Annotated in this window: 38 protein-coding genes (1 of these 38 only partly in view); 24 read left to right on the top strand and 14 right to left on the bottom strand. The window is 63.5% G+C overall.

Annotation, left to right across the window (positions count from 1 at the left end; all coding sequences use genetic code 11):
* The 4 genes from EN862_RS17060 to EN862_RS17075 form a co-directional block, all read right to left on the bottom strand.
* Positions 1 to 612: the beginning of a phosphatase PAP2/dual specificity phosphatase family protein gene (locus EN862_RS17060; RefSeq protein ID WP_127865428.1), read on the bottom strand. It extends 726 nt beyond the left edge of the window; only the first 612 of its 1338 coding nucleotides appear in the window; the start codon lies at positions 610 to 612; its stop codon lies beyond the left edge, outside the window.
* A 13-nt stretch (positions 613 to 625) separates the two neighbouring features.
* A complete protein-coding gene (locus tag EN862_RS17065; RefSeq protein WP_245519612.1) occupies positions 626 to 2431 on the bottom strand; it encodes a bifunctional alpha/beta hydrolase/class I SAM-dependent methyltransferase in 1806 nt (601 codons plus the stop codon).
* A gap of 38 nt (positions 2432 to 2469) precedes the next feature.
* Positions 2470 to 3078 (bottom strand): CDP-alcohol phosphatidyltransferase family protein, encoded by a 609-nt coding sequence (locus tag EN862_RS17070; protein ID WP_127865430.1) that lies wholly within the window; start codon positions 3076 to 3078, stop codon positions 2470 to 2472.
* A gap of 163 nt (positions 3079 to 3241) precedes the next feature.
* Positions 3242 to 4126, bottom strand: coding sequence for a family 43 glycosylhydrolase (locus EN862_RS17075; RefSeq protein WP_127865431.1), 885 nt, complete (start codon positions 4124 to 4126; stop codon positions 3242 to 3244).
* Positions 4127 to 4392: 266 nt separating this feature from the next.
* On the opposite strand from EN862_RS17075, the gene EN862_RS17080 reads away from it, so the two are divergent.
* The 4 genes from EN862_RS17080 (at position 4393) to EN862_RS17095 (ending at position 9084) form a co-directional block, all read left to right on the top strand.
* Positions 4393 to 5502, top strand: a complete 1110-nt coding sequence (locus tag EN862_RS17080) for a glycosyltransferase family 4 protein (protein ID WP_127865432.1) — start codon at positions 4393 to 4395, stop codon at positions 5500 to 5502.
* Positions 5503 to 5582: 80 nt separating this feature from the next.
* A complete protein-coding gene (locus tag EN862_RS17085; protein ID WP_127865433.1) occupies positions 5583 to 6062 on the top strand; it encodes a MarR family transcriptional regulator in 480 nt (159 codons plus the stop codon).
* Positions 6059 to 7258 carry an HlyD family secretion protein gene (locus EN862_RS17090; RefSeq protein WP_127865434.1) on the top strand — a complete coding sequence of 400 codons (1200 nt, stop codon included), beginning with the start codon at positions 6059 to 6061 and terminating at the stop codon, positions 7256 to 7258. The genes EN862_RS17085 and EN862_RS17090 overlap by 4 nt, the downstream gene beginning before the upstream one ends.
* A 293-nt stretch (positions 7259 to 7551) precedes the next feature.
* Positions 7552 to 9084, top strand: coding sequence for a DHA2 family efflux MFS transporter permease subunit (locus tag EN862_RS17095; RefSeq protein ID WP_127865435.1), 1533 nt, complete (start codon positions 7552 to 7554; stop codon positions 9082 to 9084).
* 52 nt (positions 9085 to 9136) lie between these two features.
* Here the strand turns inward: EN862_RS17095 and EN862_RS36575 are convergent, their stop codons facing one another.
* Both EN862_RS36575 and EN862_RS17105 read right to left on the bottom strand, forming a co-directional pair.
* Complete coding sequence (locus EN862_RS36575) at positions 9137 to 9565, bottom strand: hypothetical protein (RefSeq protein WP_127877138.1); 429 nt, start codon at positions 9563 to 9565, stop codon at positions 9137 to 9139.
* Positions 9566 to 9707: 142 nt separating this feature from the next.
* A complete protein-coding gene (locus EN862_RS17105) occupies positions 9708 to 10214 on the bottom strand; it encodes a CAP domain-containing protein (RefSeq protein WP_127865437.1) in 507 nt (168 codons plus the stop codon).
* 168 nt (positions 10215 to 10382) lie between these two features.
* Here EN862_RS17105 and EN862_RS17110 point away from each other — a divergent pair, with 168 nt between their 5' ends.
* A complete protein-coding gene (locus EN862_RS17110) occupies positions 10383 to 11207 on the top strand; it encodes a DUF2189 domain-containing protein (protein WP_127865438.1) in 825 nt (274 codons plus the stop codon).
* A 53-nt stretch (positions 11208 to 11260) separates the two neighbouring features.
* On the opposite strand, the gene EN862_RS17115 is transcribed toward EN862_RS17110, so the two are convergent.
* Entirely contained in the window at positions 11261 to 11893 is a 633-nt protein-coding gene (locus tag EN862_RS17115; protein ID WP_127865439.1) for a LysE family translocator, read from the bottom strand.
* On the opposite strand from EN862_RS17115, the gene EN862_RS17120 reads away from it, so the two are divergent.
* Positions 11873 to 12853, top strand: a complete 981-nt coding sequence (locus EN862_RS17120) for an SDR family oxidoreductase (RefSeq protein WP_245519613.1) — start codon at positions 11873 to 11875, stop codon at positions 12851 to 12853. The two genes, EN862_RS17115 and EN862_RS17120, sit on opposite strands and share 21 nt — an antisense overlap.
* 56 nt (positions 12854 to 12909) lie before the next feature.
* On the opposite strand, the gene EN862_RS17125 is transcribed toward EN862_RS17120, so the two are convergent.
* Together EN862_RS17125 and EN862_RS17130 are read right to left on the bottom strand one after the other, a co-directional pair.
* Positions 12910 to 14883 carry a pilus assembly protein gene (locus EN862_RS17125; RefSeq protein ID WP_127865440.1) on the bottom strand — a complete coding sequence of 658 codons (1974 nt, stop codon included), beginning with the start codon at positions 14881 to 14883 and terminating at the stop codon, positions 12910 to 12912.
* A 24-nt stretch (positions 14884 to 14907) separates the two neighbouring features.
* A complete protein-coding gene (locus tag EN862_RS17130) occupies positions 14908 to 16878 on the bottom strand; it encodes a TadE/TadG family type IV pilus assembly protein (RefSeq protein WP_127865441.1) in 1971 nt (656 codons plus the stop codon).
* Positions 16879 to 17160: 282 nt separating this feature from the next.
* Here EN862_RS17130 and EN862_RS17135 point away from each other — a divergent pair, with 282 nt between their 5' ends.
* From EN862_RS17135 to EN862_RS17145, 3 genes are all read left to right on the top strand, one after another.
* Complete coding sequence (locus EN862_RS17135; RefSeq protein ID WP_127865442.1) at positions 17161 to 18009, top strand: TIGR01459 family HAD-type hydrolase; 849 nt, start codon at positions 17161 to 17163, stop codon at positions 18007 to 18009.
* Positions 18010 to 18041: 32 nt separating this feature from the next.
* Entirely contained in the window at positions 18042 to 19025 is a 984-nt protein-coding gene (locus EN862_RS17140; protein ID WP_127865443.1) for a bifunctional riboflavin kinase/FAD synthetase, read from the top strand.
* Positions 19026 to 19117: 92 nt separating this feature from the next.
* A complete protein-coding gene (locus EN862_RS17145; RefSeq protein WP_127865444.1) occupies positions 19118 to 19819 on the top strand; it encodes a hypothetical protein in 702 nt (233 codons plus the stop codon).
* A gap of 79 nt (positions 19820 to 19898) precedes the next feature.
* Here EN862_RS17145 and EN862_RS17150 read toward each other — a convergent pair whose 3' ends face one another.
* The 4 genes from EN862_RS17150 to EN862_RS17165 form a co-directional block, all read right to left on the bottom strand.
* The gene (locus EN862_RS17150; RefSeq protein ID WP_126083168.1) at positions 19899 to 20453 is read right to left on the bottom strand and encodes an HdeD family acid-resistance protein; all 555 of its coding nucleotides are present in this window, start codon (positions 20451 to 20453) and stop codon (positions 19899 to 19901) included.
* 239 nt (positions 20454 to 20692) lie between these two features.
* Positions 20693 to 22129: a glycosyltransferase family 1 protein gene (locus tag EN862_RS17155; protein ID WP_127865445.1), complete on the bottom strand. Its 1437-nt coding sequence runs from the start codon at positions 22127 to 22129 to the stop codon at positions 20693 to 20695.
* A 13-nt stretch (positions 22130 to 22142) separates the two neighbouring features.
* A complete protein-coding gene (locus EN862_RS17160) occupies positions 22143 to 23108 on the bottom strand; it encodes a glycosyltransferase (RefSeq protein WP_193771568.1) in 966 nt (321 codons plus the stop codon).
* Positions 23109 to 23235: 127 nt separating this feature from the next.
* The gene (locus tag EN862_RS17165; RefSeq protein WP_210235667.1) at positions 23236 to 23955 is read right to left on the bottom strand and encodes a hypothetical protein; all 720 of its coding nucleotides are present in this window, start codon (positions 23953 to 23955) and stop codon (positions 23236 to 23238) included.
* Between EN862_RS17165 and EN862_RS36580 the strand changes: the two genes are divergently transcribed.
* The 7 genes from EN862_RS36580 to EN862_RS17195 all read left to right on the top strand — a co-directional run bounded on the left by EN862_RS36580 (position 23923) and on the right by EN862_RS17195 (position 32450).
* Positions 23923 to 24318 carry a hypothetical protein gene (locus EN862_RS36580; protein WP_210235668.1) on the top strand — a complete coding sequence of 132 codons (396 nt, stop codon included), beginning with the start codon at positions 23923 to 23925 and terminating at the stop codon, positions 24316 to 24318. The genes EN862_RS17165 and EN862_RS36580 overlap by 33 nt on opposite strands.
* A complete protein-coding gene (locus EN862_RS17170) occupies positions 24315 to 25508 on the top strand; it encodes a glycosyltransferase family 4 protein (RefSeq protein WP_127865447.1) in 1194 nt (397 codons plus the stop codon). Before EN862_RS36580 ends, EN862_RS17170 begins: the two co-directional genes overlap by 4 nt.
* A 157-nt stretch (positions 25509 to 25665) precedes the next feature.
* Positions 25666 to 27210, top strand: coding sequence for an acid phosphatase (locus EN862_RS17175; protein WP_127865448.1), 1545 nt, complete (start codon positions 25666 to 25668; stop codon positions 27208 to 27210).
* A 23-nt stretch (positions 27211 to 27233) separates the two neighbouring features.
* On the top strand, positions 27234 to 27446 hold the full coding sequence (locus EN862_RS17180; protein ID WP_127865449.1) for a hypothetical protein: 213 nt from the start codon (positions 27234 to 27236) through the stop codon (positions 27444 to 27446).
* A 131-nt stretch (positions 27447 to 27577) separates the two neighbouring features.
* Entirely contained in the window at positions 27578 to 28372 is a 795-nt protein-coding gene (locus EN862_RS17185; protein ID WP_127865450.1) for a MipA/OmpV family protein, read from the top strand.
* A 249-nt stretch (positions 28373 to 28621) separates the two neighbouring features.
* Entirely contained in the window at positions 28622 to 31585 is a 2964-nt protein-coding gene (gene ileS / locus EN862_RS17190; RefSeq protein WP_127865451.1) for an isoleucine--tRNA ligase, read from the top strand.
* A gap of 190 nt (positions 31586 to 31775) precedes the next feature.
* Complete coding sequence (locus EN862_RS17195) at positions 31776 to 32450, top strand: hypothetical protein (RefSeq protein ID WP_127865452.1); 675 nt, start codon at positions 31776 to 31778, stop codon at positions 32448 to 32450.
* 43 nt (positions 32451 to 32493) lie between these two features.
* Here the strand turns inward: EN862_RS17195 and EN862_RS17200 are convergent, their stop codons facing one another.
* On the bottom strand, positions 32494 to 32952 hold the full coding sequence (locus EN862_RS17200) for a nucleoside deaminase (RefSeq protein ID WP_127865453.1): 459 nt from the start codon (positions 32950 to 32952) through the stop codon (positions 32494 to 32496).
* A 179-nt stretch (positions 32953 to 33131) separates the two neighbouring features.
* On the opposite strand from EN862_RS17200, the gene EN862_RS17205 reads away from it, so the two are divergent.
* The 8 genes from EN862_RS17205 to EN862_RS17240 form a co-directional block, all read left to right on the top strand.
* Positions 33132 to 35111: a pseudouridine synthase gene (locus tag EN862_RS17205; protein ID WP_127865454.1), complete on the top strand. Its 1980-nt coding sequence runs from the start codon at positions 33132 to 33134 to the stop codon at positions 35109 to 35111.
* Entirely contained in the window at positions 35092 to 35646 is a 555-nt protein-coding gene (gene rsmD, locus EN862_RS17210) for a 16S rRNA (guanine(966)-N(2))-methyltransferase RsmD (RefSeq protein ID WP_127865455.1), read from the top strand. Before EN862_RS17205 ends, rsmD begins: the two co-directional genes overlap by 20 nt.
* 150 nt (positions 35647 to 35796) lie before the next feature.
* Complete coding sequence (locus EN862_RS17215; protein ID WP_127865456.1) at positions 35797 to 37158, top strand: pitrilysin family protein; 1362 nt, start codon at positions 35797 to 35799, stop codon at positions 37156 to 37158.
* Between the two features lie 8 nt (positions 37159 to 37166).
* The gene (locus tag EN862_RS17220) at positions 37167 to 38546 is read left to right on the top strand and encodes a pitrilysin family protein (RefSeq protein WP_245519632.1); all 1380 of its coding nucleotides are present in this window, start codon (positions 37167 to 37169) and stop codon (positions 38544 to 38546) included.
* On the top strand, positions 38543 to 39400 hold the full coding sequence (locus EN862_RS17225) for a patatin-like phospholipase family protein (RefSeq protein WP_127865457.1): 858 nt from the start codon (positions 38543 to 38545) through the stop codon (positions 39398 to 39400). The genes EN862_RS17220 and EN862_RS17225 overlap by 4 nt, the downstream gene beginning before the upstream one ends.
* Positions 39401 to 39959: 559 nt before the next feature.
* Positions 39960 to 42005, top strand: coding sequence for a type I secretion system permease/ATPase (locus tag EN862_RS17230; RefSeq protein ID WP_245519614.1), 2046 nt, complete (start codon positions 39960 to 39962; stop codon positions 42003 to 42005).
* A gap of 1 nt (position 42006) precedes the next feature.
* The gene (locus EN862_RS17235) at positions 42007 to 43308 is read left to right on the top strand and encodes an HlyD family type I secretion periplasmic adaptor subunit (RefSeq protein ID WP_127865458.1); all 1302 of its coding nucleotides are present in this window, start codon (positions 42007 to 42009) and stop codon (positions 43306 to 43308) included.
* Between the two features lie 72 nt (positions 43309 to 43380).
* The coding region (locus EN862_RS17240; RefSeq protein ID WP_210235669.1) for a hypothetical protein at positions 43381 to 44698 on the top strand (1318 nt) is incomplete at its 3' end.

The raw sequence follows: 44698 nt of genomic DNA on the forward strand, positions 1-44698 counted from the left end.
GCCGAGCAGGGCGCCGGTCGGGATGTCGATGAAATGATGCTGCCACGTCGTCAGGACCGAGGCGCCGATCAGGAAGCACCACAAATGCCAGAGCGCCAGCAAAGCGCCGGAAAGGCGCTGGCGCCAGTGATCCCAGATGATCACCAGAAGCGCGATATGCAGGGAAGGGGCCTGGTTGAACGGCTTGTCGAAGCCGCCGAGCACGGCGAACAGGAAGCCGGGCAGGCCGGAGGTTGCCGGCCGCACGAAGGTGGCGGTCAACGGAAACAGGATGAAGCAGGAGACGGCGACGACCTGCGCGGTGAGGTAGCGGCCGGCCAGCCGGTCGACGCCCTGCCGGCTGTCGTTGAGCAGCAGCGACAGGGCGTAGAACAGGTTGATCGACCAGTAGGGCACGATCGTCCAGGCGAGGAACGGGACATGGTGTTCCCAGGAGAAGACGATGCTGCCGACTTGATTGCGAGTCGAGGCTAGCCAGTTGGCGAAGCCGTAGGTCGAATAGAAGAACGGGGCGAGGAACGCGAGCCATAGCGCTGCCCGCAGGACGACGCGTCCATAGGGCTCGGCGGCTGGGCTGGCGGAACGTGACGGGGGCTCGGCACTGGTCGGCATGCGTGGGCGGTTCCTAAACCCGCCTTGCCAGCGAGACGGTGAAGATGCCCCATTGGTCGATGCGCTGGTCGAGCTTCTCGAAGCCGCCCGCCTCGACCAACTGGTCCATCTCGCCTTGCGTGCGCCGCCGCATCACCCAGGCCTGGCCGCCGCGATGCGAGGTCAGGCTGCGGGCGATCATTTCGAGCTGCGGATGCCAGGGCTGGTTGGTGTAGATGAGCAGGCTGCCCGGCTGCATGGCGCGGGCGAGGCCCTCGAGCGAGCGGGCGATCAGCGCATTGTCGGCAAACAGCTCGTAGAGGCCGGAGACGATGGCGAGGTCCGGCGCCGGGTTCAGCGCGGCGAGCCCATCGCCATCGAAGGCGTCGGCGCGCCGGAACGAGACGCTCGCCGGCATCTGCCGCTCAGTAATCAGCTTGCGGCCGAGCTCGACATTGATGTCGGAATAATCCTGCAGGCGCACGCTGGCCGGCTGCTCGGCACTCTTGCCGATGGCGTCGAGCACGTAGCGGCCGTGGCCGGCGGCGATGTCGAGGACGTGGCCCGGCCGCCCGGCCGCCTTCAGCGTAGCCAAAGCCTGGCCGATCAGTTCCTCGAGGTTGAGCTTGCGCTGGCGGATGCCACGCCAGCCGATGGCGTCGAGAAAAGTCCTGTCGACCATGCGGCCGATCAGTCCGAGCCCTCGAGCCTCGTTCTCGTAGACATAATCCAGCGTCGAGCCGGAATCGAAGCCGGTGCCGACGCCGATCTTCATGCCGCGCGAGAACCAGCTGCCGATGCGGATGGAGGCGCGGCTCATCGCCCAGTAGAGGCCCTTGGGCGAAAGGAGATCGAGCGGCGAGGCGAGGCGGTCGGCCTCGTCGCGCGTATAGCCGGCAATGTCCGCCTGCTTCAGGTCGACGGCTTCGGCGGGCGAAGCAAACTGCCCTTCGATGAACGGCCGGATCAGGTCGAGCGCCTTGGCGCGGTCGCGTTCGCCCAGCGTGTCGTGGAAGAAGCCCGGCAGCACATGCCGCTCCTTGATGCGGCTGCCGAGATTGACGAAGAATTCGTGCTGCGGGCCATGCCGCACCACCCAGTCGCTGCCGGACAGGAGAAGCTGTGTCGGCACGGTGATGGCGCGGGCATCGGAAACGATGCGCGAGGCATGCTGGTAGAGCTCGACCAGGATGTTCGACGCGATCGGCCGCGTGATCAGCGGATCGTTCTCGAAGGAGTCGATGCGCACCGGGTCATGGGTGAGCAGGCTGGCCTTGACGTAGGAATTGACGAAGAAGCGCCCCTTGAGCTTCTGCCAAAGCGCAATGCCTTCCTTGGCGAAGGGCACATAGAGCTTGACCGAGAAGGCCGGCGAGGCGAGCACCATGGCGCGCAGCTTCGGCGCATAGTCATGCACCCAGGCAGCGGCGAGCACGGCGCCGAAGGATTGCGCTATCAGCGCGATATCCTGTGCGGCAAAACCGTCCTTGGCGGCGATCTCGCGCATGAAACAGTCGATATCGCGCACAAGTGCGGCAAAGGACGGAGCATAGCCGCGCTCGCCGGCGGAGCGGCCGTTGCCGCGCGCGTCCCAGGCATAGAAAGCGTAGTCCGGCATGCTGAGTTCGTCGACGAGATGCGCCATTCGGCCGCCATGCTCGTGGCCGCGATGGAAGAGCATGACCGCGCCCTTGGCCTCGGCCGATGCTTTTGTCTTGGGCGCTATAGGCGGCCAGAAACGGTAGAAAATCTCGGTGCCGTCATGGCTGCGGAAGCTGCGTTCCTGCGCTTGCCGTGCAAGGCTTTCCGCCGGTGCGGTGGCGATCTGTTCGTGAAGCATGCTGTTCCCCTCGGACGGCATCGCGGGCCTCGATGCTCTTAGCCGGTCTTGCCAGTAAGACCGGCGCGTATCCGGTTTATGGCGGTCAGCAGCGAAAGCGTAGCCATGGCCGGAAACACAAACGGCGCAATCGCCGCCGGCCACAGACCGACCCCGCACAAAGCCGCCACCACGCCGAGCGCCAGCGCCCTGTCGCTCTTGCCGAACGGCCCGGCATAGTTGCGCCCGATCCCGGCAGGAATGCCGAGCACGCCGGCGAACTCGGTGAGCATCGCGGCAATGGCAAAGGCGACGACGCCCCAGACGCCAAACTGTGGGAAAGCGGCGAAGGGCAGGATGAGCGCCAGGTCGGAGACGACGTCGCAGATCTCGTTGAGATACATGCCAAGCGTGGAAGCCTGGCCATGTTCCCGCGCCAGCATGCCATCCATAGCGTTAAGCGCCATGCGAACGAACAGCACCAGGGGAATGAGCAAGAGGAGCAGGCGCGAACCGGGCGCCGCCACGATCGCCAGACCGACCGCGATCGAGAGGCCGGCTGCCAGCAGGGTTATGCCGTTGGCTGTCACCCCCATGGCCGCCAGCCAGCCGACAAGCGGCCGCAGCCTGTCCTGGAAGGCCGGCTTCAGCGCATAAAGCGTCGGCATTGCGTGATCCCCCGATCCACGGCGCAAGCTTTACCATGAGCGAGCCGGGAGGCGCTAGCGTGTGACAGAAAACACGGTGAATTTTCAGACGGTTGACGCCCTGCTGTGAATGCATCGCCTCAAGCCGTCGCGGCGGATCGCCGTGATCGCGGCTGCCGCAGGCTCACCGCATCTGCTTGCGCAGCCAGTACTGCAGCTTGACCAGGTGCCGCTCCGGCGTGCGCTCGAAGCGGCGGACGTCGATCAGCGTCACGCCGCCACCGTCCGACAGCGTGTGCAGGCCGGTGTCGAAGCCGTCGAGCCAGCCCTCGGGCGACAGCCGCTTGACGATGTCGGCCGAAAATTCCTCCGGCGTCAGGCGCTCGATCCGCAACAGGTTGATGGCTGTGCCGTAGCCGGTTGTGCAATCCTGGGTCGGCAAATACAGCTGGCCATCATGTTCGAAGGGCGAGCCGCCGAGCCGCGACGATGCGCGTCCCGTGCGCACCGGATTTTGCGGATGCTTGGTCCAGGGGCCGGTCAGGCTCTCGGCGAAAGAGACGTGCAGCTCGCGCATGTCCCGTTCGTTGGGACCATTGAGCGCATAGAGCATCCACCAGCGCTCCTGGTGGCGAAAAACAGCCGCGTCGACCGCCGGTTCGTCCAGCAGCACGGCGACCGGCTGCCACGCCTTTGGAAAATCGGTCGCCTTGTAAAGCGCGAGCCGCCCGCTCTTGAAGGCCTCCGGCAGCATGAAGATATCCTCCCCCTGCCGGATCAGGAACGGATAGGAGAGGTGGAACGGCTCCTTCAAGGCCACGCCGCGCTCCTTGAGCGTCCAGTCCCGATCGTAGCTGTAGTAGTGGATCTCGCCGCGTCTCACCCGGTGGTCGTAGGCCTCGACCAACACCGTGAAACGGTCGCCATGGAAGAGGCCGAACGGGTCGGCGATGAAGCGGTACGACCCTTGAGGCGGCAGCCAGACGACCCCGCTCTTGTCGAGGCCTTGCGGGGCAAGTGCGTTGCCGATCCGATCCGGGACGATGCCCACCTGCCAGATGTCGAACATTGTTTCGCTCCCTGCTGCGCCGGCGCACCTATGCAGCAAACCGTGCAGCCCCGCAAACCGCGTTTGCGGTACTGTGGGCGGGAAGCCCTGTTCCGCAAGGCGCGGACTTCACATCTTTTTTAAATTGCCCTCGGCAGTGAATTCGCGATACGGCAGGCCGGCGGCTCTGTTCGCTTATCCATTTGTTGGGCTGGAGCAGGCGCCTACTTCGTCCGGTCAGAGAAAAGTATCGATCAGCGGCAAGCGATTCCCGCCATTTAACTGTCATGACTTTAAACAGCAAAAAAATCGACAGCGTTATTTTTACCGAAAGCTCACCCGATATCGGCGGACAAGAACGGCAATTGCTGATCCAGATGCGATCACTTCGAGCGTCTGGGATTGACGTGGTGCTTGCCTGCCGCCCGAATTCTCGGGTCGGGGCTTTAGCGGCGACAATGAACATTCGGACTGTGACACTTCCATTTAGAAATGGTGCAGATCCGCGCACGATAACTGGCCTATATCGGCTGATCGCCGCAATGCGGCCCGCCGCCTGCTTCTGCCACAGCGGTCATGATACAGACAATCTTGCAATTGCTGCGCGACTTTTCGGTCGAAATCGTCCGCGCCTGATCAGGTCCAAAGCATACCTGGCTGGAAAAATATCAGAATATAGCTATAACTATTTCGTAGATGTTACATTCACCCCAAGCAAGTATTTGCGATCAAAAATTCTGTCCAATAGCCGGGTCGACCCCAAGCGGATCGAAGTGATTTATCCGGGTGTGGATTTCGAAAAACTTGATGCGGAATGTTACCTTGATCTTCCCTCCGATCTTTCTCATTGGATCGAGAGGAAGCGCGGCACGCTGATCGTGCAGGTGGGTATGCTCCGCAAAGAGAAAGGCCACCTTATGATGCTTGACGCAATAGCGAAATTGCGTTCGCGATGGCCCGCGCTTCATTTTGCAATTGTTGGATCGGGACCCGAGCAAGAGTCGATCAAGCAACGGGCAATCGAGCTTGGCCTTTATGATCAAATCTGGATGGGTGAACTGCCATACGTTGCGGCGATCCTGAAGAAGGCGGATCTCGTCGTCATGCCTTCGTTCGTCGAAGCGTTGGGTCTGGCTCAAGTTGAGGCGGCGGGACTCGGCATCCCGATCGTGGCAAGCAATATCGGCGGTATTCCGGAGACGGTCTCCCATCTGGAAACCGGTCTGCTGGCCGAGCCAAATGCGAATGATTTTGCGCAATGGCTGGACCACGCGCTGTCTCACCCGGACGACATGCGCACGATGGCTCATCGCGCTCAAGCGGATGTTCGGTCCCGGTTTAGCATCGAAAACAATGCCAGCGCGCTCAAATCCTTGATCACACGGCAGGCTCGTTGACGGCTTGCAGTGCTGACGCGCAGTCGTCCATTCGCAAAGCTCCTCTTGAATAATAAGCACGCTTATTATATCTATCGCTCATGGTTTCAGATGGCGTCGACAGATTGGGATTTTTGATCCACGACGTGCAGCGCCTGATGCGCAAGCGCTTCGAGGCGCGCGCCAGCGGGTTGGGGCTTTCCTCGGCGCAATGGCGGCTGATGGTGCGTGTCGCCAAGGAAGAAGGCATCACCCAGGCGCGGCTGGCCGAACTGCTCGAAATCGAGCCGATCAGCGTCTCGCGGCTGGTCGACCGCATGGAAGAGGGCGGCTGGATCGAGCGCCGCCAGGACGCCACCGACCGGCGCGTGCGCATGATCTTCCCGACCGAGAAGGCGAGCGCCGCCTATGCCGATGTCAAAAGCCTTGCCGGCGAGGTCTATGAGGAGTCCTTGACCGGTGTTTCGCCGGAAGACCGGCGCATCCTGATCCGGGTTCTGGATACGATCGTGCAGAACCTGACGGATGGCGAGGCATCGTCCCTGGAAAAGATCAAGAGCAGCGAAGGGGCGGCAGCATGAGCGCGGCAGCCAAGAGAGAAGACGACAACGTAGCCAAGCTTGCGTCGGCCCAGCCGGTCGCTGAAGCCCCGGCGCAGCCGGCGGCCGCTCCGGTCACGGCGGCGCCTGAGCCTCAGCCTGCTCCGGCGGCGCCAAAGAAAAAGCGCCGCCTCGGCCGCCTCCTGTTGATGGTCGCCCTGCCGCTGGCGCTGCTTGCCGGCGGCGCATATGTCTGGGTCACGGGCGGCCGTTATCAGGAGACCGAGAACGCCAATTTGCAGCAGGCCAGGATTTCGGTCGCCTCCGACACGGCCGGCCGCATCGTCCAGGTCGGCATCGCCGACAACCAGCAGGTCAAGCAGGGCGAGCTTCTCTTCGTCATCGATCCCGAGCCTTACCGGATCGCGCTCGCCCAGGCCGATGCGGCGGTCGCCGCCGCGCGCCTCAACGTCGAGCAGCTGCGCGCCGCCTACAGCCAGGCGATGGCGCAGGAAAAATCCGCCTCAAGCGAGGTCGACTATGCGCAGTCGCAATATGACCGCGCGGCCGATCTGGCGCAGAAGGGCATAAACGCCAAGGCATCGCTCGACCAGGCCCGCAACGATCTCGACAAGGCCAGACAGCAGCTTGCGATGGCTGAGCAGGGCATCGTCAGCGCCAAGGCGGCGCTCGGTGGCAACCCCAATATCGAGACCGACAAGCATCCGACAGTGATGGCTGCTTTGGCAGCGCGCGACAAGGCGGCCTACGATCTGGCGCAGACGACGGTGAAGGCGCCGGCCGACGGCATCATCTACCAGGCCGCCTCCTTCAAGGTCGGCCAGTATGTGTCCATCGGCACGCCGCTGTTTGCGCTGGTCGAGACCGGCGACACCTGGATCGACGCCAATTTCAAGGAGACCCAGCTTACCAACATGAAGCCGAGCCAGAAGGCCGAGATCGTCGTCGACACCTATCCGGGCCGCACCTTCGAGGCGACCGTCAAGGCGATCGGCGCCGGCACGGGCGCGGAATTCTCGCTGCTGCCCGCGCAAAACGCCACCGGCAACTGGGTCAAGGTCACGCAGCGCATTCCCGTGCGCCTGGAGCTGACCGATCCTGACGCCAGGATGGCGTTGCGCACCGGCATGAGCGCGACCGTCACCGTCGACACCGGCGTGGCGCGCGGCCTGCCGTCGATCTTCGGCCATGCCACGGCAGGGGAGAGCGCGCAGTAACGATACGCCCCGTGGATTGGGGCGGAACAGGGATTGGTCTGATGGGAGGGGTGGGAAGGATAAGCGTTTAAGATCAGCCGCCTGGCGGCGCGATCGAAACCGAAACCTTCGTCACGGCCCCGTCGGTCCTCAGGTTTCCGGGCGGCAGGCATCCGCTCCAACAGAGACTTTCAGTCGATGTAACCCCCACATCGATAGTCGCGTCCCACCGCGATGAGGGTCTCTCAACGGAAGGCTTTGCCGCCCGGAAGCCCAGTGTACACGTTTCTGTTACCTGCTGGAAGTTCAGCATTATGACCACGCCCGAGCCTTTCAAGGAAGTGCCGCATCGCGGGCTGATCACCGTCGCGCTGATGCTGGCGACGATCATGCAGGCGCTCGACACAACGATCGCCAATGTCGCGCTGCCGACCATGACCGGCGACCTTGGCGCGTCGCCCGACAACATCAACTGGGTGCTGACCTCCTATATCGTGGCGGCGGCGATCATGACGCCGGTCACCGGCTGGCTTGCCGACCGGCTTGGCCGCAAGGAGTTGTTTCTCGCCTCCGTTGTCGGCTTCACCATCTTCTCCATGCTCTGCGGCCTTGCCTGGAGCCTCGAGACGATCGTGCTCTTCCGTCTGCTGCAGGGCGTGTTCGGCGCGGCCATCGTGCCGCTGTCGCAGACCTTCCTGCTCGACATCAACCCGAAGGAACGCCACGGCCAGGCGATGGCCATCTGGGGCGCCGGCATCATGCTTGGGCCGATCCTGGGCCCGACGCTGGGCGGCTGGCTGACGGAGAACTTCAACTGGCGCTGGGTGTTCTTCATCAACCTGCCGGTCGGCATCCTGGCCTTCCTCGGCATGGCCGCCTATCTGCCCGTCGTCGCAAAGCGCGTGCGGGGCTTCGACTTCTTCGGCTTCGCCATGCTCTCGCTCGGCGTCGGCGCGCTGCAGCTCCTGCTCGATCGCGGCGGCGAGGTCGACTGGTTCAACTCGGCCGAGATCTGGATCGAGCTCGCTCTGTCGCTCACCGGCTTCTGGGTGTTCACCATCCACACGGTGACGGCCGAGCACCCCTTCATCGATCCAAAGATATTCCTCGACCGCAATTTCGTGACCGGCCTCGGCTTCATCTTCGTCATGGGCGTGCTGATCCTGGCCTCGATGTCGCTGTTGCCGCCGATGCTGGCCAATATTTTCGGCTACCCGACCGTGACGATCGGCATCGTGCTGGGGCCACGCGGCATCGGCACGATGATCTCGATGCTGGTGGTCGGCCGCATCATGCACAGGTTCGATGCGAGGATCCTCGTCGCCATCGGTTTCCTGCTGACCGCGCAGTCGCTCTACACCATGGCAAGCTTCACGCCGCAGATGGACAATTGGCTGATCCTCACCTCGGGCGTCATCCAAGGTCTCGGCATGGGCATGGTGTTCGTGCCGCTGTCGACGGTCGCCTTCGCCACGCTCGACGCGCGCTACCGCACCGACGCCACCGCGCTGTTCAGCCTGGTGCGCAATCTGGGCTCGTCGATCGGCGTCTCGGTGGTTGCCGCGCTGATGGTGCGCAACACGCAGATCAACCACACCGAGTTGTCGGCCTTTATCAACCCCTACAATCCCAACCTATGGGCTGCCTCGCCGGCGGCCGCGAGCGGCAACGCCGCGGCGCTGTCGCAGGTCGACCGTGCGGTGAATGCCCAGGCGATGATGATCTCCTACATCAACGACTTCAAAATCCTGATGGTGATGACGCTGATCGCGATCCCGTTCGTCGTCCTGCTGCGCAAGCCGAAGGCGGCACCGGCAGGGGGTGCGCCTGCAGCGCATATGGATTGAAGCGGCCAGCTTCAGTCCGCGTGCATGGAACCGATACGGGCGAGTGGTTCGTTCACTCAGGTATATTGGGCACGCTCCAGCGTGGCGTGGCCGCAATTCGCCCACCCTTTGCGGCCTTGAAATAAGTCGCAGCGAGATCCTCGGCGCACATCGATGACAGGTATATCTGGATCGACCCGCCATCCTCGGTGACGGGGTAGCGTTCACCGCACGCTTCGAGGCGCCTTTCATACAGGCGCATTTGCCTGTGGCTCAGTCGATCGAAAAACCCGGCCTTGCACTTGTCGATCACGGCTTCCGACATGAATTCGTCACCGCTAGATCCCCAGGCGCAAGCCTGATGTAACTTGTGGGCCGCCAGGCAATCGGGTGTGTTGTCTATTTCCTGCGGCAATTGACTGCCTTCCGGACACTGGACATCCTCCGCGGCTGCGGGGGCGATCGATAGAAGCCCGATCAGGACTATGCAGCTGGTCCGCATATCGCATTCCCCTGACGGTATCGATTTCGTGTCCGTGTCACCTTAGCCCAATGGGTGCAGATGGAAAACAGCGCTACCGCCGGCTGCGTTCGCATACCGACCGGCTCCGTTGGCGGAGCCGCCCGCTGGCGGCTCGCCGCTTTCAGCGGCCGAGCACCAGCGCCCAGTAGCGCAAGGCAGGATCGCGGCCGTCGCGCACATAAGCGAGCCCGAAACGGCTGAAATCCGGATCGAGCATGTTGCGGCGGTGGCCGTCCGAGTGCATCCAGATGTCGAACAGCTTTTGCTGGTCGAAACGGCCCTCGGCGATGTTTTCAGCCGCCGCGCCGCCCACGCCATTGTCCTTCATGCGCGAGGCGAAATCCTTGCCCCAGCCGGTGGTGTGGCTCATGCGCTCGCGCGACGCCATGTAGCCGGCCTGCTGCAGCGCCGCCTGCTCGAGCTGCGCATCGGGGGTCAGCGCCGGCAGTCCAGCCGATGTGCGGATCGTGCTCAAGGTGCTCGTGGCGGAAGACGAAACGCCGGCGCCTTCGCCGATCGGCACGGACACCGTGCTGCAGGCGGCGATGCCGGCAAGTGCTGCCAGGCCTGCGGCCTTGATCAGCATGCGACGGTTCATAGTGGGGAGGGCGGTGGTCGAGATGCTCATCCGGCCTCTGATACTGCCGATCGTGGCTTTTGCCGGGCAACCGATGAAAATCGAGGGAGGCGGCGACTTTTGCCGGAAGATCGGTTATCATCCGCGCGTTCTTGAAAGTGGCAGCCATGGGCGGCCACCCTGGCGGTGACCGCCTCCCGACAAAAACGGAGGACGGTTATGGCCGGTTTTCATGTCATGACGGACGCGTACGGCGCGCATGTTCAGCCCACGGTGCGCCACATCTCGACCGCGGACCTTTGGGACGCGCTGAAGCTCGGCGCCAAGGATTTCTGGGCCAAGCCTTCGCATTACGTGTTCCTGTGCCTGATCTATCCGATCGTCGGCCTGATCCTGACGCAATGGAGCTCGGGCTCGAACGCCATCCAGCTCGTCTACCCGCTGATGTCCGGTTTCGCGCTGATCGGTCCGTTTGCGGCCATCGGCCTCTACGAGATCAGCCGCCGGCGCGAGCTTGGCATGAGCAGCCGCTGGCACCATGCATTGGACGTGCGCCATTCGCCGGCGCTGCCGTCGATCGCCGTCATCGGCATCCTGCTCTTCGCGCTGTTCCTGTTGTGGCTGTTCACCGCGCAGTCGCTCTACACCAGCCTGTTCGGCGCCGAGCCACCCGCTTCGGTCGGCGCTTTCGTGCGTGACGTGCTGACGACCGGCAAGGGCTGGACGCTGATCCTCGTCGGCAACGCCGTCGGCTTCGTTTTCGCGGTTGTCGTTTTAGGTACGACCGTCGTAGCCTTCCCGCTGCTGCTCGACCGCGACGTCGGCGCCGTCTCGGCAATCGAGACTTCGGCCCGCGCTGTGATGGCCAATCCGCTGACGATGGCGCTCTGGGGCCTGACGGTCGCGGTGCTGCTGGTGATCGGCTCGATCCCGCTCTTTGCCGGACTCGCCGTCGTCATGCCGATCCTCGGCCATGCAACCTGGCACCTCTATCGCAAGGTGGTCGAGCCGGAGCAGATCCGGCCGGTGCGCCGGCCGATGTAAAATTGTGACGGCCCTTAGGGTGAGGCCGGTCTCACCTGAATTATCAATGCACCCTATCTCTGCGCCTCGGTCGCCATCTTCAGCGCCAGCGCGGTTAGAACCGTGCCCATCATCCAGCGCTGAACGACCAGCCAGAACGGCCGTCCGGCGAGGAAATTAGCGATCGAGCCGGCGGTCACCGCGATGATTGTATTGACCGTCAGGCTGATCGAGATCTGTGTCACGCCGAGCACCAGAAGCTGTGACAAAACATGGCCCTTGGCCGGATTGATGAACTGCGGCAAGAGCGACAGATAGAGCACCGCGACCTTCGGATTGAGCAGGTTGGTCATCAGGCCCATGGCGAAAAGCTTGCGCGGCCTGTCCCTGGGCAATTCGCGGACCTGGAAGGGCGAGCGTCCGCCGGGCCTTAGCGCCTGCCAGGCGAGCCACAGAAGATAAAGCGCGCCTGCGAAGCGCAGCGCATCATAGGCAAAAGGCACGGCGAAGATGAGCGCGGTGATGCCGAAGGCCGCGCAGACCACGTAGAACAGGAAGCCCAGCGCCACACCGCCGAGCGAGATCAGCCCGGCCTTCGGCCCTTGCGACAGCGAGCGCGAGATCAGGTAGATCATGTTCGGGCCGGGCGTCAGCACCATGCCGAGGCAGATCAGCGCGAAGGTGAGATGATTGGCGGCGTCGGGCACGGGCGTCTCCTGGAAAGCGCGCCTGAGATGTGCCCTGCCGCGCAGAACGGCACAAGGGCTTCAAGGCGCCGGCCGTTGCGCCAGCCTCGATGCCGCCAGATCCGGCCGTTTCTCGACCAGGAGGTGATAATCCAATACATTCCATTCACCAGCTTTGCACGGGTCGACGCTATGCAAATCTCCTTCAAGGGCAAAAAGGTTGTTGTAACGGGTGCCAGTCGCGGCATCGGCCGGTCGATCGCTCTGGCATTTGCGGCGGAAGGCGCCGATGTCGCGATCTGCGCCCGCGGTGCGTCGGGTCTCGAAGCGGCTGAGGTCGAGCTGAAGCGGCATGGAGGGAACGTTTTCGCAATGCGATGCGATCTCGCGGAGGCATCTGCACCCGCAAGCTTTGTAGCGGAGGCCGTTAGCGCGCTCGATGGCATCGACATCCTGGTCAACAATGCGTCGGGCATCGGCATGAGGGATGACGAGAGCGGCTGGCGAGCCAGCATCGACGTCGACTTGATGGCGACGGTGCGCACCACCCAGGCAGCCATCCCGTTCATGGAAAGAGCGGGGGGTAGTGTCATCATCAACATCGCGTCGATTTCCGGTTTCAGGGCGGTGCCGCGCACTCTGCCTTACGCCGCGATCAAGGCGGCGCTCGTCAACTACACAATGGGCCAGGGGTTGGCGCTCGCGCCAAAACGCATTCGGGTAAACGGCATCGCGCCTGGTTCGATCGAATTTCCAGGCGGCGTGTGGGACCACCGTAGAACCTCCGATCCCCAACTGTATCAGCGCACGCTCGACGGCATACCTTGGGGGCGATTTGGCACGCCGGAGGAGATTGCAAAAGTTGCTCTGTTCCTGGCGAGCGAAATGGCAAGTTGGATTACGGGGCAAACGATCGCGGTCGACGGCGGCCAATTGCTGGCGTCAAAGACGGGCCCTTCAGCGACATTGCCCGCATCGTGAACCGTGCTTTCAGGGCCTGGACGCTGACATTCAACGCCCGTTTCTGATTTCCGGCCTTACCCCACAACCCGCAGGTTCGACAGTTCGTTCGCGATCTCCTTGAAATTGTCGGAGAGCGTTGCGCCGGTGGCGTTCCAGAACAGCTTGGCCGGCTTGCTTGGATCCGTCGGATCCTTGCGGAAACGGGAGTCGGAAGAACATGCTTTCAGCGCCGCCATGGCCTTCTGGTCGCTCGAGCTGGTCGAGGACATGTCGAGCGCCACCGTCATCACCATGATGTTGCCGGCCTTGGCATTGTCGCACAGCTTCGCCATCTGCTCGTTCATCGCGGCGGTATAGTTGCTCGACGAATAGTTGAACTGGCCGATCGCGCTCGACGTGCCGCCGAACAGACGGGTGACCGAGGTACCGTTATAGCCGACGCCGGTATAGCCATAGGCCGCGTAGGTTGACTTGTTGCCGGCCGGGTCGGAGCTGACCGTCGAGTAAGTATTCTCTCCGTCCGTGAGGACAATGACGACCTTGTCGTTGCCGCGCTCGGTTTCCGGACGGCCCTCGGTGAAGGGCGGCGCGCTCGACACGGTGCGCCAGCCCCAGGCCATTCCTTCGGGCACATTGGTGTTGCCGTTGGGCTGCATGAGGTCGATCGCAGCCTTGATGGCTGCAAGCCCGTCCGCGTGGGTGACGTCGGTGAGCGGCGTGATCGGCGTGGTGGTGCAGCTGTAGTTCGGGCCGGCGCCCGAACCAAGGGTTGGAGCATCGATCGGCCGCGGCTGAAAGTACTTGGCCATGTTCGACTGCCTGGTCTTGCCCGTGGTGCTCGATGGGTCGTCGTTCCACCAGCTGTTCGCCGCGCCATAGGTCACCGGATCCGGCTCCCTGGGGTTCTGAGTAACCTTCCAATGATTGCCGGGTTCGTCCGGCGCGAACATCGGCACGAACATGGTTGCAGGATCGCCGACGCCGATACCGCTGTTGTTCGGGCCGCCCGAGGCCGGCGTGTCGTCGACATTGTAAGGATAGGGACGGACCTCGACACAGCCCTGCCAACTGGCGAATGGCCCGTAGGTGTCGTTGTAATCATATTCCGTATGGCTGTGCGAACAGGTGTGGTTCGAGCGGTATGTATCGCAGACGCTGCGCGCGCTGCCGACAATGCGCTCGTGGCTGGTCACCACCTTCATGTCTTGATAGAGCTCGAAGCGGCTGAGAACCTCGTCTTCTTCAGTGCCCCAGCCGGTGCCTTTCTTGTACCAGATGCCGTTGATCCTCTGGGCATATTTGTCGGGCGCATTCAGCGTCGACCAGTCGAAATTCTCGTTGGCGATCGGAGACAGCCCGTAGACGTCCATCCACGGGGCGTTGTCGTTGTCCGGCCCGACATTGACCGACGCCGCGAACGGCACGAGGCTGAACTGCACCGGCTTGTCGATCTGCTTGATCTGCGCTGCCTGCTGCGCCAGCGTGTCGACAAGCTGCTTGGCGGCCTGCTTGAGCAGGTCGATGCGCTTCTGTCCCGAGCCGGTGCCTGGCGTTGTCATGGAGCCCGAATTGTCGAGCACCATCGCCACTTCCAGCGTGTTCTTCAGCCGCACCTGGGAACACATCTCGACCTGGATCGGCTTATGCGCGTCGCCGTCCGACGCGCCGCTGAGCAGCGCCGCCGCCGGATGGAAATAGGGATGATAGGTGAGCGTCGCGCAAAGCTTCATCAAGCCGCCGCCGGTCTGGCTGCTCGGCAGCGTGACATCGAGCGTAATGTTGGCGGGATCGACGGTGTTGAGATTGGAGTTCAGGAAGGCAGCCGCAAAGGCCTTGATCTCGTCGTCCGACGCGCCCTGCGAGAGGCGCACCGCGGAGGCGAAATTGGCCGAGTCGAGGGCGTTGAGCACCATCTGCTTCTCGCGATTGAGCTCTGTGAAGTCGACGCCCACCGCCAAGGCCCCCATCAGCGGGACCGTGGCAACTGCCGTCACGAGGGCATAGTTGCCGCGGCGGTCACGGCAGAATTGATGCCAGAATTTGCGCATTTGCTCGAGCGGCCCCCTGGTAGTTCAACTGACGATGCGCAGGTTCGACAATTCGTTGCCGATCGCCTTGAAGTCGTCCGAAAGCGTCGCGCCGGTCGAGTTCCAGAACAGCTTCGCGGGCTTGCTCGGGTCGGTTGGGTCCCTGCGGAAACGCGAGTCCGATGCGCAGGCCTTGAGGGCGGCCATGGCCTTCTTTTCGTCGGTCTTGGTATCGACCAGGTCGAGCGAAACGGTCATCACGATGACCCCTGCAGCCTTGGCATTGGAGCAAAGCGTCTGCATGTTCTCGTCGAGCGCGGCGGTGTAGTTGCTGTCGGTGTAGGTGGTCTTCGGCACGGCGCTGCTCGTGTTCATGAACAAGCGTGTGACGCTGCCTGAACCGGGGTAGGTCAGCCCGGTATATCCGTAGGCGGCATAGGTGGACCGGTTGTTGGCGTAGCCGGAGTCGCCGACGGCGCTGTAGGTGTTGGCGCCATCGGTCAGGACGATGACCACCTTGTCGTTGCCTTTTTCGCTGTTCGGCCGACCTTCGGTGAACGGCTCGTTGCTGGACACGGTCCGCCAGCCCCAGGCAAGGCCTTCGGGCACGTTGGTGTTGCCGGTCGGCGCCATGTCGTCGATGGCGTCATCCAGTTCCTGTTTCTCAGCCGCCACGCTGACATCCTTGAGCGGCGTGATCGGGCTGGTCGTGCAAGCCGCGTTCGGGCCGTCGCCGTAGCTCGCGGACGCCGAACCATATGGCTTGACCAGGAAGTATTTGCGCATGTCGGACTGGCGCTGCGACGCCGTCGGGTTGGACGAATAGGGCCAGTCCGCCCACCAGTTGTTACCGTAGCCGTAGCCGACGCTGCTGACGTCATTGATGCCGTCGCGGTTGAAATCGCGCCAAAGCGTGCCGGCCTCGTCGGGGGCGAACATCGGCACGAACAGCGTGGCCGGATTGGCGCTGTCCGGCGTGGTGTCGTCGTCATTGTAAGGGTACGGCCTGGCCTCCACGCAACCCTGCCAACTTGCATAGCGGCTGGTGGTGTAGACATAGGTCGGGGACGGCGTGACCCAGTGGCCTTTGTTGCAACTGCCGTCTCTATTGGTGACGTCACAGACATATTGCCTTGGAGGCTGCACCGTCTCGCGGTCGGACTCGACGGTCATGTCGGAATAGAGGCTGAAGCGGGTGAGCGGCTGATCCTTGGTGTCTCCCCAGCCGGCGCCGCGCTTGTACCATATGCCGCCGACCTTCTGCGCGTACTTGTTGGGGTCGTTGGCCGAACTCATAGTCGACCAGTCGAAATCCTCGTGGTGGATCGGCGAGACGCCGTTCAGATCCATCCACGGATCCTGGTCGTGCGTCGGGCCGACATTGACGGAGGCCGAGAACGGTACCAGCGAGAACTGCACCGGCTTTGAGATCTGTTTCATCTGCTGGGCTTGCTGCGCCAGCGTGTCGACCAGCTGTTTCGCCGCCTGCTTGAGGAGGTCGATGCGTTTCTGGCCGGTGCCCGAGCCGTTGATGCTCATCGAGCCGGAATTGTCGAGCACCAGCGCTACTTCGAGCGTGTTCTTGAGCCGGACTTCCGATCTGGCACTCACACTTACGTTGGTTTCTCCGGCGGTGCCGCCATTGAGCAGCATGATGGCCACCGGCAGGAAATAGGGCTTGTATTTGAGCGAGGCCTGGAGAACCAGCGTGCCGCCGCCGGTATTGTTGTTTGGCAAGGTAACTGTCAGCGCCGTGTTCGCCGCGGCGACATGCGAGAGATTTGCTTCGAAGAATTGTTTGGCGAAAGCCCTTACCTGATCGTCGCTGGCCCCCGAGACGATCTGCTGCGCTGTGGCGATACCCGCCGCGTCGAGCGCGTTCAGCGTTTCCTGCTTCTGCCTGATCAACTCGGTGTAGTCGACGGCAATCGCCACGGCGCCCATCAGCGGTATCATCGTGATGACCGTCATCAAGGCGTAGTTACCCCGCCTGTCGCGAAAAAAATCGCGGATCATTGCATTTACCCCCGCCAAGGATCCATGCCGATATACGACCATGGTCGCAGTTGCCGTCGTACCATGGTCATAAATCGTTAAATTTCAGCTTGCGCGAAACTATCAAGAACGCACCGCCTTTTTGACGGCGTGTTAACCTTGTGCGTGCGGGCAAGCGAGAGCGAGGCCCGGCATGTGGTGATCGGGAAAGCTCGTGACAGGATCAAACGCTTCGGTTATGCGGGACCGTCCGTGGCCGACTGTCTGTCGCGGCCTGCCAGGAATCAAAATCAGGGACACGGCATGGCGGATTCGCCTGACATCATCACCTCGCTCGACGATCTTGCGGGGCGCTACGCGGCCATACTGTGCGACGTATGGGGCGTCGTGCACAATGGCGAATGGCATTTTCCGGCGGCCGCCGCGGCGCTTGCCCGGGCACGCGCGGCCAACGTGCCTGTCGTGCTGATCACTAATTCGCCACGCCGCAGCGCCGACGTCATTGCCCAGATGAAGGTCATCGGTGTTCCCGCCGACGCCTGTGACCGGGTCGTTACTTCCGGCGACGTGACGCGCGACCTGATCGCCGACGGCCCAAGGCGGATCTTCCATATCGGACCGGAGCGCGATTTCACGCTCTATGACGGGCTCGATGTCGATCTTGTCGAGGAATTCGAGGCCTCGGGTGTCGTCTGCACCGGTCTCTATGACGACGAGGTCGAGAAGCCCGCCGACTATGCCGAATTGCTGCAGCGGCTGCGCGCCCGCAACCTGCCTTTCATTTGCGCCAATCCGGATATCCTGGTGGAGCGCGGCGAGCGCACCATCTGGTGCGCCGGCGCGCTCGCGCGGGATTACGCGCAACTGGGCGGCCGTACGCTGATTGCCGGCAAGCCTTTCGCGCCGATCTACCATGTCGCGATGAAGGAGGTCGCCGGATTGCTCGGTCGCGCCGTCGAACGAAGCGAGGTTCTCGCCATCGGCGACGGCATGATGACCGATGTCAAGGGCGCGGCCGACAACGGCTTTGACGTGCTCTATGTCTCGGGCGGTATCCATGCGCGTGAGCATGGCGACGATCCCGCAAGGCTGGCGGCCTTTCTCGAAAAGCACGGCTACCGGCCGGTCGCCGTCATTCCGCGCCTGCAATAGGTTGATAGTCTGGCCATGACGGGCGCCTCGACATGACGCAAACCTTCAAACGTCTTTACACGGCCACGCCGCTGCCTGCGCATTTGCGCGGCGGCGTCGTGGCGATCGGCAATTTCGACGGCGTCCATCGCGGCCACCAGGCCGTCCTGGAGCGCGCGCTGGCTGAGGCCGGCCGCAATGGCGTGCCCGCCCTGGTGCTCACCTTCGAGCCGCATCCGCGCAAGGTGTTCCGGCCGGAGGTGCCGCTCTTCGTGCTGACGCCGCCGCCGATGAAGGCACGGCTGCTCGCCGAACTTGGCTTTGCCGCTTTGGTCGAGCAGCCGTTCACGCGTGATTTCGCCTCGCTCTCCGCCGAGGCTTTCGTGACCGATGTGCTGGAGAAGAATCTTGGCATCCACCATGCCGTTACCGGCTTCGACTTTCATTTCGGCAAGGATCGCCAGGGCGGCCCGGCTTTCCTGATGGCGGCGGGAGAACGGCATGGCTTCGGCGTGACGCTCGTCGATGCCTTCCGCGATGAAGGCGCCGAAGTGGTCTCGTCGAGCCGCATCCGCGGACTGCTCGCCGAAGGCAAGGTGGAGGAGGCCGCCGGCCTGCTCGGCTACCGTTTCACCGTCGAGGCCGAAGTGATCGGCGGCCAGCAGCTCGGCCGAACGCTCGGTTTCCCGACCGCCAATATGCGGCTTTCGCCCGAAGCCGCCCTGAGGGAAGGGATCTACGCCGTCCGATTCCGTCGTGCCGACGGCACGCTTCATGACGGCGTCGCCAGCTTCGGCCGCCGCCCGACCGTCGACGACAATGGCGCGCCGCTGCTCGAGACATATGTCTTCGATTTTTCCGGCGATCTCTATGGCCAGAACTGCCAGGTGTCGTTCTTCGGCTTTCTGCGCCCGGAGCTCAAATTCGACGGCCTCGACGCGCTGGTGGCGCAGATGAAGAAGGACGAGGCCGAGGCGAGGGCGCTGCTGGCGGGCGCGCGGCCGCTGTCGCAACTGGATAGCGAAATCGCGTTCTGATCTCGCGGTTTTGAGGCAGATCCGGCAAGCGTTGAACCAGGAATTGTGGCCTCTTCTCGATTCTGCTCTACTGCAAAGGCCGGGAGATGCTCATGACGAATATTCTCGTCGCGATTGCCTGTTATGGCGGCAATATGAAGGTCCAGTGCGCCGTCAGCCTAGTTGCTTTGTGTTCGAATTTCGCGGCGCGCGGCGTCCTCTTCGAAATCAGATATCGTGACAGCGCCGATGTCGCGGCCAATCGAAATCACCTGGCTTCGATTGCCCTGTCGCAGCCTGAACGCACGCACCTGCTGTTCGTTGACAGCGATATGGAATTCAGGCCGCAGACGGTATTCCGGATGCTGCAACTGGATCGGCCGATCATCGGCTGCGTCTATCCCAAACGGCGACTGGCTTCATCTTCGCTCGAGGACTTCGTCGTCAATGTCGGCGACCAAACGCGGCTTCACGTGCTGAACGGTATTTGCCAAGTCGCTGGCGTGGGCATGGGGCTGACGCTTGTCCATCGTACAGTTCTTGAGCAGATGGTTGACACGGGAGAGCTTCGCCAATGGAGGCCAGACAGGTCAGGTCCGCCGCACTACGGCTTCTTCGATCCGATCGCGACGAAGAGCAACTATACTTCCGAGGATCTCTCCTTCTGCAACAGATGGACCGAGCTCTGCAACGGCCAGATTTGCGCCCTTGTCGACGAAGAAATCGGACACGTTGGAGAATTCACATACAAAGCGCGCCTACTGGATCATGTCGGCGGGATGCGAGACGGTTCGAACCAAAAGCCGTTGCCGTAAACGAAGACGAGCGCGTTGGCGGGCGTGCGCCCGCTCTCGCAACTGGATAGCGAAATCGCGTTCTGATCGCCGCTTGCCTCTACCGCTTCAGCGCCAGCCCGATGGCGATGAAGCTCCAGCCCTGGAAGACCAAGTCGATCGCCAGGAAGATGCCAAGCACCCAAAGGCTGTTCACCGGCCAGCCCATGGCGATCATCAGGCCGAGCAGAATGGTGATGATGCCGGCCGCGAGCAGCCATCCCCAGCCTTGCTCCGGCCGGTGGCTGAAGGCTACCCAGGACCGCAAAAGTCCGGAGGCGATGAGCGCGATGGCGAGCAGCAGCGTCAGCACCGCCGAGGCGAGCAGCGGGTTGTCGAAGGCGAAAAAGCCCGCGACGGCGTAGAGCAGGCCGCTCAGCAGCCAGTAGAAGAAACGTCCCCAGGTCTTGACCCCGAAGGCGTGGATGATCTCGATGATGCCAGCCATCAGCATCAGCCAACCGACGACATACACCGAGGCGACGGTGGCGATGAACAGATTGCCGAAGGCGATGCCGCCGAAGATCAGCAGCAGCACGCCGAGCGCCACGAACCATCCCCATTTGTCCCGCGTCTGGCCGATTGCGTCTCTGAGAGCGTCGCTTGGCAAAGTCATGGTTTCATCTCCCTCGAAAATTCACCACCGGTCGTGCGGTGAAAGGAAGCTAGACTGAATGGCATTGTCCGTCCAGCAACACGAGCGGAACCCACGGGCGGCCGGGCTGTGCCCGAGCCTGGAGCAATTCCAGGAAAAGTGTGAGCGGTTAGGTTCGGCGCGTTCGCCGGAGCCTTCCGCCGGGAATTGCGTGAAAACGAGGAGATAGAGCGGTTCGCCGTTTCCTTGAAACGGCGAAACTAAGGCGCTCGTTCTCGCGCCGGCGTGACTTCATCCGGGAACGGCGCAAGCGTGGCCTCCAGCGTCTCCCGGCCAGCCTGCTCCCAGCTTCGCGCCGTGAATTCGCCGGCCTTCGCTTCATAGGAAGTTCGGACCTCGGGCGAGGTGATCCATTCCCGCATGGCCTTTTCCCATCCTTCGACATCGAGTGGGTCAAGGCAGAGTCCGAACGGACCCACCACTTCGGGGATGGCTCCGCCTGTCGAGGCGATCAGCGCCTTTCCGTAGGCCAGCGCCTCCACGGGCGGCAGTCCATATCCCTCATAGAGCGACGGGTACACGCAGAACGCACTGTTTTGGTAGAGCAGGGACAACGTTCCGTCATCGACGTTGTCGAGATGGACAAGGCTCTGGCCGTAGTCGGGATGGCTGTGAAGCTTCGCCAGGACCGCATCGACCATCCAGCCGCTGCGGCCGACGAAAACCAGCTTCATGCCGCTATGCGCGACCGTTCCGTCCTGAACGAGGCGCCGCCAGACGTCCATGAGCAACGAATGGTTCTTGCGCGGTTCGATGGTGGAAACGAACAGGATGTAGCGGCCTGCCTCAAGTCTGTCCGGCAGGGGGCCGTCCGCCTTCGATTTGCGCGCGCTGTCGCAGCCGAGCGGGACCAGTTTCAGTTCCGGCAGGTGAAGGCCGAGCCCGGCGGCATGCTCCTCCACATCGGCGGTGACACGCTTCGACGTCAGGATGAAGCGGTCCGCCAGCCCGATCGCGAGATTCACGTAATCCGTGAATCTCGTGACGTCATGCGGTTTGTACCATTCGGGAAACTGGATCGGGATGATGTCGTTCAGCAGCACGATCAGCTTTGCGCCGGCCGAGTGGCACTCGCGCGAAATGAGCTCGATATCGGTGTGCGACCAGTCGCTGTTCATCAAAAGCAGATGGTCGCCGGCTATGAGGTCGTGTTTGTTGCCGGCCACCGTCCGCAGCGGCACGATCCGCACCTTTGAACCGTCCTCGCGAGCGATCAGCCGCCGTTCATTCGCTTTCATCAGGCGGTTTTCGATCCGCTCGAGGAAAGGACGAAAACCGCTGCCGGGATTGTGCCGGACGAACGCGCCGATTTCCGTTATCAGGACACGGCGCGGTTTCATGATCGCCACCAGCGCCCGCCGGGCCCAGTTCGGCCAGCGATCGTAAAACCGCATCTTGATGCGCGCCGGGTCCGGATGGAAACTCATGTCGCATGAGATGTCGCCGGCGGTGATTTCTGCCGCAATCCGCGGCGAAACCTGCTTGAGGACCCGGTCGACCGGGTCGAACACCGTGAACGCCACCTCGGAGGCCGTGAACGCGGCTGCGGCCGCGCTGTAATGCCGCTGCACGCGGACCAGGCCGACCGGAGGGCCGAGCCAGCGCGCCATGCTGGTGAGATCTACGACAAGCCGCATCAACCGGGCCACATCAGCTAGGCCGCATCTTGGCAGGACGCGCAATCATCCTGCGCCAGGCCAGTCGAGGCCCGAGCGCGAGCGTCCTGAACGAGGGGGCGCCGACAGCCGCGAGGAGCAGCAGCTTGCAGGTTGTGGCCAAGGGTATGCCCGTCGTTCGCAACAGCAATTCGATGTCGCGTCTTTCCAGGCTCGAGATACCGGCCCCCGTGGCGGCGCGCCATGCCAGAAAGGTTCCGATGGCCTCCGTGGGTTGGCTGCTTGTGTCGAACGGCTCGGCGCGGGAGCGGCGCAACAGCGCCGACTGCCTGGCCAGCGCCGCGGCCGCCTTTTGCTGATCCTCCTTGACGCGCGACACCTGCCCCGGGTGCGAGCGCAATTTGACCAGCCGCGCATCCATATTGGCCAGCTTTCCGGTCTCGGAAAGCCGCAGCCACAGATCGTAATCCTCCGCATAGGTGAATGCGCGACGGTAGCCTCCCATGCGCCGGACGGCCTCGGTCCGGAACATCACCGTCGGATGAAGCATGGGATTGTATCTGGTAAGGGCAGAGCGCAAGGGCTCGTTGCCGATGGGAACCTCCATTGGCCTCAACGATTTTCCGTCCCCGTCGATCTGCCATCCCGCCGTGCCGAGCAGCTGCAGATCGGCATCCGCGTCGAAACGCGCCGCCTGCAGGCGCAACCTGTCGGGCAGCGAGATGTCGTCGCCATCCATGCGCGCCACAAGAGGGGCCTGCGCCAGCGCAATTCCCATATTGAGCGCGTCGACGATGCCTTTGCCGCGATTGGCGACAACCTTGACGCGGCCATCGCCCTCGCCGAGCGACGTCGCGATCGCGGCGCTGTCGTCCGAGGAGCCATCGTCGATGACGATGACTTCGATATCAGCCAGATCCTGGTCCAGAATGCTTTGCAGGGCTTCGCCGACATAGCGCGCGCCGTTTTTCACCGGAATGATCACACTTACTGTCGGCAACAGAACGTCCTTGCGATAATCGGGCGTGACCGAATGACCGTCGAATCGGCCAGTTTGGGTACGGGGTGCTTGCGGTCTGGACTCAAGGTTCCATCGCAAAGTTCGATCACTGTGTCGACTGCCAATGTCATTGTCGCGCCGATCCGGGCAGGGCCTGAAGGGTGGGCTCCAGCAAGCGTAAAACCGCCTCGCGCTTTTTCGCCTTCAACGAGAGGTCGCCGTCGAGGCCGACTTCATGAAGCCAGCTTCCCCGCCATTCGCAATAGGCCTGCCTGAGGTCAACCCCGGGCAAGGCCGCGAATTCCGTTATCGGCCGTTGCGGCAGCGCGTTCGGGTCCACATCCCGATAAAGCACCTCCCAGTTGGCCCCGCCGGTATCGAGGCCGGCGAACCAGTCGAGCCCGAAATCGAGAGGCTTGCGGCTGACGGCGTCGAAGCGGAAGAAGCAATAGCCCGCCCACAAATACCAGCGCGCGCCCGCTCGGCGCAGGTCGCCATAGAACGCCACATCTTGAAGAGGCGCGAAGGGGTCGCATGGCTGCGTCGGGAAGAGGTCCTGGTCCAGAAATCCGAACGCGGCCGGCGCGGCCGGCTTCAGGATATTGCGCCACATCCAGTTGAGCGCCGCGCCGTGGGACCGGCTCGGATTTTTCACGGTCCATGGATTGGCCGGCAGCCTGACATAGGGAACGCCTCGGGCCGCGCATATCTGCCTGTTCTCGTCCGCGGCAGCTTCGCTGATGCTGTTGTCGGCCACGATGTGGAGGTCGTGACGGACAAGTCTCCTGGCCAGCCGCGCCTGCAGATCGAGGCATTGGGCATCGCCGAAGGCGATCGTGAGCAGCACATCGCGACCCCGGGCGGCATCGTGAATGCCCGCGATGTCGCCAGCCTTGGCCGGCAGGCTCAGGAACCTTCGGTCGATTTTCCGGTAGCGGGCCGTCTTGACGGCATGTGTCAGCGGCTGCAGCCTCAGCCATTGCCGCCAGTTGTATTCACGCAGGGCCTTTGGCACGGGTATGGCAACTCTCAGGCAAAACCGGCTTGGCAGCCACAATTAATCCATGGAATCTTCACAATCGCGATCCGGTTGATTTTTTTTGGAAAAGCTCGAACGCAACAGCGTCCAAGTCTCTTGATAACCCGCTATATACAGCATATTCGTCTTTTCAACACGACTGACACTAAGCGCCCTGCTTTGTTTGTTTGAAGGAAGAAGTCTACGGCGCGCCCGCAGCTCTCCGCCGATCGGACTTGGGTAAATGGCGCTCTCCGGAACATACAATGAGAATTTGCTGCGCAATCTCTGCCCTGTTCATGAATGGGGGTCTGCAAAGGGATTGTCTCAATATTAGCGACCGCTTGATCAAGCGCGGCCATAACGTGACGATCCTGACGACGCGCCAGGTCGGTCATGTCGACAGCTCGGCGACGATAAAGGTCCAGCCTGCCCGGGTTATCTCCAATCCGGGCACCGAATATGCGCTGGGAAAGACCCTGCTGACGGCCAGGCGGGATTTCGACTGCGTCGTCGGTTTCAACAAGATGGCGGGCCTCGACATCTATTATGCCGGCGACCCGCCCTATTTTGCCTCGAAGCTCGGATGGTGGCGGCCGTTTTCGCCCCGCTTCATGCGCCAACAAAAGCTCGAATCGATGATCTTTGCCCCCGGCAGCGCTGTGCAGATCATTGCGCTCAGCGAGCACCAGGCAGCGCTTTACCGCGACTTCTGGCGAACCGAGGAATCGCGCATCCATGTTGTCGGACCGACGCTCGATCCGAAACGCCGCCGGCCGGAATTGCAGGCCGGCGACCGCAATGAAATCCGCGATCGTTTCGGGCTTCCCCGCCAGGCCGTCATTGCCTTGAGCATCGCCAACAGAATGAAAGTAAAGGGTCTCGACCGGGCGGTGAAGGCCCTGCAGCCGTTCCCGGATATCCACTGGCTGGTGGCCGGTCTTCGCAAAAACAGCGAGGAGGAAATCCGGCTGCGCAGCCTGATTGCCAAGTGCGGCATGTCGAACCGGGTCATCCTCCTGGGCATCCAGGAGGACATCCCTGCGGTTGTGGTTGCGAGCGATTTCATGCTGCACCCGGCGCGCCTGGAAAACACCGGCACGGTGATCCTCGAGGCACTCGCAAATGGCCTGCCGGTCATTGCGTCGGCCGCTTGCGGATATGCAAAATATGTCGAAGCCAGCGGGGCTGGACTGGTTGTGGCCAATCACGACGATCCCGAAATCTGGCGACAGGCGGTCCTGAAGGCAGGCGACCCGGGGGTGCGGGCACAATGGCACGAGGCGGCCCTTGCCTACGGCGCATCAAACCCGCTGACCGGCGGACTGGAAGCCGCCTGCGATCTGATCGAGATGTCGCGGCGCAATCGGCGCGCCGCGTAGCGCGGCGACACAAGCGATCCAAATCGCCAAGGGCGATGCCGCTGTGCCTCGCACATGCTGTCGTCAGGGAGTCCCTATGCCGTCCGGAGTCGCCGCTATTGCAAAGATTCGCCGAAGCTGGTGTCATCCCGTTTTGCACGACTGGTGAGGTACGGTGATGAAGCGCTCCTCTACGCTGGCCCTGTTTTCCTCGGCTCTCGCTCTGTGTGCTGCCGCTTCGGCTTCCGCGGCCCAGCCCGGCGATCCGCCGGACGGCTTGGCCAAGATAGAAACGGTGGTCGTCATCTTCGCGGAGAACCGCGCCTTCGACAATCTCTATGGCCATTTTCCCGGTGCGGACGGCATCGACAAGGCGAGCCAGGAAAGCTTGCAGCAGCGTGACCGTGACGGTTCGGTGCTGTCGGAACTGCCGCCGGTCTGGGACGGGCTGACCGCCAAGGGCGTCACGCCGCCGGTGACGCAGGCGATGACCGAGCACCTTCCGAACGGCCCGTTCACCGTCAACGACGCGAAGGGTTTCAACGTCCCGCTAAGCGTTGTCACGCACGATCTGTGGCACCGCTACTATCAGAACCAGATGCAGATCAACGGTGGCAAGAACGACATGTTCGTTGCCTGGGGCGATTCAGGCGCCATGCCGATGAGCAACTGGGACACCTCCAAGGGCGACATGTGGGCGGTCGCGCAGAGATACGTGCTGGCCGACCATTTCTTCATGGGTGGCTTCGGCGGCTCGTTCTTCAATCACCAATGGCTGATCTGCGCCTGCGCACCCTACTACGCCAATGCCGATAAAAGCCCGGCCAAGCCATCGATCGCGGTGACGGACGATAGCGGAACGGCGCTAAAGATCGCCGACAATTCACCGAAATCAGCGCGCGACGGAGTCCCAAAATTTGTCTCCGACGGCAATCTGACGCCGGATTTCTACGCCGTGAACACCATGCAGCCACCCTACCAGCCAAGCGGCAACGACCCGGCGGCCGGCGGCGACCCACTGCTTGCGGATCCGGCCAAGCCCACGACATTGCCGCCGCAGAGCGAGCCGACGATTGGCGACATGCTCAGCCTAAAGCACGTAACCTGGGCCTGGTATTCGGGCGCCTGGCAATACACGCTTGACCACGGCAACCATTCGCCGACGCCGAATTTCCAGTACCATCACCAACCGTTCAATTACTACGCCAACTATGCTCCGGGCACCGAAGCCAGGCGTGAACATCTTCGCGACGCCGGGCTGAGTGGCGTGAGCTTCATCCAGGCGATCGACGTCGGCGTGCTGCCGCAGGTTTCCTTCTATAAGCCGCAGGGCAATCTCAACGAGCATTCCGGCTATGCCGACATCCAGGCCGGCGATCGACACATCGCCGATGTCGTGGCGCATCTGGAGAAAAGCCCGCAATGGCCGCATATGCTGGTCGTCGTCACCTATGACGAGAACGGTGGCATCTGGGACCACGTCGCTCCGCCCAAGGGTGATCGGTGGGGGCCAGGCACGCGCATCCCCGCGATCATCGTTTCGCCCTTCGCCAAACACGGTTATGTCGATCATACGCCCTATGACACGACGTCGATCCTGCGCCTCATCACCGAGCGCTTCGAATTGCCGGTGCTGCATGGCATCGTGGTCCGCGATCGAGCCGTTGCCGCGCATGGCGAGCCGCCGCTCGGTGACCTTACCGGCGGGCTCGACCTGAATTGAGGGCGCGTAAGCGGAGGACGAAGATGGACGCTGACAAGATTGTCGCGCTGGTCACCGCGGGCGGCATCGAGCTCACCGACCGCCGGCGTAATACCACGGACGACGGTTGGTCGCTCAGTTTCGCCAACGGTGCCACGGTAGAGGTGGGCGACGACGGCTCTGCACGCATTGCCGGAAAAGGCAGCAAGACCGTGGCTGGGTTGCTGGATCTTCCTGTCGCGTCGCGCGGCATCTGATGCGGTGGCCGTTCTCATCTTCGCATGCTGCCGTCCATGTTACCGATTTTAAGCCAAATTTTACCGAACGCACGGCATGGCTTGAGCGTCGGCGGATGGTTCTGCCGGCGCGTTTCGCGTAAGGGGTGACGATGCGTATTGTCGGGACGATTCCGCTGGCCGTCGCCATAGGTCTGTTCACCGCGCCTGTCGCCCAGGCGGGGGGCAGCTGGATATCCGGCGACTGGTACCTGACGCTCGGCGCCACCGGCCTGGTCGCGCCGAATTTCGAGGGCGGCAAGAAATACATGTTCAGCGCCCAGCCGATCATCTCGCTGGGCAAGGTCGGTCCCGAGGCGCGCTTCACCTCGCGCAACGACAACATCTCGCTGGCGCTGATCGACGACGGCTCCGTGCGCGCCGGCCTGACCGGCAAGTTCCTGTTCCATCGTACCAGCAAGGACGAGCTCGAGGGCCTCGACCCGGTGCGCTTCGGCGGTGAGGTCGGCGGCTTCTTCGAGTTCTATCCGCTGGATTGGCTGCGCGCCCGCGCAGAGTTGCGGCATGGCATCCGCTCCCACAACGGCTTCGTTGCCGACATCACGGCCGACGCGTTCTACGACATCACGCCGACCGTGCGCATCTCCGGCGGCCCGCGCGTGACCTTCGCTTCGTCCAACTATTTCGATGCCTATTACGGCGTCAACGCCACCGAGGCAGCCGCCTCGGGGCTCAGCGAATACCATCCGGGCGGTGGCGTGAAGTCGACCGGCCTCGGCGGCGCCATCACCTGGAAGGTGACCGAGCCGATGACGGCCAGCGTCTTCACCGAATATTCGCGCCTGATGGGGCCGGCAGCCGATTCCAGCCTGGTCAAGGAGCGCGGCGACCGCAACCAGTGGATGTTCGGCGTGTCGACCACCTACCGTTTCAATTTCACCATGTAGGCCGCGAAAGCGGCCTCATGCCTTGAATTCCGCGCTTTATTCCTGTCGCGTCATCCGCTAAAAGCCACGCCATGACGAGCTTTTCGCGCCTTTTCGCGATCGCGATACGAATTACGGGCCCGGTGTTCCGGGCGGCCTGAGTGCCGCTGGAGCCGCCGGGAGTTTTCGCGCGCGCCCCTCGCGCTTTTTCAGAAATCAACGCATATCGCCCGGGCTTTTCGCCACCGGGCACCCTGAGATGGCAGATCAATGACCGACACCGTTGAAACGATAGACTATTCCAAGACGCTTTATTTGCCGCAGACGGATTTCCCGATGCGCGCCGGCCTGCCCGAGAAGGAGCCCGGCCTGGTCAAGCGCTGGCAGGACATGGACCTTTACAGAAGACTTCGCGAGGAGGCCGCCGGCCGCGAGAAATTCGTGCTGCATGACGGTCCGCCCTACGCCAATGGCAACATCCATATCGGCCATGCGCTGAACAAGATCCTCAAGGACGTGATCAACCGCTCTTTTCAGATGCGCGGCTACGACGCCAACTATGTGCCGGGCTGGGACTGCCACGGCCTGCCGATCGAGTGGAAGATCGAGGAGCAGTACCGCGCCAAGGGCAAGAACAAGGACGAGGTGCCGGTCAACGAGTTCCGCAGGGAATGCCGCGACTTTGCCGCGCATTGGATCAAGGTGCAGGGTGGCGAGTTCCAGCGCCTCGGCGTCATCGGCGATTTCGACAATCCCTACACGACCATGGCTTACCACGCCGAGTCGCGCATCGCCGGCGAGCTGCTGAAATTCGCCATGTCGGGGCAGCTCTATCGCGGCTCGAAGCCGGTGATGTGGAGCGTGGTCGAGCGCACCGCGCTCGCCGAGGCCGAGGTCGAGTACCAGGACTATGATAGCGATACGATCTGGGTGAAGTTCCCGGTCGCCAGCCTCGCGCAGCCGGTCGCCGGCGCCGCGCCGACGCTGGACGGCGCCGCGCTCGACCTGGTCCAGGCGCATGTCGTCATCTGGACGACCACGCCCTGGACCATCCCCGGCAATCGTGCCGTCAGCTATTCGCCGCGTATCGGTTATGGCCTCTATGAGGTGACGGCGGCCGAGAATGCCTTCGGCCCGCAGCCCGGCGAGAAGCTGATCTTCGCCGACGCGCTGGCTGAGGACGCGGCGGCCAAGGCCAAGGTCACCTTAAACCGCCTTCACAGTGTCTCGAGCGAACAGCTTGCCAGCCTTACGCTTTCGCATCCGTTGCGAGGGCTTGGTGGCGGTTACGAATTCCCCGTGCCGATGATTGCCGGCGAGCATGTCACCGACGACGCCGGTACCGGCTTCGTCCACACGGCGCCCAGCCACGGCCGAGAGGACTTCGATGCCTGGACGGATGCAGTGGCCGAGCTCGTCAAGCGCGGCGTCGACACCGCGATCCCGTTCCCGGTCGATGACGCCGGCTTCTTCACCCGCGATGCGCCGGGCTTCGGCCCGGACCGCGAGGGTGGGGCCGCGCGCGTCATCGACGACAACGGCAAGAAGGGCAACGCCAACCAGGCGGTGATCGACGAGCTTATCAGGCGCAACGCGCTGTTCGCGCGCGGCCGGCTGAAGCACAGCTACCCGCATTCCTGGCGCTCGAAGAAGCCGATCATCTTCCGCAACACGCCGCAATGGTTCGTCTACATGGACAAGGACCTCGGCGACGGCACGACGCTGCGCAGCCGCGCGCTGAAGGCCATCGACGACACCCGCTTCGTGCCGGCTGCCGGCCAGAACCGCATCCGCGCCATGATCGAGGAGCGCCCGGACTGGGTGCTTTCGCGCCAGCGCGCCTGGGGCGTGCCGATCGCCGTCTTCGCCGACGAGGACGGCAATGTGCTGAAGGACGAGGCCGTCAACCAGCGCATCATGGATGCTTTCGAGAAGGAAGGCGCGGACGCCTGGTTCGCCGACGGCGCCAAGGAGCGTTTCCTCGGCAATCACGATGCCTCGAAATGGCACCAGGTGATGGACATCCTGGACGTCTGGTTCGATTCCGGCTCGACCCATGTCTTCACGCTGGAAGACCGTCCGGACCTCAAATGGCCGGCCGACGTCTATCTCGAGGGCTCCGACCAGCATCGCGGCTGGTTCCATTCCTCGCTGCTCGAAAGCTGCGGCACTAGGGGCAGGGCGCCTTACGAGGCGGTCATCACCCATGGCTTCACCATGGATGAGGAAGGCCGCAAGATGTCGAAATCGCTCGGCAACACGGTGGTGCCGCAGGACGTGATAAAGCAGTCCGGCGCCGATATCCTGCGGCTCTGGGTGGTGACGACCGATTATTGGGAAGACCAGCGGCTCGGCAAGAACGTGCTGCAGACCAATATCGACGCCTATCGCAAGCTCAGGAACACCATCCGCTGGATGCTGGGCACGCTCGCCCATGACGACGGCCAGGAAGTGCCGGTCGAGACGATGCCGGAGCTGGAGCGGCTGATGCTGCATCGGCTGTCCGAATTGGACGAGGTGGTGCGCCAGGGCTACGACGCCTTCGAGTTCAAGCGCATCACCCGCGCGCTCCTGGACTTCATGGTGGTCGAGCTTTCGGCCTTCTATTTCGACATCCGCAAGGATGCGCTTTACTGCGACGGGCCGTTGAGCCTGCGCCGCAGGGCGGCCGTGCAGGTGGTGCGCCACCTCTTCGAATGCCTGGTGAAGTGGCTGGCGCCGATGCTGCCCTTCACCACCGAGGAAGCCTGGCTCGACCGCCATCCGGATGCGGTCTCGGTGCATCTCGACCAGTTCCCGGCGATCCCGCAGAACTGGCGCAACGAGGCGCTGGCCGAGAAATGGCGCAAGGTGAGACAGGTGCGCCGCGTCATCACCGGCGCGCTGGAGATCGCGCGCGCCGAGAAGCTGATCGGCTCTTCGCTGGAAGCCGTGCCGGTGGTGACGCTGGACGACGCCGCGCTGGAAGCGGCTATCGCCGATGTCGACATGGCCGAGATGGCGATCACCAGCGACCTTGTCATCAAGCACGGCAAGGTGCCGGAAGGCGCCTTCACGCTCGACGACGTCAAGGGCGTCGCGGTGGTCGTGGAGAAAGCCGAGGATCGCGGCTTGGTCAAATGCGCGCGCTCCTGGCGCTACACCGCCGATGTCGGGCAGGATCCGGAATTCCCGGATGTTTCGGCTCGCGACGCCGCCGTGCTGCACGAGCTGAAGGCGCTTGGGCGTCTATAAGCCGGTGCAAAAGTACCACGCCGGGCGGACCATATCCGCCCGTGCGTTGCCCTTAACAAGTGGTTGAGGTAAACACGCGACACTCCGGCAGACAAATTGTCGCCGGATTTCCGTCGCAAGTGCGGGGAAGAAGGGGACCGTGCCCTTGGCCGGTGGCGACCGAAAGGCAGTTAGAGTGGGACTTTTTGGCATGACCGACAGAACGTTCGCGCGCGCCGCGCTGCTGGCGCCGCTTGTGGTATCGGCCATCGCCTTGTCGGGCTGCATGAGCTCGCCGACCTACGGAACCGACAAGACGGCCGCCGCGCAGCTCTTCGACGATGTTTCCGGCGCAGTCTCGATCACGCCGAAGCGCCGCAATCCGATCGACTACAAGCCGCGTCCCGATCTGGTGAAGCCCGCCCCCGGGCAGAAGGAAACCCTGCCGCCGCCGCAGGAGAGCATCGAGACGGCGAGCACCGAGTGGCCCGAATCGCCCGAAGCGCGCCGCGCCCGCATCCGTGCCGACGCCACCGCGCATCAGAACGACCCGAATTACCAGCCGGAAGCCGTCGAGGATGTGCAGACCGATCCCGTGTCGGTGAAGAAGGCGATGGCTGACTCGGCCTCCAGCCACCCGCCGCGCTGGTCGCCCGATGATTCCAGCGCTACGCGCACCGCCGAGATTCAGCGCCGGCTTGCCGAGCAGAAGCAGGGCGATCCGACCACTCGCAAATATCTGAGCGAGCCGCCGCTTGCCTATCGCCAGCCCTCCGACGCCGCGCCGCAGAACGAACTAGGCGAGGACGAGTACAAGAAGGAGCGTCGCCTCAAGGCACAGGCGGAAGGCAAGAAGGGCGGCTGGTTCGACTGGCTTGGTCTGTGAATGGTCAGTAGTCAGTAGGCAGTAGTCAGTAGTGATCCGGTCACTACTCACTACCATTCCGTCTCTCGCGAAAGAAATCCTTGAGGATGAGCGCGGCTTCGCTTTCGCCGATCCCCGCGTAGACGTCCGGCGTGTGGTGACAAGTAGGCGACACAAAAAAGCGCACGCCGTTGACCACCGCGCCGCCTTTCTCGTCGGCGGCGCCGAAATAGAGCCGGCGCAGCCTGGCGAAGGAGATCGCTCCGGCACACATGGCACAGGGCTCTAGCGTCACATAGAGATCGTGGCCGGTGAGCCGCTCGCTGGCGAGTTTTTGGCAGGCCTCGCGGATCGCCAGCATCTCGGCATGCGCCGTCGGATCGGCAAGCTCGCGGGTACGGTTGCCGGCTTTCGCGATCACGGTGTTGCCGCTGGCGATCACCGCGCCGACCGGCACTTCGCCGCGGCCAGCCGCCGCCTCGGCCTCTGCAAGCGCCAAGGCCATGAAATCCGGTCGTTTCAAGCGGTTTCCATTCCGATTATTCCTCGCCACACGAGAATGATCCTGTTATCTAGCGCGAGACCCTGAAAACCGGAATCGGTTTTTGCCGCGCGCTGGATGCGCAAAATCAAGATGACACTGCCTGCGTTGGGCGTCCGCAAGGGCGCGCGGCGCTGTAGCAGGCAAAGACGAGCAAAGTAATGGACGACGACAGGAAATCTCCACGCGGGCCGCGCAAAGGCGGCTCGAAACCGGCGGGCCTGCGAGACGACAAGCTGGCCTACGGCGCCAAGAAGCCGTTCGCGAAGCGTGAGCGGCCGATGGCCGCCGAAGGCGAGCGCCCAGCCCGCGATTTCAAACGCAGCTACAAGCCGCGTGACACGGCTGAAGGCGCGGAGCGCGGCGACTGGCCGTTCCGCAAAGGTCCGCCGCGTGACGGCAAGCCCTTCGAGAAGCGCGAAGGTCGCAAGCCCTTTGCGCCACGTGGTGACCGGCCGATGGCCGTCGAAGGCGAGCGCCCGGCCCGCGACTTCAAGCGCAGCTACAAGCCGCGTGAAACGGGGCCGCGTGACACGGGTGAAGGCGCGGAGCGCGGCGACCGGCCGTTCCGCAAAGGCCCGCCGCGCGACGGCAAACCCTTCGACAAACGCGAGGGCCGCAAGCCCTATACGCCACGCGGTGACCGGCCGGTGGCCGCTGAAGGCGAGCGTGGCGAACGCCGTTTCGAGCGCTCCAGGCCTGCTTTCGGCGAGCGCCCTGCACGCGACTTTGCCGACCGGCCGAAGCGTGATTTCAGCGATCGTCCGCGCGGCGCGGGAAAGCCGGAAGGCGGCTTCAAGCCGCGTCCGCGTCCTTCGGAAGCCGCGCCGGAGGCCGGCGAGCGCATCGCGAAGCGGCTGGCGCGCGCCGGCATCGCCTCGCGCCGCGACGCCGAGGAACTGATCGCGGCCGGCCGCGTCAAGGTCAACGGCAAGGTGCTGGACTCGCCGGCCTTCAACGTCAGCGCCACCGACGTCATCCATCTCGACGGCACCGAGATCCCGCCGATCGAGCGCACGCGCCTGTTCCTGTTCCACAAGCCGGCGGGCGTCGTCACCACCAACCGCGATCCGGAAGGCCGCAAGACCGTTTTCGACGTGCTGCCGTCCGACCTGCCGCGGCTGATGACCATCGGCCGGCTCGACATCAACACCGAAGGCCTGCTCTTGCTCACCAATGACGGCGGACTGTCGCGCGTGCTCGAACTGCCGGCCACCGGCTGGCTGCGGCGCTATCGCGCGCGCGTCCACGGCAAGGTCGAGGAAAGCGCGCTGGCCGGCCTGCGCGACGGCATCGCCGTCGACGGCGTCTTCTACGGTTCGATCGAGGCCTCGCTCGACCGCGAGCAGGGCACCAATGCATGGTTGACGCTCGGCCTGCGCGAAGGCAAGAACCGTGAGGTGAAGAACATCCTCGGCGCGCTTGGCCTCGACGTCACACGGCTGATCCGCATCTCCTACGGACCGTTCCAGCTGGAAGATCTGCCCGAGGGACATGTGCTGGAGATCAAGGGTCGCGTGCTGCGCGAGCAGCTCGGCGAGCGGCTGATCGAGGAAGCCGGCGCCAATTTCGATGCCGAAATCCAAAAGCCGTTTTCCAACAAGCCGGTGCGCGGCGGTGGTCCGCGTCGCGAAGAAGCCGACCGGCCGAAATTCACGCGCGACGGCGACCGCCGGCCGATCGGCGAGGGTGGACTGATCAAGGCGCGCAAGCGCCGCGAAGGCAGCCGCGACGAGGCGCTGAGCAAGCTCTCGACGAAGCCTGAGCGGGCGTTCGGCGAGCGCGGCGCGAAGTCCGATCGTGGCGGCTTCGGCGACAAGCCGCGTGGCGGGTTTGGCGACAAGCCCCGTTTCGGCGGTAAGAAGTCCGAGCGCGAGCAACGGCCGATCGAGCCGCCGGGCCAGCGCAAGGCCAATGTCTGGATGGCGCCAGGCGCCCGGCCGATCGGCAAGGGCAGGGCGGAAGCCGACGCCGCGAGGGCCGCCGAGGCGAAGGCGCGCAAGGCATCCTACAAGCCGGGCGGCAAGGGCAAGCCGGGCGCGAAGCCGTTCGGCAAGCCCCGCGGCGAGCGCCCCGAAGGCGATGGCGGCAACAGGCCGCGTGGTCCTAAGAGGGGCGGCGATGCGGATCGTCGGCGGTGAGTTCCGCGGGCGTCCGCTGGCGACGCCGAAAAGCAATGCCATTCGCCCGACCACCGACCGCACCCGCGAGGCGGTGTTCAACGTCCTGGCGCATCGCTACGCCGACAGGCTGGAGGGCGGCCGTGTGCTCGACCTCTTCGCCGGCACGGGCGCGCTCGGGCTCGAGGCTTTGTCGCGCGGCGCCTCCTACTGCGTCTTCATCGAGGAATCGACCGAGGGGCGCGGCCTGATCCGCGAGAATGTCGAGGCCTACGGGCTCACCGGCCGCACCAAAATCTTCCGCCGCGATGCCACGCATCTCGGTGAAGCCGGCACGATCTCGCCCTTCGGCCTGATCTTCGCCGATCCGCCCTATGGCAAAGGCCTCGGCGAGCGCGCGCTGCGCTCGGCCAGGGCCGGCGGCTGGCTTCTGCCCGGCGCGCTCTGCGTCGTCGAGGAGGCGGCCTCGGCGCCGTTCGAGCCGGGCGCTGGCTTTTCGGTGATGGACGAGCGCAATTACCGCGAAACGGTTATCCGGTTCATCGAGGCCAGCTAGGTTGTTCTGGAAGTGAGCATGATGTCGTCCGAAAACCACTTCACACTTTTCGGCATCACGCTCCGGCCACGCCTCGAAAATGCCGAACAATTCACTTTGCCTCACCAGCGAACCTTGCCTATCGTCGCGCAACCGGGACCGGAGAACTTGATGACACCTACACGGATTGCGCTGCGCGCGGCGCTCCTTGTCGGCACGCTGGCGATGGCGGCGTCGGCTCCGGCCCGCGCGGCCGACGATGGCGACGTCAAGGATTTCCTGCTCGACAACGGCATGGAAGTGGTCGTCATCCCGGACCATCGCGCGCCGATCGTCACCCACATGGTCTGGTACAAGATCGGCAGCGCCGACGAGCCCGCCGGCAAATCCGGCATCGCGCATTTCTTCGAGCATCTGATGTTCAAGGCCACGACCCATCACGCGGCCGGCGAGTTCGATCGTGCCGTGTCCGAGATCGGCGGCTCCAACAACGCCTTCACCTCCTACGATTACACCGCCTTCCACGAGACGGTGCCACCCTCGGCGCTCGAACAGATGATGAGCTTCGAGGCCGATCGCATGCGCAACCTGATCCTGACCGACGACGTCATCAAGACCGAGCGCGACGTCATCCTGGAGGAGCGCCGCTCGCGCATCGACAGCAACCCGCAGGCGGTTCTCGACGAGGAGGTCGATGCGACGCTCTGGCAGAACCAGCCCTATCGCATTCCGGTGATCGGCTGGATGCAGGAGATGGAGCAGTTGAACCGTCCGGACGCGAAAGCCTTCTACGACAACTATTACCGGCCCAACAACGCGGTGTTGATCGTAGCGGGCGACGTTGAGCCGGATGCCGTCAAGGCGATGGCCGAGCGCACCTACGGCAAGGTCGCGCGCGGTCCGGATCTGCGGCCGCGCATCCGCCCGGTCGAGCCGGAGCAGAACACCAAACGCACAGTGACGCTGACAGATGCGCGCGTCTCGGTGCCGAGCTTCTCGACGCAATGGGTCGTGCCATCCTATCATACGGCCAAGCCCGGCGAGGCGGAGGCGCTCGATCTGCTCGCCGAGATCCTCGGCGGCGGCAACCGCAGCCGGCTCTACCAGGAACTCGTCGTCAAGCAGGGGATCGCCTCCGACGCGGCCGCCTATTTCCAGGGTACGATGCTCGATGCCACCAACTTCACCGTCTATGGCGCGCCGCGCGGCGACGCCAAGCTTGCCGATGTAGAGGCGGCGGTCGACGCCGAGATCGCCCGCATCGTCAAGGACGGCGTGAGCGACGATGAGCTGGAACGGGCCAAGACCCGCTATGTGCGCTCCATGATCTTTGCCCGCGACAAACAGGACGACATGGCCAACATGTATGGCTCCACGCTTGCCACCGGCGGCAACGTCAAGGACGTGCAGGAATGGCCGGACCGCATCCGCAAGGTCACCGCCGGTGAGGTCAAGGCGGTGGCTGCCCGCTACCTGGTGCTCGATCATTCGACCACCGGCTATCTCTTGCCGCAGCAACAGGCGGGGAATTGATGATGAGCATGGATCATGCCAGCGGCTTCCCTTCTCCCACAAGGGGAGAAGGTAAAATCCATCGCGCCGTCGCCACCCTTTGCTTCGCCCTGTTCTTCCTGCTCCTGCCGGCGCTCGCGGCCCGCGCGGAGATGAACATCCAGGAGGTGAAGTCGAAGAAGGGCATCACCGCCTGGCTGGTGGAGGATCATTCGATCCCGCTGATCGCCATCCGCTTCGTCTTCGATGGCGGCAGCGCGCAGGATCCGGCCGGCAAGGAGGGCCTGGTCAACCTTATGACCGGCCTGTTCGACGAAGGCGCCGGCGACCTCGACAGCGACGCCTTCCAGCAGAAGCTCGACGATGCCGGCGCCGAGATGAGCTTCCAGGCGGCGCGCGACGGCACCTACGGCTCGATGCGCATGCTGTCGCAGGAGAAGAACGCTTTCGAGCTGCTGAGACTTGCCGTCAACCGGCCGCGTTTCGATCAGGCGCCGATCGACCGTATCCGCGCCCAGGTGCTCTCCGGCATTCTCGCCAATGAGCGCGATCCGAACACGGTGGCGCAGCAGCGCTGGCTGCGCGCCATTTATGGCGAGCATCCTTATTCGCGTTCCGACCAGGGGACGAAGGACAGCCTGACGACCATCTCCGCCGATGACATCAAGGCCTTCCACAAGGCCAATTTCGCCCGCGACGGCCTGCATGTGGCGGTGGTCGGCGACATCGATGCCGCGGCGCTGAGCGACAAGCTGGACGAGGTCTTCGGCGATTTGCCCGAAAAGCAGACATTGGCTCCGGTGGCCGATGTCACGCCAAAGCTCGGGCAGCAGCTCGAAGTGAATTACGACTTGCCGCAGACTTCGCTGCAGCTCGCCTGGCCGGGCGTGAAGCGCAGTGATCCGGATTTCTTCGCCACGGTTCTGATGAACGAGATTCTGGGCGGCTCGACCTTCACCTCGCGGCTCTTCGCCGAAGTGCGCGAGAAACGCGGCCTCGCCTATGGCGTCAGTTCCGATCTCGTCGACAATGAGCACTCCCACGCGCTGCTGGTGACGACGGCGACGCGCTCCGACCGCGCCGCCGAAACGCTTGCGATCGTTCGCCAGGTGGTGAAGGACATGGCTGAGAACGGCCCCACCGAGGAAGAGCTTGCGGCGATCAAGAAATACATGATCGGCGCTTACGCCATCAACAATCTGGATTCCTCCAGCTCCATCGCCGCGACGCTGGTCGAGCTGCAGGTCGACAATCTCGGCATCGACTATATGAAGCGCCGCGCCGCGCTCATCAACGCGGTGACGCTGGCCGACGTCAAGGCGGCGGCGAAGAAGCTGCTGTCGGCCGATCCCGCCGTGATGGTCATCGGCCCGCCACTGGTGCAGGTGGCGGGAGGCGGCAAGGGATGAGCCCGACCTTCGGGGTGGCTTTCGGCGGCGGCGGCGCGCGCGGTCTCGCGCATATCCATATCATCGAGGCTCTCGACGAGCTTGGCATCAAGCCGGTGGCGATCGCCGGCTCGTCGATCGGCTCCATCGTGGGAGCCGGCATGGCGTCGGGCATGACGGGCGCCGAGATCCACGGCTATGCCCGATCGATCCTCGGCAGCCGGGCCGAAGTGGCGGCGCGCATGTGGCGCTCGCGGCCGGGCACGATCGCGGAGGCCATGCAGGGCGGCATCCGCGTCGGCCAGTTCAACATCGAGCGCATCCTGAAGGCCTTCCTGCCCGAAGCGATCCCGCAGACGTTCGACGCGCTGAAGACCCCGCTCAAGGTGACGGCGACCGATTATTTCGGTCACAAGCTGGCGGTGCTCGCCGAGGGTGAATTGCATTCGGCGCTCGCGGCTTCTGCAGCCATCCCCGCGGTGTTCCGTCCGGTGGTGCGCAATGGCTGCCTGCTGATCGACGGCGGCATCTACAATCCCGTCCCGTTCGATCTCCTCGAAAAAGATGCCGACATCATCATCGCGATCGACGTTGTCGGTGCGCCGAGCGACGCCGAGCGCAAGCACCCGACCACGGTCGACCTGATGTATGGCGCCTCGCAATTGATGATGCAGTCGATCATCGCCAACAAGCTGCAGCAGTCCAGGCCCGACATCCTGATCCGCCCGAAAGTCTCGAAGTATCGCGTGCTCGATTTTCTGAAGATCGAGGCACTGATGGCCGAGACGGCGGAGATCAAGGACGAATTGAAGCGCGCCGTCGAAAAGGCGGTCGCCAGGCATGGCGGCAAGCGGGGGAAGAAGAACGCTGTCTGAGGGTCTCCTCTGATCGCACCCTTCAGGCGCAAGCGGTGGCGACCGAGGTCCGACAACCGAAGTCCGATGGGTCGGCGCATAGGTCTTCGGTTGAGCTGGACCTAAGAATAACCCGAGGTATTCTTTGTACTGATTAGCAGCCTTTTATGCATAGATTTGAGGCATGTCACAAACTCTTCATCGAGTTGCCCGTTGACGCACGCTCCGGTAGAGTTAATAATTTCCTAATATAAGGTAGCGCAAATAATCTCCCGACCGGCAACAACGAGTTACGGCGCTACTGGGGTAGGAATAGCATTGCGGCATTTTCGCCGCCGTCGCCGTCATCCTTGAGCAGTAAGCCGTCGAGAGCCGCCACTCGCCGGCCAAAAGCAGTTGGTGCGGCTTGCTCGACGTTATGCGAATCCCCCCTTTACGGAGTAGGCGCTGATCTCAGCGCTCTTGGCACGGGTGCTTGGGCTGTCTCGCCCGGCCATCATGCCAACGGCGGCAACTGACGCGCCCGGGATGTGAAAGGCGTGTCGTGGCTGTGGGGTTCAGTAGCGCGTCGCTCAGGTTGATGGGCACAGCCTTTGGTTCGGCGCAGGCGAAGGTGCGGCTTGTCGGCCTGATCCTCGTCGCTTGCGTTGCCATGTTTTTCCTCTTCGGCTCCGGCCGGCATGTATCGATAGGCTCGATGCTCGTCGCGGCGGCGATGGTAGGTTTCGGTTGCCTGGCCATGTTCCGCGCCCGAGGCGGCGTGGTGCAAGATGCGGCGGAAAGCGTCGTCGACGCCGCGCACTCTCGCACAGTGACACGCAGCAAACCTTCGACGAGAGCGACCGGCCGTCGGCCGGCCGGCTCCGCTCGTTCCGAACTCGCCGCCGCGCTTGCCAGCTGCCGGTCCGCCTTCGTCGCGGTCGGCCTGTTCAGCGGCATGCTCAACGTGCTGATGCTGGCGGGCTCACTCTACATGCTCGAGGTCTATGATCGCGTGCTGCCCAGCCGCAGCCTGCCGACGCTCGTCGGCATTTCGATCCTGCTCGTCATCCTCTATTGCGGGCAGGCCTTTCTCGATTTCGTGCGCGCTCGGGTTCTGGTGCGGATCGGCGGGGCGCTCGACGAGGCGCTTGGCCATCGCGTCTATACCTCGATGCTGAGATTGCCGCTGAAGGCAGGGCGCGAGGGCGACAGTCTGCAGCCGATGCGCGATCTCGACAGCGTGCGCGGCTTCCTGTCCGGCATAGGTCCGACGGCGCTCTTCGACCTGCCATGGATGCCTATCTACCTGGTCATCATCTTCATGTTCCACTGGGTGCTTGGCGTGACGGCGCTGCTCGGGGCAATCGTGCTGGTCGTGCTGACCCTGCTTGCCGAGCGGTTGACCCGACAACCGGTATCGGCCGCCACCTTGAGTGGAAACCGGCGCGGTGGGCTTATCACTGCCGGCACGCGCAATGCTGAAGTTGTCGCCGCCATGGGTATGGCCGGCGGGCTCGCGTCGCGCTGGCGAGATGCCAATCTCGATTTCATTGCTGACCAGCGCAAGGTCAGCGACGTTGCCGGCAGCTTCGGCGCTGTGTCGAAAGTACTGCGCATGCTGCTTCAGTCGTCGATGCTCGGCATAGGCGCCTGGCTTGTGATCGAACAGGAGGCCACGGCGGGCGTCATCATCGCCGCCTCCATCCTCAGCGGCCGCGCGCTGGCGCCGGTCGATCTCGCGATAGCCAACTGGAAAGGTTTCGTGAGCGCGCGCCAGGGCTGGCAACGGTTGACCAAAGTGCTGGCGGCCATGCCTGCCGAGAATGAACCGATGCTGTTGCCGGCGCCTAACGCCAGCGTGACAATGCAGAATGCGATGATCGCGGCTCCTGGAGCACAACGGCTGCTGGTCCAAGACGCCAGCTTCGCCATGGAGGCGGGCCATGGGCTCGGCATCATCGGCCCGAGCGGTTCGGGAAAATCCACCCTGGTCAGGGCTCTCGTCGGGGCTTGGCAGCCGGTAAGCGGCCGCGTCAAGCTTGACGGCGCCGATCTCGACCAGTGGTCCTCGCAGGAACGCGGCCGCCATATCGGCTACCTGCCACAGGATGTGGAGCTGTTTGCCGGCACCGTCGCCGAGAACATCTCGCGCTTCGAACTGGACGCCGACGCCGACGCTATCATCGCCGCGGCAAAGGCCGCCGGCGCGCATGACCTGATTGTCAGCTTCCGCCAGGGCTACGAGACCGAGATCGGCGAGCATGGCGAAGCACTTTCGGCCGGGCAGCGCCAGCGCATTGCCTTGGCACGCGCGCTGTACCGCGACCCGTTCCTCGTGGTGCTCGACGAGCCGAATTCCAATCTCGACATGGACGGCGAGCAGGCGTTGATCCGCGCGATGCTTGGCGTTCGCGAGCGCGGGGGCGTTGTCGTCATCGTCGCCCATCGTCCGAACGTGCTTGCCGCAGTCGATTTCATCATGGCGATGAATCAGGGGCGCTTGCACGAATTCGGACCGAAGGACGAGGTTTTCGCCAAGATGTTCCCGATGCTGCGGCCGGTCGCGTCAAGCAACCCGCCGCTGCGGCCGACCGCGGACTCAGCCCCTGTTGCTGCCGGCATCCGAACCGGGGGAGGGAACTGACATGGCCGCGCCGGGCAACTCCCACGCGTCGATCCGCTTCTATACACGGCTAGGGCTCGGGGCCGTGCTGCTGCTTGCCGGTGGCGTCGGCGGCTGGGCGTCGGTCACCGAGATCGCCGGCGCGGTTATCGCGCCCGGCGCGCTTGTGGTCGATTCCCACGTCAAGAACGTTCAGCATGCGACCGGCGGCATCGTTGCCGAGATCGATGCCCACGACGGCGACAAGGTGAAAGCCGGCGACCTTCTGCTGCGTCTCGACCGCACCGTGCCGGCCGCCAATCTTGCGGTGGTGAGCAAGGCGCTCGACCAGCTCACGGCGCGCAAGGCGCGTCTCGATTCGGAACGCCGCGGCAGCGAGGACATCATCTTCCCGAAAGAGCTTCTGGACCGTGTCGCCGATCCCGACGTCGCTGAAGCCGTGGCAGGCGAAAAGCAGCATTTCGAGACCCGGCGCACCTCCCGCGCCGGCCAGAAAAGCCAGCTTGGGGAACGCATCGCCCAGCTCGAGAAAGAGATCGCCGGCGACATCGCGCAGGCGGAAGCCAATAGCAAGGAGATTGAGTTGGAGCAAAAAGAGCTCGCTTCGGTGCGCGCGCTCTGGGCGAAGAAGCTCATCTCGATCGACCGGCTGACCCAGACTGAGCGCGAGGCCACGCGCCTCGACGGCGAACGGGGCCAGCTCGTTGCCTCCCAGGCGCAGGCCGAGGGGAAGATCGCCGAGATCAAGCTGCAGATCATACAGATCGATCTCGACCTCAGCACCGAAGTGAACAAGGACCTTCGAGACGTCGACGGCCAGATGAGCGAACTCCTGGAGCGCAAGGTCGCCGCCGAGGACCAGCTGAAGCGGGTCGACATCCGGGCGCCGCAGGACGGTGTCGTGCAGCAGTCGATCGTCTATACGGTCGGCGGCGTGGTGAAACCGGGCGAGACGATCATGCAGGTCGTGCCCGACAACGACAGCCTTGCCGTGGAAGCCAGGATCGCGCCCAGCGACATCGACAAGTTGTGGGTCGGCCAGTCGGCCTCGCTGCGCTTTTCGGCATTCAACACGCGCACCACGCCGCAAATCGACGGTGTGGTCGAGAGGACCTCGCCCGACATCGCCACCGACCAGCGCACCGGCGCCAGCTACTACACCGTGCGCATCAGGACGACCGCCGCCCAGGTCGCGCGCCTCGGCGAGGTCAAGCTGGTGCCCGGCATGCCGGTGGAATCCTTCATCAAGACCGAGGACCGATCGGTGATTTCCTACCTGGTGAAGCCTTTGCGGGACCAGATCACTCGAGCCTTCAGGCAGTAAACCCGCGTCACGCGGGAAAATGGAAACAGCAGACACGAAACGTAACCGGATTCAACTTCAAGGGGAAACGTCATGGCCGACATTACGGACAATCTGACAGGTGATCCGCTCGCGACATCCGATCCTACGACAACCGGAAGCGCCGACCCCGTCGCGCAGCCTGCAATCTTGCTTGACCAAGCGGATGCGGATTACGCGCCCGGCGAGACGGTGGGAATCACGACCACCAATGTCTCGGACGGCGGCACGTTCACCTTCGAGGTTGCCCATCTCAGCGCCGGCGCCGACGGCGTCCTCGGCACCGCGGACGATGTGCTCACTTACGATCTCACCGGCACCGGTACGCCCTGGACCGTAACCGATGGCGGCGCCGGCGATCTCGACGGCGTTGTCAACGGCTCGATCCAGACGTCCTGGTACGTCAACGGCGACGCGGCGAACCAGGCGTTCGTGCTGACGGCCACCGACGATTTGGGCAACACGGCCACGACAGTGTTCACGGATGCGCCGCCGCCGCAGACGCCGCCGACGACCTTTGCCTATGTCGACACCCACATCGACATAACCGCCGACAACACGATTATGGACGCCGCCGGTGCTCGGTTTTCGAGCCGCGACACCACGATTTTCTCCAATCTGGTAAGCGGTTCTTCCGGCACCGGCAATTGGTCCGTGTTTGCGCAGATTCAGAATGCCGGCGCGGAGCAGGGCTTCAACAGCCCCGATGGCGTGTTGGATGAAAAGACGTCCAGCCAGCACAATATGGTCATTGCTCTGAACTCTCTGATCAAAGTCGATGCCGATGGCACGGTAAACCCGAACGGAGCGTATTACGCATTCCGTCTTGATATGCATCAGACGGGGGCGAATCCATTCCTCTCGCTCGATCAGCTGAAGATCTACCAGTCGGCCAATGGCAGTCTTGGTGCGGGCAGCTTCGCGGCCGGCCCTGACACCGCCGGGACGGACCCCAACTTCCATTTCACTTCTGGGAACACCACTTTAGCTTACAATATGAATGCTGGGGGGACCTACTCGGTTCTGATGGACGCCGAGTATGACAGCGGCAGTGGCGGTGGCGGCGACGTGATTGTTCTGGTGCCGACTGCCAATTTCAATCCTGCGAACGGCAACTTCCTGTATTTCTATACCGCCATGGGATTCCAGGGTGGTGACTGGTCTGGCACCGGCACCTTTGAGGAATGGAGCGCGCTGAGCAATCCGGCGCCCTTCTCGATCTCGGGCACGAAGTATGAGGACCTGACCGGCGACGGCAAGACCGCGGACGACGTCGCGTGGACGCATGGTCCGGTGACGATCTTCATCGACGACGACAACAGCGGCGACTTCAGCGCGGGCGACCGCACCACGACCACCGACGCTTCCGGCA

It is taken from the genome of Mesorhizobium sp. M2E.F.Ca.ET.219.01.1.1 (assembly GCF_004016445.2).
Classification (GTDB): Bacteria; Pseudomonadota; Alphaproteobacteria; order Rhizobiales; family Rhizobiaceae; genus Mesorhizobium.

What these genes read in the sequence shown, in the direction of transcription:
- EN862_RS17065 (WP_245519612.1), bottom strand. Translation starts at nt 2,431, where the DNA reads ATGCTTCACGAACAGATCGCCACCGCACCGGCGGAAAGCCTTGCACGG.
- EN862_RS17070 (WP_127865430.1), bottom strand. Translation starts at nt 3,078, where the DNA reads ATGCCGACGCTTTATGCGCTGAAGCCGGCCTTCCAGGACAGGCTGCGG.
- EN862_RS17075 (WP_127865431.1), bottom strand. Translation starts at nt 4,126, where the DNA reads ATGTTCGACATCTGGCAGGTGGGCATCGTCCCGGATCGGATCGGCAAC.
- EN862_RS17080 (WP_127865432.1), top strand. Translation starts at nt 4,393, where the DNA reads ATGACTTTAAACAGCAAAAAAATCGACAGCGTTATTTTTACCGAAAGC.
- EN862_RS17085 (WP_127865433.1), top strand. Translation starts at nt 5,583, where the DNA reads ATGGTTTCAGATGGCGTCGACAGATTGGGATTTTTGATCCACGACGTG.
- EN862_RS17090 (WP_127865434.1), top strand. Translation starts at nt 6,059, where the DNA reads ATGAGCGCGGCAGCCAAGAGAGAAGACGACAACGTAGCCAAGCTTGCG.
- EN862_RS17095 (WP_127865435.1), top strand. Translation starts at nt 7,552, where the DNA reads ATGACCACGCCCGAGCCTTTCAAGGAAGTGCCGCATCGCGGGCTGATC.
- EN862_RS36575 (WP_127877138.1), bottom strand. Translation starts at nt 9,565, where the DNA reads ATGCGGACCAGCTGCATAGTCCTGATCGGGCTTCTATCGATCGCCCCC.
- EN862_RS17105 (WP_127865437.1), bottom strand. Translation starts at nt 10,214, where the DNA reads ATGAGCATCTCGACCACCGCCCTCCCCACTATGAACCGTCGCATGCTG.
- EN862_RS17110 (WP_127865438.1), top strand. Translation starts at nt 10,383, where the DNA reads ATGGCCGGTTTTCATGTCATGACGGACGCGTACGGCGCGCATGTTCAG.
- EN862_RS17120 (WP_245519613.1), top strand. Translation starts at nt 11,873, where the DNA reads ATGATTGGCGGCGTCGGGCACGGGCGTCTCCTGGAAAGCGCGCCTGAG.
- EN862_RS17125 (WP_127865440.1), bottom strand. Translation starts at nt 14,883, where the DNA reads ATGCGCAAATTCTGGCATCAATTCTGCCGTGACCGCCGCGGCAACTAT.
- EN862_RS17130 (WP_127865441.1), bottom strand. Translation starts at nt 16,878, where the DNA reads ATGATCCGCGATTTTTTTCGCGACAGGCGGGGTAACTACGCCTTGATG.
- EN862_RS17135 (WP_127865442.1), top strand. Translation starts at nt 17,161, where the DNA reads ATGGCGGATTCGCCTGACATCATCACCTCGCTCGACGATCTTGCGGGG.
- EN862_RS17140 (WP_127865443.1), top strand. Translation starts at nt 18,042, where the DNA reads ATGACGCAAACCTTCAAACGTCTTTACACGGCCACGCCGCTGCCTGCG.
- EN862_RS17145 (WP_127865444.1), top strand. Translation starts at nt 19,118, where the DNA reads ATGACGAATATTCTCGTCGCGATTGCCTGTTATGGCGGCAATATGAAG.
- EN862_RS17150 (WP_126083168.1), bottom strand. Translation starts at nt 20,453, where the DNA reads ATGACTTTGCCAAGCGACGCTCTCAGAGACGCAATCGGCCAGACGCGG.
- EN862_RS17155 (WP_127865445.1), bottom strand. Translation starts at nt 22,129, where the DNA reads ATGCGGCTTGTCGTAGATCTCACCAGCATGGCGCGCTGGCTCGGCCCT.
- EN862_RS17175 (WP_127865448.1), top strand. Translation starts at nt 25,666, where the DNA reads ATGAAGCGCTCCTCTACGCTGGCCCTGTTTTCCTCGGCTCTCGCTCTG.
- EN862_RS17180 (WP_127865449.1), top strand. Translation starts at nt 27,234, where the DNA reads ATGGACGCTGACAAGATTGTCGCGCTGGTCACCGCGGGCGGCATCGAG.
- EN862_RS17185 (WP_127865450.1), top strand. Translation starts at nt 27,578, where the DNA reads ATGCGTATTGTCGGGACGATTCCGCTGGCCGTCGCCATAGGTCTGTTC.
- ileS (WP_127865451.1), top strand. Translation starts at nt 28,622, where the DNA reads ATGACCGACACCGTTGAAACGATAGACTATTCCAAGACGCTTTATTTG.
- EN862_RS17195 (WP_127865452.1), top strand. Translation starts at nt 31,776, where the DNA reads ATGACCGACAGAACGTTCGCGCGCGCCGCGCTGCTGGCGCCGCTTGTG.
- EN862_RS17205 (WP_127865454.1), top strand. Translation starts at nt 33,132, where the DNA reads ATGGACGACGACAGGAAATCTCCACGCGGGCCGCGCAAAGGCGGCTCG.
- rsmD (WP_127865455.1), top strand. Translation starts at nt 35,092, where the DNA reads ATGCGGATCGTCGGCGGTGAGTTCCGCGGGCGTCCGCTGGCGACGCCG.
- EN862_RS17215 (WP_127865456.1), top strand. Translation starts at nt 35,797, where the DNA reads ATGACACCTACACGGATTGCGCTGCGCGCGGCGCTCCTTGTCGGCACG.
- EN862_RS17220 (WP_245519632.1), top strand. Translation starts at nt 37,167, where the DNA reads ATGGATCATGCCAGCGGCTTCCCTTCTCCCACAAGGGGAGAAGGTAAA.
- EN862_RS17225 (WP_127865457.1), top strand. Translation starts at nt 38,543, where the DNA reads ATGAGCCCGACCTTCGGGGTGGCTTTCGGCGGCGGCGGCGCGCGCGGT.
- EN862_RS17230 (WP_245519614.1), top strand. Translation starts at nt 39,960, where the DNA reads ATGGGCACAGCCTTTGGTTCGGCGCAGGCGAAGGTGCGGCTTGTCGGC.
- EN862_RS17235 (WP_127865458.1), top strand. Translation starts at nt 42,007, where the DNA reads ATGGCCGCGCCGGGCAACTCCCACGCGTCGATCCGCTTCTATACACGG.